This is a genomic window from Sphingomonas elodea ATCC 31461 (assembly GCF_000226955.1).
In the GTDB taxonomy this organism is placed as follows: domain Bacteria; phylum Pseudomonadota; class Alphaproteobacteria; order Sphingomonadales; family Sphingomonadaceae; genus Sphingomonas; species Sphingomonas elodea.
The window spans coordinates 57,672-111,894 of record NZ_AGFU01000025.1; the positions used below are offsets into that span (position 1 = coordinate 57,672).

The 54,223-nt window shown below is 67.3% G+C and carries 60 protein-coding genes, 1 tRNA gene and 1 riboswitch (1 of these 62 running past the window's edge); of the genes, 28 read left to right on the forward strand and 33 right to left on the reverse strand.

The window, feature by feature from the left end:
• The 7 genes from dxs to rpsI form a co-directional block, all read left to right on the forward strand.
• Positions 1-1,488: the 3' portion of a 1-deoxy-D-xylulose-5-phosphate synthase gene (gene dxs / locus KK7_RS0108590; protein ID WP_010544237.1), read on the forward strand. 438 nt of this gene lie to the left of the window's left edge; 1,488 of the gene's 1,926 nt are visible here — the last part of the coding sequence; its start codon lies beyond the left edge, outside the window; the stop codon is at positions 1,486-1,488.
• A gap of 186 nt (positions 1,489-1,674) precedes the next feature.
• Complete coding sequence (locus tag KK7_RS0108595) at positions 1,675-2,046, forward strand: plasmid mobilization protein (protein ID WP_051121290.1); 372 nt, start codon at positions 1,675-1,677, stop codon at positions 2,044-2,046.
• Positions 2,043-2,267, forward strand: a complete 225-nt coding sequence (locus KK7_RS0108600; RefSeq protein ID WP_010544239.1) for a hypothetical protein — start codon at positions 2,043-2,045, stop codon at positions 2,265-2,267. Before KK7_RS0108595 ends, KK7_RS0108600 begins: the two co-directional genes overlap by 4 nt.
• Before the next feature lie 42 nt (positions 2,268-2,309).
• Complete coding sequence (locus KK7_RS0108605; protein ID WP_029623106.1) at positions 2,310-3,338, forward strand: COX15/CtaA family protein; 1,029 nt, start codon at positions 2,310-2,312, stop codon at positions 3,336-3,338.
• Positions 3,335-3,649: a divalent-cation tolerance protein CutA gene (gene cutA, locus KK7_RS0108610; RefSeq protein ID WP_029623108.1), complete on the forward strand. Its 315-nt coding sequence runs from the start codon at positions 3,335-3,337 to the stop codon at positions 3,647-3,649. Before KK7_RS0108605 ends, cutA begins: the two co-directional genes overlap by 4 nt.
• Positions 3,650-3,785: 136 nt before the next feature.
• The gene (rplM, locus tag KK7_RS0108615; RefSeq protein ID WP_010544242.1) at positions 3,786-4,265 is read left to right on the forward strand and encodes a 50S ribosomal protein L13; all 480 of its coding nucleotides are present in this window, start codon (positions 3,786-3,788) and stop codon (positions 4,263-4,265) included.
• The gene (rpsI, locus tag KK7_RS0108620) at positions 4,265-4,831 is read left to right on the forward strand and encodes a 30S ribosomal protein S9 (RefSeq protein ID WP_010544243.1); all 567 of its coding nucleotides are present in this window, start codon (positions 4,265-4,267) and stop codon (positions 4,829-4,831) included. Before rplM ends, rpsI begins: the two co-directional genes overlap by 1 nt.
• A gap of 127 nt (positions 4,832-4,958) precedes the next feature.
• Here rpsI and KK7_RS23585 read toward each other — a convergent pair whose 3' ends face one another.
• From KK7_RS23585 to KK7_RS0108655, 7 genes are all read right to left on the reverse strand, one after another.
• Positions 4,959-5,093, reverse strand: coding sequence for a hypothetical protein (locus tag KK7_RS23585; RefSeq protein WP_272941569.1), 135 nt, complete (start codon positions 5,091-5,093; stop codon positions 4,959-4,961).
• Positions 5,094-5,289: 196 nt separating this feature from the next.
• Positions 5,290-5,841 (reverse strand): GbsR/MarR family transcriptional regulator, encoded by a 552-nt coding sequence (locus KK7_RS0108630; protein WP_010544245.1) that lies wholly within the window; start codon positions 5,839-5,841, stop codon positions 5,290-5,292.
• 54 nt (positions 5,842-5,895) lie between these two features.
• Positions 5,896-6,642, reverse strand: coding sequence for a metallophosphoesterase family protein (locus KK7_RS0108635; RefSeq protein ID WP_010544246.1), 747 nt, complete (start codon positions 6,640-6,642; stop codon positions 5,896-5,898).
• Positions 6,639-7,481, reverse strand: coding sequence for a diacylglycerol/lipid kinase family protein (locus KK7_RS0108640; protein WP_010544247.1), 843 nt, complete (start codon positions 7,479-7,481; stop codon positions 6,639-6,641). Before KK7_RS0108640 ends, KK7_RS0108635 begins: the two co-directional genes overlap by 4 nt.
• A 42-nt stretch (positions 7,482-7,523) precedes the next feature.
• A complete protein-coding gene (locus tag KK7_RS0108645; protein WP_010544248.1) occupies positions 7,524-8,297 on the reverse strand; it encodes an enoyl-CoA hydratase-related protein in 774 nt (257 codons plus the stop codon).
• A gap of 57 nt (positions 8,298-8,354) precedes the next feature.
• Positions 8,355-9,575: an NAD(P)/FAD-dependent oxidoreductase gene (locus tag KK7_RS0108650; RefSeq protein WP_010544249.1), complete on the reverse strand. Its 1,221-nt coding sequence runs from the start codon at positions 9,573-9,575 to the stop codon at positions 8,355-8,357.
• 136 nt (positions 9,576-9,711) lie between these two features.
• Positions 9,712-11,787 (reverse strand): hypothetical protein, encoded by a 2,076-nt coding sequence (locus tag KK7_RS0108655; RefSeq protein ID WP_010544250.1) that lies wholly within the window; start codon positions 11,785-11,787, stop codon positions 9,712-9,714.
• Positions 11,788-12,018: 231 nt separating this feature from the next.
• Here KK7_RS0108655 and KK7_RS0108660 point away from each other — a divergent pair.
• Positions 12,019-12,092: transfer RNA gene (locus tag KK7_RS0108660), tRNA-Gly, on the forward strand.
• A gap of 103 nt (positions 12,093-12,195) precedes the next feature.
• On the opposite strand, the gene KK7_RS0108665 is transcribed toward KK7_RS0108660, so the two are convergent.
• Positions 12,196-14,295 (reverse strand): malate synthase G, encoded by a 2,100-nt coding sequence (locus KK7_RS0108665; protein ID WP_010544251.1) that lies wholly within the window; start codon positions 14,293-14,295, stop codon positions 12,196-12,198.
• A gap of 100 nt (positions 14,296-14,395) precedes the next feature.
• Between KK7_RS0108665 and KK7_RS20400 the strand changes: the two genes are divergently transcribed.
• Both KK7_RS20400 and KK7_RS0108675 read left to right on the forward strand, forming a co-directional pair.
• Positions 14,396-15,271: a LysR family transcriptional regulator gene (locus KK7_RS20400; RefSeq protein WP_010544252.1), complete on the forward strand. Its 876-nt coding sequence runs from the start codon at positions 14,396-14,398 to the stop codon at positions 15,269-15,271.
• A gap of 96 nt (positions 15,272-15,367) precedes the next feature.
• A complete protein-coding gene (locus KK7_RS0108675; protein ID WP_010544253.1) occupies positions 15,368-16,768 on the forward strand; it encodes a M20/M25/M40 family metallo-hydrolase in 1,401 nt (466 codons plus the stop codon).
• Between the two features lie 38 nt (positions 16,769-16,806).
• Here the strand turns inward: KK7_RS0108675 and KK7_RS0108680 are convergent, their stop codons facing one another.
• Positions 16,807-17,193 (reverse strand): JAB domain-containing protein, encoded by a 387-nt coding sequence (locus KK7_RS0108680; RefSeq protein WP_237709170.1) that lies wholly within the window; start codon positions 17,191-17,193, stop codon positions 16,807-16,809.
• 122 nt (positions 17,194-17,315) lie between these two features.
• Here KK7_RS0108680 and KK7_RS0108685 point away from each other — a divergent pair, with 122 nt between their 5' ends.
• From KK7_RS0108685 to KK7_RS0108700, 4 genes are all read left to right on the forward strand, one after another.
• On the forward strand, positions 17,316-18,110 hold the full coding sequence (locus KK7_RS0108685; RefSeq protein WP_010544255.1) for a thymidylate synthase: 795 nt from the start codon (positions 17,316-17,318) through the stop codon (positions 18,108-18,110).
• On the forward strand, positions 18,107-18,583 hold the full coding sequence (locus KK7_RS0108690) for a dihydrofolate reductase (protein ID WP_010544256.1): 477 nt from the start codon (positions 18,107-18,109) through the stop codon (positions 18,581-18,583). The genes KK7_RS0108685 and KK7_RS0108690 overlap by 4 nt, the downstream gene beginning before the upstream one ends.
• Entirely contained in the window at positions 18,580-19,749 is a 1,170-nt protein-coding gene (locus tag KK7_RS0108695; RefSeq protein ID WP_010544257.1) for a dipeptidase, read from the forward strand. The genes KK7_RS0108690 and KK7_RS0108695 overlap by 4 nt, the downstream gene beginning before the upstream one ends.
• Before the next feature lie 175 nt (positions 19,750-19,924).
• Entirely contained in the window at positions 19,925-20,854 is a 930-nt protein-coding gene (locus tag KK7_RS0108700; RefSeq protein ID WP_010544258.1) for a bifunctional riboflavin kinase/FAD synthetase, read from the forward strand.
• A 65-nt stretch (positions 20,855-20,919) separates the two neighbouring features.
• On the opposite strand, the gene KK7_RS0108705 is transcribed toward KK7_RS0108700, so the two are convergent.
• The gene (locus KK7_RS0108705; RefSeq protein WP_010544259.1) at positions 20,920-21,675 is read right to left on the reverse strand and encodes a competence/damage-inducible protein A; all 756 of its coding nucleotides are present in this window, start codon (positions 21,673-21,675) and stop codon (positions 20,920-20,922) included.
• Positions 21,676-21,727: 52 nt separating this feature from the next.
• On the opposite strand from KK7_RS0108705, the gene map reads away from it, so the two are divergent.
• Together map and KK7_RS0108715 are read left to right on the forward strand one after the other, a co-directional pair.
• Entirely contained in the window at positions 21,728-22,552 is an 825-nt protein-coding gene (map, locus tag KK7_RS0108710; RefSeq protein WP_010544260.1) for a type I methionyl aminopeptidase, read from the forward strand.
• A gap of 104 nt (positions 22,553-22,656) precedes the next feature.
• Positions 22,657-22,766, forward strand: a riboswitch (SAM-I-IV-variant riboswitch).
• Between the two features lie 53 nt (positions 22,767-22,819).
• On the forward strand, positions 22,820-23,872 hold the full coding sequence (locus KK7_RS0108715) for a threonine aldolase family protein (RefSeq protein WP_010544261.1): 1,053 nt from the start codon (positions 22,820-22,822) through the stop codon (positions 23,870-23,872).
• Positions 23,873-23,913: 41 nt separating this feature from the next.
• Here the strand turns inward: KK7_RS0108715 and KK7_RS0108720 are convergent, their stop codons facing one another.
• Both KK7_RS0108720 and KK7_RS0108725 read right to left on the reverse strand, forming a co-directional pair.
• Positions 23,914-24,729, reverse strand: a complete 816-nt coding sequence (locus KK7_RS0108720; protein WP_029623111.1) for a ferredoxin--NADP reductase — start codon at positions 24,727-24,729, stop codon at positions 23,914-23,916.
• 127 nt (positions 24,730-24,856) lie between these two features.
• Positions 24,857-25,114: a hypothetical protein gene (locus KK7_RS0108725; protein ID WP_010544263.1), complete on the reverse strand. Its 258-nt coding sequence runs from the start codon at positions 25,112-25,114 to the stop codon at positions 24,857-24,859.
• Between the two features lie 214 nt (positions 25,115-25,328).
• Here KK7_RS0108725 and KK7_RS20405 point away from each other — a divergent pair, with 214 nt between their 5' ends.
• From KK7_RS20405 to KK7_RS0108745, 4 genes are all read left to right on the forward strand, one after another.
• Positions 25,329-26,048 (forward strand): methyl-accepting chemotaxis protein, encoded by a 720-nt coding sequence (locus tag KK7_RS20405; protein WP_010544264.1) that lies wholly within the window; start codon positions 25,329-25,331, stop codon positions 26,046-26,048.
• An 83-nt stretch (positions 26,049-26,131) separates the two neighbouring features.
• The gene (locus KK7_RS0108735) at positions 26,132-26,470 is read left to right on the forward strand and encodes a P-II family nitrogen regulator (protein ID WP_010544265.1); all 339 of its coding nucleotides are present in this window, start codon (positions 26,132-26,134) and stop codon (positions 26,468-26,470) included.
• A gap of 93 nt (positions 26,471-26,563) precedes the next feature.
• Positions 26,564-27,976: a type I glutamate--ammonia ligase gene (gene glnA, locus KK7_RS0108740; RefSeq protein WP_010544266.1), complete on the forward strand. Its 1,413-nt coding sequence runs from the start codon at positions 26,564-26,566 to the stop codon at positions 27,974-27,976.
• Positions 27,977-28,130: 154 nt separating this feature from the next.
• Positions 28,131-30,158 carry a M13 family metallopeptidase gene (locus KK7_RS0108745; RefSeq protein ID WP_010544267.1) on the forward strand — a complete coding sequence of 676 codons (2,028 nt, stop codon included), beginning with the start codon at positions 28,131-28,133 and terminating at the stop codon, positions 30,156-30,158.
• Positions 30,159-30,165: 7 nt separating this feature from the next.
• Here the strand turns inward: KK7_RS0108745 and KK7_RS0108750 are convergent, their stop codons facing one another.
• The gene (locus KK7_RS0108750) at positions 30,166-30,786 is read right to left on the reverse strand and encodes a class I SAM-dependent methyltransferase (protein WP_010544268.1); all 621 of its coding nucleotides are present in this window, start codon (positions 30,784-30,786) and stop codon (positions 30,166-30,168) included.
• The gene (locus KK7_RS0108755; protein ID WP_010544269.1) at positions 30,783-31,400 is read right to left on the reverse strand and encodes a S24 family peptidase; all 618 of its coding nucleotides are present in this window, start codon (positions 31,398-31,400) and stop codon (positions 30,783-30,785) included. The genes KK7_RS0108750 and KK7_RS0108755 overlap by 4 nt, the downstream gene beginning before the upstream one ends.
• An 89-nt stretch (positions 31,401-31,489) precedes the next feature.
• Here KK7_RS0108755 and KK7_RS20410 point away from each other — a divergent pair, with 89 nt between their 5' ends.
• Together KK7_RS20410 and KK7_RS22865 are read left to right on the forward strand one after the other, a co-directional pair.
• Positions 31,490-31,720, forward strand: coding sequence for a hypothetical protein (locus KK7_RS20410; RefSeq protein ID WP_010544270.1), 231 nt, complete (start codon positions 31,490-31,492; stop codon positions 31,718-31,720).
• Positions 31,721-31,815: 95 nt separating this feature from the next.
• Positions 31,816-31,989: a hypothetical protein gene (locus tag KK7_RS22865; protein ID WP_157999996.1), complete on the forward strand. Its 174-nt coding sequence runs from the start codon at positions 31,816-31,818 to the stop codon at positions 31,987-31,989.
• Between the two features lie 7 nt (positions 31,990-31,996).
• Here KK7_RS22865 and KK7_RS21520 read toward each other — a convergent pair whose 3' ends face one another.
• From KK7_RS21520 to KK7_RS0108795, 6 genes are all read right to left on the reverse strand, one after another.
• Entirely contained in the window at positions 31,997-32,668 is a 672-nt protein-coding gene (locus tag KK7_RS21520; RefSeq protein ID WP_010544271.1) for a hypothetical protein, read from the reverse strand.
• 34 nt (positions 32,669-32,702) lie between these two features.
• Entirely contained in the window at positions 32,703-33,905 is a 1,203-nt protein-coding gene (locus KK7_RS0108775; protein WP_029623115.1) for a TIGR04063 family PEP-CTERM/XrtA system glycosyltransferase, read from the reverse strand.
• A 95-nt stretch (positions 33,906-34,000) separates the two neighbouring features.
• Positions 34,001-35,017 carry a site-specific integrase gene (locus KK7_RS0108780; RefSeq protein ID WP_010544273.1) on the reverse strand — a complete coding sequence of 339 codons (1,017 nt, stop codon included), beginning with the start codon at positions 35,015-35,017 and terminating at the stop codon, positions 34,001-34,003.
• Entirely contained in the window at positions 35,004-35,246 is a 243-nt protein-coding gene (locus tag KK7_RS20425) for a hypothetical protein (protein WP_010544274.1), read from the reverse strand. The genes KK7_RS0108780 and KK7_RS20425 overlap by 14 nt, the downstream gene beginning before the upstream one ends.
• A complete protein-coding gene (locus tag KK7_RS0108790) occupies positions 35,246-35,764 on the reverse strand; it encodes a hypothetical protein (protein ID WP_010544275.1) in 519 nt (172 codons plus the stop codon). The genes KK7_RS20425 and KK7_RS0108790 overlap by 1 nt, the downstream gene beginning before the upstream one ends.
• A gap of 67 nt (positions 35,765-35,831) precedes the next feature.
• Positions 35,832-36,494, reverse strand: coding sequence for a hypothetical protein (locus KK7_RS0108795; RefSeq protein ID WP_010544276.1), 663 nt, complete (start codon positions 36,492-36,494; stop codon positions 35,832-35,834).
• Positions 36,495-36,777: 283 nt separating this feature from the next.
• Here KK7_RS0108795 and KK7_RS0108800 point away from each other — a divergent pair, with 283 nt between their 5' ends.
• On the forward strand, positions 36,778-36,969 hold the full coding sequence (locus tag KK7_RS0108800; RefSeq protein ID WP_010544277.1) for a hypothetical protein: 192 nt from the start codon (positions 36,778-36,780) through the stop codon (positions 36,967-36,969).
• Between the two features lie 95 nt (positions 36,970-37,064).
• On the opposite strand, the gene KK7_RS0108805 is transcribed toward KK7_RS0108800, so the two are convergent.
• From KK7_RS0108805 to KK7_RS0108830, 7 genes are all read right to left on the reverse strand, one after another.
• Positions 37,065-40,805 (reverse strand): hypothetical protein, encoded by a 3,741-nt coding sequence (locus KK7_RS0108805; protein ID WP_029623118.1) that lies wholly within the window; start codon positions 40,803-40,805, stop codon positions 37,065-37,067.
• A gap of 146 nt (positions 40,806-40,951) precedes the next feature.
• A complete protein-coding gene (locus KK7_RS0108810; RefSeq protein WP_010544279.1) occupies positions 40,952-41,284 on the reverse strand; it encodes a DUF2190 family protein in 333 nt (110 codons plus the stop codon).
• Positions 41,285-41,286: 2 nt separating this feature from the next.
• Positions 41,287-43,182, reverse strand: a complete 1,896-nt coding sequence (locus KK7_RS20430) for a head maturation protease, ClpP-related (protein ID WP_010544280.1) — start codon at positions 43,180-43,182, stop codon at positions 41,287-41,289.
• A 36-nt stretch (positions 43,183-43,218) separates the two neighbouring features.
• Positions 43,219-43,443, reverse strand: coding sequence for a MerR family transcriptional regulator (locus KK7_RS22275; protein WP_202798675.1), 225 nt, complete (start codon positions 43,441-43,443; stop codon positions 43,219-43,221).
• Between the two features lie 153 nt (positions 43,444-43,596).
• Complete coding sequence (locus KK7_RS0108825; protein ID WP_138983937.1) at positions 43,597-43,851, reverse strand: hypothetical protein; 255 nt, start codon at positions 43,849-43,851, stop codon at positions 43,597-43,599.
• Entirely contained in the window at positions 43,841-44,035 is a 195-nt protein-coding gene (locus KK7_RS22530) for a hypothetical protein (RefSeq protein WP_138983938.1), read from the reverse strand. The genes KK7_RS0108825 and KK7_RS22530 overlap by 11 nt, the downstream gene beginning before the upstream one ends.
• A gap of 169 nt (positions 44,036-44,204) precedes the next feature.
• Positions 44,205-44,609: a hypothetical protein gene (locus KK7_RS0108830; protein WP_029623120.1), complete on the reverse strand. Its 405-nt coding sequence runs from the start codon at positions 44,607-44,609 to the stop codon at positions 44,205-44,207.
• A 270-nt stretch (positions 44,610-44,879) separates the two neighbouring features.
• Between KK7_RS0108830 and KK7_RS23155 the strand changes: the two genes are divergently transcribed.
• Genes KK7_RS23155 through KK7_RS0108845 form a run of 3 tightly spaced genes read left to right on the forward strand, consistent with a single transcriptional unit; the run spans position 44,880 to position 47,453 of the window.
• Positions 44,880-45,029 carry a hypothetical protein gene (locus KK7_RS23155; protein WP_193378007.1) on the forward strand — a complete coding sequence of 50 codons (150 nt, stop codon included), beginning with the start codon at positions 44,880-44,882 and terminating at the stop codon, positions 45,027-45,029.
• On the forward strand, positions 45,022-46,371 hold the full coding sequence (locus KK7_RS0108840; RefSeq protein ID WP_010544283.1) for a putative O-glycosylation ligase, exosortase A system-associated: 1,350 nt from the start codon (positions 45,022-45,024) through the stop codon (positions 46,369-46,371). The genes KK7_RS23155 and KK7_RS0108840 overlap by 8 nt, the downstream gene beginning before the upstream one ends.
• A complete protein-coding gene (locus tag KK7_RS0108845) occupies positions 46,368-47,453 on the forward strand; it encodes an acyltransferase family protein (RefSeq protein ID WP_010544284.1) in 1,086 nt (361 codons plus the stop codon). The genes KK7_RS0108840 and KK7_RS0108845 overlap by 4 nt, the downstream gene beginning before the upstream one ends.
• On the opposite strand, the gene KK7_RS0108850 is transcribed toward KK7_RS0108845, so the two are convergent.
• A complete protein-coding gene (locus tag KK7_RS0108850) occupies positions 47,404-47,955 on the reverse strand; it encodes a type 1 glutamine amidotransferase domain-containing protein (RefSeq protein WP_010544285.1) in 552 nt (183 codons plus the stop codon). The genes KK7_RS0108845 and KK7_RS0108850 overlap by 50 nt on opposite strands.
• A 120-nt stretch (positions 47,956-48,075) precedes the next feature.
• Here KK7_RS0108850 and KK7_RS0108855 point away from each other — a divergent pair, with 120 nt between their 5' ends.
• Both KK7_RS0108855 and KK7_RS0108860 read left to right on the forward strand, forming a co-directional pair.
• On the forward strand, positions 48,076-49,092 hold the full coding sequence (locus KK7_RS0108855) for a DNA topoisomerase IB (RefSeq protein ID WP_010544286.1): 1,017 nt from the start codon (positions 48,076-48,078) through the stop codon (positions 49,090-49,092).
• A gap of 9 nt (positions 49,093-49,101) precedes the next feature.
• Positions 49,102-50,268, forward strand: a complete 1,167-nt coding sequence (locus KK7_RS0108860) for a mechanosensitive ion channel family protein (RefSeq protein WP_010544287.1) — start codon at positions 49,102-49,104, stop codon at positions 50,266-50,268.
• Between the two features lie 142 nt (positions 50,269-50,410).
• On the opposite strand, the gene KK7_RS0108865 is transcribed toward KK7_RS0108860, so the two are convergent.
• The 5 genes from KK7_RS0108865 to KK7_RS0108885 all read right to left on the reverse strand — a co-directional run bounded on the left by KK7_RS0108865 (position 50,411) and on the right by KK7_RS0108885 (position 54,167).
• The gene (locus KK7_RS0108865) at positions 50,411-50,779 is read right to left on the reverse strand and encodes a YkvA family protein (protein WP_010544288.1); all 369 of its coding nucleotides are present in this window, start codon (positions 50,777-50,779) and stop codon (positions 50,411-50,413) included.
• 41 nt (positions 50,780-50,820) lie between these two features.
• Complete coding sequence (locus KK7_RS0108870) at positions 50,821-51,300, reverse strand: pyridoxamine 5'-phosphate oxidase family protein (protein WP_010544289.1); 480 nt, start codon at positions 51,298-51,300, stop codon at positions 50,821-50,823.
• A 45-nt stretch (positions 51,301-51,345) separates the two neighbouring features.
• Positions 51,346-52,296, reverse strand: a complete 951-nt coding sequence (locus KK7_RS0108875) for a glucokinase (RefSeq protein WP_010544290.1) — start codon at positions 52,294-52,296, stop codon at positions 51,346-51,348.
• 115 nt (positions 52,297-52,411) lie between these two features.
• Positions 52,412-52,903 carry a DUF805 domain-containing protein gene (locus KK7_RS0108880; protein ID WP_040598143.1) on the reverse strand — a complete coding sequence of 164 codons (492 nt, stop codon included), beginning with the start codon at positions 52,901-52,903 and terminating at the stop codon, positions 52,412-52,414.
• An 88-nt stretch (positions 52,904-52,991) separates the two neighbouring features.
• A complete protein-coding gene (locus KK7_RS0108885) occupies positions 52,992-54,167 on the reverse strand; it encodes an acetyl-CoA C-acyltransferase (RefSeq protein ID WP_010544292.1) in 1,176 nt (391 codons plus the stop codon).
• Positions 54,168-54,223: the final 56 nt, after the last annotated feature.

Consider the following 54,223-nt stretch of genomic DNA (forward strand, 5'->3'; position numbering starts at 1 on the left):
GCGGTGATCGGCGACGGCGCGATGAGCGCGGGCATGGCCTATGAGGCGATGAACAACGCCGAAGCCGCCGGCAATCGCCTGATCGTGATCCTCAACGACAACGACATGTCGATCGCGCCGCCGGTGGGCGGGCTTTCGGCCTATCTGGCGCGGCTGATCTCGTCGTCCGAATATCTCGGCCTGCGTAGCCTCGCCCGCCGGGTAACGCAGAAGGTCTCGCGCCGCCTCACCGCCGCCGCCGGCAAGGCGGAGGAATTCGCGCGCGGCATGGCGACCGGCGGCACGCTGTTCGAGGAGCTGGGCTTCTATTATGTCGGCCCGATCGACGGCCACAATCTCGAGCATCTGATCCCGGTGCTGGAGAATGTCCGCGACGCCGAGCAGGGCCCGATCCTCGTCCATGTCGTGACCAAGAAGGGCAAGGGCTATGCCCCCGCCGAAAAGGCGGCGGACAAATATCACGGCGTCCAGAAGTTCGACGTGATCACCGGCGCGCAGGCCAAGGCGCCCCCGGGCCCGCCGGCCTATACCAAGGTCTTCGCCGACGCGCTGCTCGCCGAGGCGGAGCGCGACGCCACCGTCTGCGCGATCACCGCGGCGATGCCCTCGGGCACGGGGCTCGACAAGTTCCAGGCGATGTTCCCGGAGCGCACCTTCGACGTGGGCATCGCCGAGCAGCACGCCGTCACCTTCGCGGCCGGCCTCGCCGCGCAGGGGATGCGGCCGTTCTGCGCGATCTACTCGACCTTCCTGCAGCGCGCCTATGACCAGGTGGTGCACGACGTTGCGATCCAGAACCTGCCGGTCCGCTTCGCGATCGACCGCGCCGGGCTGGTCGGCGCCGACGGCGCGACGCATGCCGGCAGCTTCGACGTGACCTATCTCGCCAGCCTGCCCAATTTCGTGGTGATGGCGGCGGCGGACGAGGTCGAGCTCGTCCACATGACCCACACCGCCGCGCTGCACGACAGCGGCCCGATCGCGCTGCGCTATCCGCGCGGCAACGGCATCGGACTGGAACTGCCCAAGGTTCCGGAGCGGCTGGAGATCGGCAAGGGCCGCGTGGTGCGCGAGGGCAAGAAGGTCGCGATCCTCTCGCTCGGCACCCGCCTCGCCGAGGCGCTCAAGGCCGCCGACACGCTCGAGGCCAAGGGCCTATCGACCACGGTCGCCGATCTGCGCTTTGCCAAGCCGCTCGACGAGGATCTGATCCGCCGCCTGCTCACCACCCACGAAGTGGCGGTGACGATCGAGGAAGGCGCCATCGGCGGCCTCGGCGCGCATGTGCTGACGCTCGCCAGCGACACCGGGCTGATCGACGCCGGCCTCAAGCTGCGCACGATGCGCCTGCCGGACATGTTCCAGGACCAGGACAAGCCCGAGAAGCAGTATGACGAAGCCGGCCTCAACGCCGCGCATATCGTCGACACGGTGCTGAAGGCGCTGCGCTACAACGAGGCCGAACTGGCCGACGGGGTGCGGGCGTAATTTCAGCCCTATCCTCCCCCGCCAGGGGGAGGTGTCAGGCGCAGCCTGACGGAGGGGGAGGAAGCACGGCGGCCAGGTAGTCGCGCACCTCCCCCTCCGTCGCCTTCGGCGCCACCTCCCTCTGGCAGGGGAGGATACGCTGCCCCCACCTTGAATCTCCAACATGCACATGGTATGACCATGTGCATGGCAACGCAGCTTCCAGAGACCCGCTCCAGCCGTGTCGTCGTGCTGGTATCGCCGGAGGAAAAACGGCGCATTTCCGCCAATGCGGAAGCGGCGGACATGACGGTCAGCGACTTCATGCGCACCGCCGCCGAGCGCTATACCGAGCCCACCCCCGCCGAAATGGCATTGATGCGCGATCTGCTCGCCCAGCTCGAACAGGCCAATGCCCGCACCGATGCAGCCTTTGCGCAGCTCGATCACGCGCGCACCGCCGCCGCACAGTTTGACGAGGACGCCTACCGCGCCCGGGTCCGCGAACAGCTGCTTGCCGACTCCTCGATCGACTGGGATGCGCTGTCGACCGCCCTGTCCGGCTGGGCCCGCCAGTGAGCTTCTGGACCGATGCGCTGCGCGCCCTCCAGCAGGTCGCGCTGCTCCAGCACAAGGTCGAGCAGGCGCTGACCACCGCCGAGGAAGCCCGCCGCCACTCGATCGAGACGCGCGAGCGGGTGATCCGCCTGGAAACGCTGATCGATATCGCGATGAAGCGCCAGCCCGCGCCGCCGCCCGCGCCGCCCGCGCTTCCCGAAAGTCCACCCTCGGGCAGCTAGTGCCGGCTTCCCCCACGGCCTACATCGCGGTACGTGCTGAAGATGACCGTCCTGCCCCTCACCGCCCGCCCCCGCGCGCTTGCGCACTGGCTGTTCGTCGTCGCCGCGATGATCGTGACGATGGTCGTCGTCGGGGGGATCACCCGGCTCACCGAATCGGGCCTGTCGATCACCGAATGGAAGCCGATTTCCGGCATCCTTCCGCCGCTCAACGACGCGCAGTGGCAGGCCGAGTTCGATCACTACAAGCAGATCGGCCAGTATCAGCAGCTCAACCAGGGCATGACGCTGGCCGGGTTCAAGGGCATCTTCTTCTGGGAATATGTCCACCGCCTGCTCGGCCGGCTGATCGGCATGGTGTTCGCCCTGCCTTTGCTGTGGTTCGCGATCCGGCGCCGGATCCCGCAGGGCTATGGCTGGCGGCTGGTCGCGCTGCTCGCGCTGGGCGGTCTGCAGGGCGCGTTCGGCTGGTGGATGGTCAAGTCGGGGCTCAACCACACCCGCACCTCGGTCAGCCATTTCTGGCTCGCGATCCACCTGATGACCGCGCTGTTCACGCTAGGCGGCATCGTCTGGACGATGCTCGACCTGCGCGCGCTTGCCGCCAACAACGCCGAGCGCCCTGCCCGGCTGACCGGCATCGGCGCGGGCGTGCTGGTGCTGGTGGCAATCCAGCTCTTCTACGGCGCACTGGTCGCCGGGCTCGATGCGGGGCTGGTGACCAACCAGTGGCCGCTGATGAACGACCGCTTCTTCCCCGGCGTGAGCCAGATCGGCGAAAGCCCGATCCACGCCGCGCTCTATGATCCGGCGATCGTCCACTTCATCCACCGCTGGTGGGCCTGGATCGCCGTTGCCGGGCTGATCGTGCTCGCCCGCAAGGCGAAGGCGGCGGGCGATCGCCGCGCCTCGATCGCGATCCATTCGGCGTTCGGCATCCAGATCCTGCTCGGCATCGCGACGGTGATGACCGGGGTGAACCTCCACCTCGCTGCCACCCACCAGCTGGTCGGCGCGCTGCTGGTCGGCGCGACCGTGTGGGGCGTCCACGCCATCGGCCGCGCCCGGTGAGCGACACCGCGCTGCTCTACACGACCTTCGCCAGCCGCGCCGATGCCGAGCGCGTGGCGGAGACGGTGCTGGCGGAACGGCTGGCGGCCTGCGTCAACCTCTTCGCGCCCTGCACCTCGATCTATCGCTGGCAAGGCGGCGTCGAGCGCGGCGAGGAAGTACCCGCCCTGTTCAAGACCCGCCCCGCTTTGGCGCTGCGCCTGCGCGAGCGGATCGCGGCACTCCATGGCTATGACCTGCCGGTGATCGAACAATGGCCCGTGGAAGCGGGCAACGCCGTCGCCCGCTGGATCGCCGAAGAGACACGCTGAACCGACAGGTATCATTTTACCCGTCAGCAAACCCACGCATTTCTTGACTTTCAGCCCTCCTATCGGCATTGGGGCGTGGATCGCGCTGCCGGCAACGGTGGCGCGAATGCATTTCCTACGCGAAAGGTCACAGGCCATGAAGGCGCTGATGAAGACCACCAAGTCGGCCAAGCCGGCCGAGGTGGAGAAGAAGTGGCACATCGTCGACGCCGAAGGGCTCGTCGTCGGTCGTGCAGCGGTGGTGATCGCGAACGTCCTGCGCGGCAAGCACAAGACCAGCTTCACCCCGCACGTCGACTGCGGTGACAATGTCATCGTGATCAACGCGGACAAGATCCGTTTCACCGGCAAGAAGCTCGGCCAGAAGGTGTACTACAAGCACACCGGCTACGCAGGCGGCATCAAGGGCGTCACCGCCGCCAAGGTTCTCGAGGGCCGCTTCCCGGAGCGCGTTCTGGAGAAGGCCGTGGAGCGCATGATCCCGCGCGGTCCGCTCGGCCGCCAGCAGATGCGCAACCTGCGCATCTTCGCCGGTTCTGAGCACCCGCATGCAGCTCAGAACCCCGAGGTTCTCGACATCGCCGGCATGAGCCGCAAGAACAAGGTGGGTGCATAATGTCTGACAACCGCCAGTCGCTTTCCGACCTGGGTGCAGCGCTGGGCCAGCAGCCCGCCGCGGCGACCGAAGGCCAGGCCGCCGCGCCGGCTGCCGCCGCCGCCGACGCCTACCTCGCCGGCCAGATCGACGCGCCGGCCGCCCCGACCACGCCGCTGCGTGCGCAGGAGCTGGACCAGTATGGCCGCGCCTATGCCACCGGCCGTCGCAAGGACGCCGTGGCCCGCGTGTGGCTGAAGCCGGGCACCGGCAAGATCACGATCAACGGTCGTGATCAGGAAGTCTATTTCGCACGTCCGACGCTGCGTCTCGTCATCAACCAGCCGTTCGGTGTCGCCGAGCGCGAGGGCCAGTATGACGTGATCTGCACCGTCAAGGGCGGCGGTCTCTCGGGCCAGGCCGGTGCCGTGAAGCACGGCATCTCGCAGGCGCTGACCAAGTATGAGCCGGTGCTGCGCGCGCCGGTGAAGAAGGCCGGCTTCCTGACCCGCGACAGCCGCGCCGTCGAGCGTAAGAAGTACGGCAAGGCGAAGGCCCGCCGCAGCTTCCAGTTCTCGAAGCGCTAAGCGTCTCGGCTTCGGCCAAGGAAACAAGGGGCGGTCCGGCAACGGGCCGCCCTTTTTCTTTTGGCGGCAGACACGATCGGGCTGCCACCGCCTCATGTGCGAAGCCAAACGGTGCGGAGAGCTGCCGTTACCCGTAGCTCGTAAAGTTGACGCCAAGGAGGATGTTCACGCCCAGCGCGACGCCGAGCAAGGCCATCGCCATGAAACAGCGACGATCCCAGCCGGGGTTGGCGATCATCCCCACTCCGACCGGCAGCCCCATAATCCAAGCCAGGTTCGCAGGCGACCGGAATGCGAGCGCGTCGGTTATCAGCACTCAGAGGACGGTCACGACTGCCACAAAGCAGACCTGCAGCAGATACCGGTGTCGTGCGAAAGTTCGGGTGCGGGCTATTGCGGAAGCCTACACGGCAAGGAGAAGTCCCGCTACTGAGCAGACCACCTGCTACAGTAGCGCCCTACCCCTTCGGCAAAAACCCCAGCACCTTCTTCCCCAGCTTGATCAGCGTCATCAGCCGCGAGGGGGGCACGGCGATCATCTGCTGGTACCAGTCGTCCAGCGTCACGGTGAAGCCGTGCAGCGCCTCGATCCGCGCGCGCGCGACCGGGGATATGCGCGGATCGCCCTCCGCCTCGGCGACGCAGGCCTTGAGCGCGGCGACGGCGGGGTCGATCTCGCGCTCCTTGCGGCCCTGGGCGATGCGGGTAAGCATCTGCATCAGGTCGACCTCGGCCTCGTAATGGTCGCGCCGGTCGTGAAGCACCGGCACGCGGCGGATCAGCTTCCAGCCGATCAGTTCCTTGAGACTGTTGGAGGTGTTGCTGCGCGCGATGCGCAGCCGGTCGCTGATCTCCTCGGCGTGCATCGGCCGATCGCTTAGGTACAGCAGCGCGTGGATCTGCGCGACCGAGCGGTTGACGCCCCATTGGCTGCCCATCTCGCCCCAGTGGAGAACGAACTGCTGCACCGCTACCGGCAGCAACGCATGATCCGCACCATTTTCGGTCATGACAGAAATATCTGTCACTGTCCGATCGCCGTCAAGCGAAACCGGGGCGCCCTGCTAGAGCGCCACACTCGGCTCGCCCAGAAAGCGCGCACGGGTTTGGAACGTGATGCCCTCCACGGTGATCTCGTTGAACGACGGCGGCTGGTCTCGGGTGCGCTCGGAAAGGGTGCCCGCGCCGATCAGTCGCACCGCGCGGTCCCCCACTTGGTGCTCGATGTCGAAGGGATCATGGACATGGCCGCTCAGCACCGCATGCGCACCGGCGAGCGTGAGTGCCTCCAGCGCCCGCCGTCCGCCCCGCGTACGCGAGGTGGCGCGCGTGCCCGCCTCGATCAGCGGATGGTGCGCGGCGACGAATACCAGGCCGCCTTTCGGCACCGATTCGGCCAGCGCCAGCGACTTCTGCAGCGCATGCCGGCTGACATGGCCCTTCGACCAATTGGTGCGCAGCTGGAAGCGCGCGGTGGTCTTGAGCGGCACGATCGACACGCCGCGAATGTCGAGCGGGCGTTCGATCATCCGCTCCAGCGCGCGGTAGCGCTTGTACGGCATGGCCAGCCTTGCGAACGGATTGAAATAGGGCAGGTCGTGGTTGCCCACCTCCACCGTCACCGGCACCGCCAGGCTCTCCAGCCATTCGGCGGCGGCGGCGAACTCTCTGGCGCGGGCGCGCATGGTGAGATCGCCGGTCATGATCACGGCATCGGGCCGCTCGTCGCGCACGCGGGCGTTGAACCAGTCGACCGCCTCGCGATCCTCGCGGCCGAAATGGACGTCGCTGACATGGAAGAAGCGGGTCATGCGGCGGGCCCCTCGGCGCGGGTGGCGATGAACGTCTCCAGGCTGCGCCCGGCGCGGATCGGGGTGCCGGGATCCAGCGTCGCGGGCTCGCCGTCGAACAGCGCCAGCACGGGCTTGCGCTCCGCCACCTGCAGCGCCTCGGTGCGGCTTTCGGTGACCGCCCGCGCGGCGAGCCAGTCGCCGGTGATCCACTCCCAGCCGAGCTGCGCGATCGATCCCCAGTCCCGCGCGTCGACCGCCGTGACCTCCAGCCCATCCGGCGCGGGGCTGACGAATACCGCCTGATAGCGGTCGCCGAGCCCGCGCGCGCCGGTGACCGCCACCCCGCGGCGGTGGAAGGTGCTGCGCCAGGCACCGCGTACCGCCGCGCGCAGCCGCCCGAAGCGGCCCTTGCGCACCACCTCGCGCGCCCGGAACCAGCTGGCCGCCGGCCCGAGGATCAGGCCGACAAAGGCGCGATGCTCCCCCGCGACGATATAGGGCAGCGCCACCCGCCGGTCGCAGCCATGGGCGGCGTGGATGATCTTGTGAGGGTCCGTCTCGTCGTGCAGCGCCTTGGCGAGCAGGTTCATCGTGCCGCCGGGCAGGATCAGGAACGCGCCCCGCCACGCGGCCAGCGCGCGCAGCGCCGCATTGATCGTGCCGTCGCCGGCGAACAGCACCACCGTGTCCACGCCGGCCGCGTCGAGCGCGGCGGGGGTCGGCAGGGGATCGGCAGGGAAGCGCGTGCGGCCGGCAAGCGTCAGCCCGCGTTCGCCGAACACGGCCTCCAGGGCGTCGCATTTCGCCTCGGAGGTGGTGCCGGAATTCGGGTTGGTGATGAACCAGAGCGTCTGCATGCAGGTCGGAACGCCCGAGCATCGATTTCGTCGCGTGGAGGCCTAGCGTCCCTTGAAGTGCGGCTCCCGCTTGGCGAGGAAGGCAGCCACCGCCTCGGCGCAATCCTCGGTCTTGGAGGCGATGCTCTGGTGCTCGGCCTCCAGTTCCAGCGTCTCGGCCAAGGTGCCCGACAACGCCACGCCCACCTGCTTGCGGATCAGCCCCAGCGCCACGGTGGGCATGGCAGCCAGCTTTGCGGCAAGGCCATGGGCGACCTGCCACAGCCCGCCATCTTCCACCACGCGCGTTACCAGCCCTGCCTCCAGCGCTTCCTCGGCGGGCATGCGCTCGCCGAGCAGCGCCATCTCCAGCAGCCGCGCACGGCCTGCGGCCTTGCCGATCAGCCAGGTCGCGCCCGCATCGGGCACCAGCCCGATATTGGCGAAGGCAAGGAGCAGATAGGCGGATTGCGCCATTACCACGATGTCGGCGGCCAGCGCGATCGAGGCCCCCGCACCCGCCGCCGCGCCGTTCACCGCGCTCACGATGGGAATCGGCAGGTCGGCCATGGTAGCGATCACGGGGTTATAGTGCTGCCGGAGCGCCGCGCCCGAATCGCGCATGCCGACGCTGGCAGTCAGGTCCGCCCCGGCACAGAAGGCTCGTCCCTCGCCGGTGAGCAGCACGGCCCGGGCCCCCTCCTCGGCCGCCTGCCGTAGCGTCGAGGCCAGCAGATCGAGCATGTCGGGCGTGAGCGCGTTGAGGCGATCGGGGCGGTTGAGCCGCACCACGGCGATATTGCCTTCCATCGCAAACAGCACCGGCGCGTCGGACATCCCTGTTTCTCCTTGTGGTTGGGAAAAGGGATGCCCGGCCTGGGCCGTGCGTGCAACTCAAAGCTCTTTTAGCACCACCGCCGGATCGGCGAGCGTGGCGGGGTCCACGACCATCCGCTCGGCCACCAGCCGCTTGCCCTGCACATAGTCCCGCATCGCATTGACGCAGTCGAGCGCGATCACCCGGCCCTGCTTCAGATAGACGACCGAAAAGGCGCGGGCCGCAGGATCGCCGCGCAGCACCACCGCGTCATGGCCGATCGAGAGGCCGACGGTCTGCAGCTTGAGGTCATATTGGTTGGACCAGAACCAGGGCACGGCGTCGTAGTGCGCGTCCTGCCCGGTCAGCACCTTGGCGACGACATTCGCCTGGTCGTTGGCGTTCTGCACCGATTCAAGCCGGATCTCGGCATTGTCGGCATAGGCGTTCCCATGCAGCGCGCAGTCGCCGATCGCGTACACGTCCGGCAGGCTGGTGCGGCACTGCGCATCCACCCGCACGCCGTTGCTCCCGGCAGCGCCCGCCTCGATCAGCGGCGCCACTTCGGGGACGATGCCGATGCCGACGATCACCATGTCTGCCGGCAAGACCTCCCCGCTCGCGAGCCGCACGCCGCAGACGCGGCCGTCCCGCTCCTCAAGGCAGTCGACCATGGCGCCGGTGCGGATCTCCACGCCGTGGGCGCGGTGCTCGGCCTCGTAGAAGCGCGACAGCGGCTCGCCGGCGACCCGGGCGAGCACCCGGTCCATCGCCTCCAGCACCACCACCCGCTTGTCCTGCTTGATCAGCGCCGCCGCCGCCTCCAGCCCGATGTAGCCGCCGCCGATCACGACGATGTCGCGGGTGGCGGGCAGTTCCGTGAGCAACTGATCGACATCGCGCTTGGTGCGGATGGCATGGACGCCGGCCAGGTCATGCCCGCTGCATGCCAGCCGCCGCGCGCTGCCCCCGCCGGACCAGACAAGCGCGCCATAGCCGATCTGCGCGCCCGCGGCATCGGTAACGGTCTTGGCATCGGCGTCGACCGCGACGATGCGACGGCCGCACAGCATCGTCACCTGGCGCTCTTCCCAGAAGTTGGGCGCGCGGATGAGGATGCGCTCGAAGGTCTTTTCGCCCTTGAGATAGTCCTTGGAGAGCGGCGGCCGCTCATAGGGGATCTCGGGATCCTCGCCGATCACCGCCAGCGTGCCCGCAAACCCCACCTGCCGCAGCGCAATCGCGCACTGCGCCCCGCCATGGCCGCTGCCGACGATCAGGACATCAAACCGCTCCAAGCCCACTCTCCCCGCATCTATTGGATCCATTACCATAGTCCATAGCAAAGCAATGGATCCAGGTCACCTGGACGCGGCGTCTATCGCGCTGGTGATGAACCGCCAACCGGGAGAAGTGCGGCTTGACGGGTGCCGATCAGGTCTTCGAACCCGGATCGCCCGCCCCGCCGCCCCCGCCTTTTGGGCGTACCGGCGGCAGCGTGCAGTTCACCGCCGCCTGTGCGGCGATCGCAAGCAGCAGCAGCGCCAGTTCGATCAGCAGCAGCGTGTGAAACGGCGAGGCGGCCCCGTCGCCTGCCCGGAAGCCCGGCCACGCCACGCCGCCGATCCGAAAGGCGAAGCCTGCCCAGGCCGCCATTGCCGCTCCGGCAAGCACCAGCATGACGATCGATGCCCGGCACTGCCGGCGTTGCAGCCGGACCACGGGCTCCCAAGAGCCGTCGATCTTCATGCAGGGCGGCGTGCCCACCTGTGGACGACGTTTCTTCGACCGGTTGGCCGCCTTCTGCTCGACGGCCATGCGTGCATCGAACCAGCTGCCGGTCGCCCAGCGGATCAGCCCCGCCGCAAGGATGACGCCGAACACGATGGCGAGCAGCGGCGGCCAGCTATCACAGAACGCCCTGATGAAGGACGACCAGCTCGGCGGCTGCACCTCGCCCCCCGCGGATAGCACACGGCGCCCGAGCCCGCCCGCGAACGCGACGACCCCGGCGGTCACCACCCCCAGCACCAGCGTCAGCAACAGCGCGGTGCCGATCGCCACCAGCCGCCCGAGCCAGACCGGTTTGTCGATCGACTCGATCCGCGCCTCGGGATTCTCGCCGACCAGCCATTGCGCCAGTTGCATCCGCTGACGGATGCCGACGCCCTTCGCATAGGGCTCGGCGTTCCGGAAATAGCGGAGATGCGCGAGCAGGAACCATTGCAGGATCGGCGTGCGATGGCTCTCGCACGCCGGCACATAGCCCGCGAAGGGCGGTATCTCGGGCGCCTGTCCGGTACCCATCTGCCGCGCACCGAACCGGTCCAGCGTGCCGGCGACCGGGTCCAGCGGCGCCTGCAGGTTGATCCAGCGACAGCGGGTGAAAACGTCCGGCACCTTGCGGTCCTTCGCCGTCGCCACGATGCGCGGCCAGAGCGCGGCGAACTTGTTCAGCGGGCTGCCATAGGTGACGAAACCGCGCAGCCCGGCGAACAGGGCTCGCCGATCGATCACGTCTTCCGGCACCAGCCAGTCGGGCCGGGCGGGCATCATCAGATGCTCCTCCCCGTCTCGCCGCAGGCATTCCGAATCGCGCTTGAGCGCAAGGGGCAGCCCCGCCCATTGCGCCGCGCTCAGATAGTTGGGGAGCGCATGGCCGATCTCGGTCAGCCCGTTATAGGCAACCACCGATCCCAGGCTGTGGGCGAAGACATACCATTCCTTCAGGTCGGTACGCGCCCCCATCGCCACCATCTGGGACACCATCCGCCGCCGGATCGCCACCCGACGGGGGAAGCCGGGGTCGCTGAGCGTCGAATCCCCCGGCCGGGCGCGCTCCTCATAGGTACGGACGTCGCCGACATACTGGACCAGCAGGCTGGGCGACGGCGCCGATTGCAGGAGTTTCGCCGCCACCCGCTTGAGCAGCGACCAGGTCAGCAACGTGAACAGCGCGGCGACGCCCGAGAGCCAGAGCTTGAGCCGGACGCCGAACTCGATCCAGAACTCCCCCGCGACCGATTTGGGCAGCCGTGCCAGATCGGACACCGGCCGGGTGGTGTGGTCGCCGGTGCGGTCGGTCTTCGCCTTTCGCATCCGGGCCGCATCGAGATCACGGTAGATCGGCGCGCACCATTGGCCGAGCCCCCACAACCAGAAGGTCAGCGTGTCGGCGAGGCCGCTGCGGGCGCCGAGATCGCCCCAATATACCTCGTGGCACGCGAAGACGTAGTGGCGCGTCGGCCGCGCGGCACCGCCGCCGGGTGCGCGCGCCGCCACCCGCACCCGTAGCGTGATCGGCGCCTCGCCGGCGGCGGTGGGCGTGCCGGGCGGGAGCACATGCGCGCTGGCACGATCCTCGACCGCGCACGAGATCACCGACTCCGCCGACCCGCGCGCCATCAGCTCGGCGAGTTCGGCGACGCTCGTGCGCAGATGCTCGAACGGCTTCTGCTCGCCGATCCCGTGGACGAAGAGGAGCCCGATCCTGGTGACGTCTTCCGTCATATGCCCCCTCCCGCTGCGCCGCCCCCCGGTATCGGTGGGCATCCGGCGCCGCGAACGCTCCCGCCGGCGTGCCCGCTCCGGCAAGTTCGCACGGAGGACTGTCTCGCGCGCGGGCCCTGTGGTCAATCACCCATGACGTACGGGAATTCGCGCGCGCACCGCCGGCGCCAGCGCCATCGCCGTTGACGACCCGCCCGCAGATGTGGCACTCGCCAATCCGCGACGCAGGATGCGGGTGTAGCTCAATGGTAGAGCAGAAGCTTCCCAAGCTTACGACGAGGGTTCGATTCCCTTCACCCGCTCCAACCTCCGCCTGACCCCTTTCCCCTCTCGATCTGCTTCAGGCGACCAGCTGCACCCGCGGTGCCATGCAGGGACACGCGCGCCCGCTGACCCGATCGCCCGTTCTCACCCCGCCTTGAACCGCGCCCGGAAAGCGTGAAGCAGCGGTTCGGTATAGCCGTTAGGCTGCGCGACACCGTCGAACACCAGCGCCCGTGCCGCCTGGAAGGCGAGGCTGGCCGCCGGGTCGCTTGCCATCGGGCGATAGTGCGGGTCGCCGGCATTCTGCGCGTCGACCTTTGCCGCCATCCGCAGCAGCGCCGCGTCGACGTGGTCCGGCGTCACCACCCCGTGGAGCAGCCAGTTGGCCAAGTGCTGGCTGGAGATACGCAGCGTCGCGCGATCCTCCATCAGGCCGATATCGTGGATATCGGGCACCTTGGAGCAGCCGACCCCCTGGTCGATCCAGCGCACGACGTAGCCGAGAATGCCCTGGGCGTTGTTCTCGATCTCGTCGCGGACCTCGGCCTCGGACCAGTTCCGCCCCTCGGCGAGCGGCAGGGTGAGCAGCGCGGACAGCGGTGCTACCGGCTCCGCGGCGCGCGCTGCCTGCCGCGCAGCGACGTCGACCTGATGATAATGGGTCGCGTGCAGCGTCGCCGCGGTGGGAGACGGCACCCAGGCCGTCGTCGCACCCGATAGCGGATGGCCGATCTTCTGGGCGAGCATGTCCGCCATGCGATCGGGCATCGCCCACATGCCCTTGCCGATCTGCGCCTTCCCGGCAAAGCCGCAGGCCAGCCCGATCTGGACGTTGCGATTCTCATAGGCCTGGATCCAGGCGCTCGCCTTCATCTCTCCCTTGCGCAGCATCGCGCCGGCCTGCATGCCGGTGTGGATCTCGTCCCCGGTACGATCGAGGAAGCCGGTGTTGATGAAGACGATGCGGTCCTTCACCGCCGCGATGCAGGCGGCCAGATTGGCGCTGGTGCGGCGTTCCTCGTCCATCACCCCGATCTTCACCGTGTGGCGGGCGAGGCCGAGCAGGTCCTCGATCGCGTCGAACAGATCGTTGGCGAAGGTGGCCTCCTCCGGCCCGTGCATCTTCGGCTTGACGATATAGATCGATCCGGTGCGGCTGTTGCGCAGGGGCCCCACGCCGCGCAGGTCGTGCAGCGCGATCGCGGTCGAGACGATGCCGTCGAGGATGCCCTCGGGCGCCTCGCAGCCGTCCGGCAGCAGCACCGCCGGCGTCGTCATCAGGTGCCCGACATTGCGGACCAGCAGCAGCGAACGGCCGGGCAGCGTGAAGGGGGTTCCGTCGGGCGCGACATAGGCGCGGTCCGCGGCAAGGCGGCGGGTGACCGTCCGCCCGCCCTTGTCGAACGTCTCCTCGAGGTCGCCGCGCATCAGCCCCAGCCAATTGGCATAGGCGAGCACCTTGTCCTCCGCATCGACCGCCGCGACCGAATCCTCGAAGTCGCAGATCGTCGAGAGTGCGGATTCGAGAACGACGTCCGCGATGCCCGCGCGATCGGTGCGGCCGATCGGGTGATCGTGATCCATCACCACCTCGATGTGCAGGCCGTGGCGGACGAACAGGAGATTGTCCCCCGCCCGACCGACGAACTGCGCCGGATCGGCCAGGGGCGGAGGCGCAGTGCCGTCCCACTCGGCCCAGCGGCCTGCGGCAAGCGGCACGGCCTGATCGAGAAACGTCCGCGCCCAGGCGATCACCTGCGCGCCGCGCGCGGGATCATAGCCGCCTGCCGGCGCACCGGGCAGCGCGTCGGTGCCGTAGAGCGCATCGTACAGGCTGCCCCAGCGGGCATTGGCGGCGTTGAGCAGGAAGCGGGCGTTGAGCACCGGCACGACCAGCTGGGGTCCCGCGACCGTCGCCAGTTCCGGATCGACCCGCTCCGGCGCGATGCGGAACGGCGCGGGCTCAGGCGCCAGATATCCGTTCTCGCGGAGGAAGCCGGCATCGGCCTCCGCATCGTGCGGCTGCCCGGCGCGTGCCTGGTGCCAGCCGTCGATCGCTGCCTGGAGCGCGTCCCGCGTTGCCAGCAGCGCGCGGTTGCGCGGCACGAAGCGCTCGAACAGCGCCGCCGCCCCCTGCCAGAAGTCGTCCGCAGCGATGCCGGTGCCAGGCAGCACCTGGCCCTCGACAAAGTCCGCCAGTGCGGCCGCGACGCGCAGCCCTGCTCTTTCGCGATACTCGATCATGCCACGCATCCTTGATGTCGTTCCGGTTGGCACTCTAGCGCGCACGCTCGACCCGCGGTAGAAGGAAAGAATTCACAGCACCTTTTCCTTCAGGTTACCAATGTTCGACCCGGACTATGACCTGTTCCTGGACATCCTCGACGCCCGTTCGATCTCGGCGGCGGCGCGGCGGCGGGGGATGTCGACGCCGGCGCTTTCGAAGCGGCTGGCACGGCTGGAGCAGCGGCTGGGGGCGAGACTGCTTCAGCGGACCACCCGCCGGCTGATGCTGACCCCGGCAGGACAGGAACTGCTCGACACGCTGGCACCGATGCGGAGCGTGCTCGCCGCGGCGGAGAGCCGGATCGCGGGGCGCCACAGTCTGGTCCGGGGGCCGCTGCGCGTGACCGCGCCGACCTCGTTCGGCCGGATGCACGTCGTGCCCACCCTGCCCGCCTTCCTCGCGGCCCATGCCGAGGTGTCGCTGGCGATCGACCTGTCGGACGAGTTCGTCGACCTGCTTGACGGCCGGCACGATCTGGCGATCCGTATCTCCGGGGAGATCGGCCCCGGGCTGGTCGGCCATCGGCTGGGGACCAGCCGGCGGCTACTGTGTGCTGCCCCCACCTATCTCGACGTTGCGGGGGAGCCGCAGACGCTCGCCGATCTGGCCCGGCACCGGCTGCTCGCCACCGACCGGCAGCTCCCCTGGCAGCTGCAGGGTCCGGAAGGCCCGGTCGTCCAAACCGGACAGAGCTTCGTGCGCACCAATTCCAGCGAAGTGGTGCGCGAACTCGCCATTGGCGGCTGCGGCATCGCGCTGCGCTCGCTTTGGGATGTCGCCCAGGTGCTGGCGCAGGGCGCGCTGCGGCGGGTGCTGCCCGACTATACCGGATCCGAGGAGGTCGGCGTGTTCGCCGTCCACGCGCCCGATCCGCCTGCCCGGGTGCGCGCCTTCGTCTCCCATCTGCAGGCGACGGTTGCGCAGCGGCTTTGACCGGAGCGTCGGCGCGCGAGCTGCGCGGCTTTCCCGTGCGATTGACGCCGCCCGCCCGGCCTTTAGCGTGGCCGCTCGATCTTTCCGGGGAATTGCATGCGCTTCCGTCTTCTCGCCACTGCCGCTGTGTTCGCAGCCGCCGCGTTCTCTCCTGCCGCCATGGCACAGGGCCATCCCGAGGCCGAGGCGCAGGCGCTGGACCTGCTGAAGCGCGGCATCGCCTTCCGTACCGTCGCCGGGCCCGGCAACCAGACCCCGGCCTATGCCGCCTATCTGAAGCAAGTGCTGGTCGCAGGCGGCTTCGCCGAGGGCGATGTCGAGATCGTGCCGATGGACGACACCGCCTACCTCGTCGCCCGCTATCGCGGCACCGGCACGGCGAAGGGGGGCGCCAAGCCGCTGCTGATCTCCGGTCATATGGACGTGGTGGAGGCCAAGCCCGCCGACTGGACGCGCGATCCGTTCACCGCGGTTGTCGAGAACGGCTATGTCTATGGCCGCGGCGCCACCGACATGAAGTACGACCTGTCGACCATGGTCGCGACGCTGATCGACCTCAAGCGCACCGGCTTCAAGCCCGGCCGCGATATCGTCCTGCTCCTCTCCGGCGACGAGGAGACGATGATGCGCACCGGCGCCGCCCAGGCCGAGCGCTTCGCCGATGCCGAGTTGCTGCTCAACATCGATGGCGGCGGCGGGCGGCTGGACGAAGCGGGCAAGCCGGTGCTGTACGGTATCGACGGCGCCGAGAAGACCTATGCCGATTACGAACTGACCGTCACCAATCCCGGCGGCCATTCCTCCGCCCCGCGCAAGGACAATGCGATCTACACGCTCGCCCATGCGCTGGCGAAGATCGAGGCGCACGTCTTTCCGGGCCAGGTCAATGAGATCACCCGGGCCAGCTGGACCGCCGCCGCTGCCCGCGCGGAGCCTGCACGCGCCGCGATGATCCGCCGCTTTCTCGCCGACCAGACCGATGCCGAGGCGCTCGCCGCCCTGCGCGCCGAGCCCGGCCTGGTCGGCCAGACCGGCACCACCTGCGTCGCGACGATGATCTCCGGCGGGCACGCGACCAACGCTCTGCCCCAGCGCGCCACCGCCAACGTCAACTGCCGCATCTTCCCCGGCACCCCGGTGGAGGACGTGCGCAAGACGCTGGAGCAGGCGGCCGGCGAGCCGGCGGTGCAGGTCCGCACGCTGGACAGCGGCAGCATCGCCAGTCCCGCCTCGCCGCTCCGCCCCGACGTGATGAAAGCCGTGACCGACGCCGTCCACGCCCGCTTTCCCGGCGTGACGGTGGTGCCCGCAATGACCTCGGGCGCGAGCGATTCGATGTGGTTCCGTGCCAAGGGAGTGCCCAGCTATGCGGTGAGCCCCAAGTTCATGAAGGACAGCGACGATTTCTCGCACGGCCTCAACGAGCGCACCCCGGTGAGCGAGATCGCCCCGTCGATCACCTATTATCGCAGCCTGTTGACCGCACTAGCGCGGTAACCGCGGGACGGCGGCGACGCGCATCGCCTCGGCGACCGCTACAGCCAGCCCAGGGCGCGGAAGCTCACGGCTCCGCCGCGCGCGAGGATGAGGTGGTCGACCAGCCGCACGTCCACCGGCTCCAGCGCGTGGAGCAGGCGGCGGGTGGTGGCGCGGTCGGCGCGGCTGGGCCGGGGGTCGCCGCTCGGGTGATTGTGCGCCATGACCATGCCCGCGGCATCGAAGGCCAGCGCATCGGCGACGATCTGCCGCACGGGCACATCGATCGCATCGGCGCACACGCTGTGCACGTGGCGCATGCCGAGCAGCCGGCCGTCGCCGGCGAGATAGGCGAAGCCCGCCGTTTCGGTCCATGCCTCCGCCATCTGCGCGAACAGGGCCCGGGCGGCGGCGAAATCGCAGATGCGTGGCAGGGGATCCGTCATCAGCATGGCGCCAGAGTGCCATCGCAGCGTTCCGGCTCGAAGCACGACTCTATCCGATCCGGAGGTTCATTCCGGAGCGAAGCCGGGTGACTCGGCTCCCCCGCCCCGCTAGGTTCGCTGCCATGCGTCAATATCTTGATCTGATGGCCCGCGCGCTGAACGACGGCGTCGAGGTAATGGACCGCACCGGCACCGGCACGCGCAGCGTGTTCGGCGCGCAGATGCGCTTCGACCTGCGCGCAGGCTTCCCGCTGCTCACCACCAAGAAGCTGCACCTCCGCTCGATCCTGATCGAGCTGCTCTGGTTCCTGCGCGGCGACACCAATGTCCGCTGGCTCCAAGAGCGCAAGGTCAGCATCTGGGACGAATGGGCCGACGAGAACGGCGATCTCGGCCCCGTCTACGGCAAGCAGTGGCGCGACTGGGAGACGGCGGACGGCCGGCATATCGACCAGATCGCCGAGCTGATCGAAACGCTCAAGACCAACCCCGCCTCGCGCCGCATGGTCGTCTCCGCCTGGAACCCGGGCGAACTCGGCGCGATGGCGCTGGCGCCGTGCCACTGCCTGTTCCAGTGCCATGTCGCGGGTGGCCGGCTGAGCCTGCAGCTCTACCAGCGCTCGGCCGATATCTTCCTCGGCGTGCCGTTCAACATCGCCAGCTATGCGCTGCTCACCCATCTGCTCGCCGAGCAGGCCGGGCTGGAGGTGGGCGACTTCATCTGGACCGGCGGCGACTGCCACCTCTATCTCAACCATCTGGAGCAGGCGCAGGAACAGCTGTCCCGCACGCCCGGCCCGCTGCCCCGGCTGGAGATCCTGCGCAAGGCGCCGTCGATCGACGCCTACGAGTACGAGGATTTCGCAATCCACGATTATGTCGCCCAGCCGCATATCAAGGCGCCCGTCTCGGTATGATCAGCTTCCACCTCGCCCGCGCCGACAACGGCGTGATCGGCCGTGACGGGCAGCTGCCCTGGCGGCTGCCGGCCGATCTCAAGCGGTTCAAGGCGCAGACGATGGGCCGCCCGATGATCATGGGCCGCAAGACCTTCGAGTCCTTCCCCGCCCCCCTGCTCGGCCGCCGCCACATCGTGCTGACCCGCGACACCGCTTGGTCCGCCTCGGGCGCCGAAATCGCGCACAGCGTCGAGGAAGCCCTGGCACTGGCCGGCGAGGATGCCGCGGTGATCGGCGGGGCCGAGATCTTCGCACTGTTCCTCGATCGTGCCACCCGCATCGAGCTGACCGAGGTGCATCTCGATGCCGAAGGCGACGCCAGCGTGCCCGCTTTCGATCCGGCCCGCTGGCGCGAGACGGCCCGCGAGGCGTACCCTGCCGAGGGTGAACGCCCGGCCTATGCCTTCGTGACACTCGAGCGCCGGGGGTGAGGCGTCCGATCCTGATCGGGCTGGGCGTGGTGCTTCTCCTCGCCGCGATCGGCTTTTTCGGGATCGCGCCGGGTCTGGTGGAAGCGGGGATGAACCGCGTCGTCCCCGCGCCGCTCCCCCAGGTCACCCCGGCGACGCGCGTGCTGCACGCCAGTCTCCAGATCGCCGACATGCATGCGGATACGCTGCTGTGGCGCCGCAGCCTGCTCGATCGCTCGGCGCGCGGGCAGGTCGACCTGCCGCGACTGGAGGCCGGCAACGTCGCGCTGCAGATCTTCTCCTCGGTCACCAAGACCCCGCGCCACCGGAATTACGATGCGAACGGCGCCGACAGCGACAACATCACCCTGCTCGCCATCGCCCAGGCGCAGCCGCCCCGCACCTGGGGCTCGCTGCTCCAGCGCTCGCTCTGGCATGCCGAGAAGCTGGCGCGAGCAGCCGCCGGGTCGGGCGACCGCCTGCGGGTAATCCGCACCCCGGACGAGCTCGACCGGCTGCTCGCCGATCGCATGGGCGGCCGAAAGGTGGTCGGCGGCATGCTCTCCATCGAGGGGCTGCAGGGCCTGGAGGGCGATCTCGCCAATCTCGATCGGCTCCACGCAGCGGGATTTCGCATGGCGGGTTTCGCGCATTTCTTCGACAATGATGCCGCCGGATCGATGCACGGGCTCGCCAAGGGCGGCCTCACGCCCTTTGGCCGGCAGGTGCTGCGGCGGATGGAGGCACTGGGCATGGTGGCAGACGTGGCCCATGCCAGCCACCGCGCGGTCGCCGACATTCTTGCCGTGGCCCGCCGGCCCGTCGTCGCCAGCCATAGCGGGGTGCAGGCGACGTGCAAGGTCAACCGCAACCTTACCGACGACGAGATCCGCGGCATCGCCCGGACCGGCGGCGTGATCGGCATCGGCTATTGGGACGGGGCGATCTGCTCGACGAGTCCTGCCGCCACCGCTGCGGCGATCGCGCATGTCCGCGATCTGGTCGGCATCGACCATGTCGGGCTCGGCTCCGACTTCGACGGCGCGGTGACGACCGGCTTCGATGCCTCGCAACTGGTGGTGGTGACGCAAGCGCTGGTCGATCGCGGTTTCTCCGAGGCGGACATCGCCAAGGTGATGGGCGGCAATGTGCTGCGCGTGCTGCGAGCGGGGTTGGAGCAGGGGTAAAACCTAAGCCCGTCCCCATCAGGGGACGGGTTGAGGTGGGGCTGCGTCTCACCGAGACCAACGGACGTTCTGGAACCCCTCCACCCCCAAACCCCTCCTCCAAGGAGGAGGGGCTAAGCCCGTTTCCGCCCTCCTCCCCATTGGCATCGCCCCGCCCAGTCCTTATAGCCGCCCCATGCAGCGGCTGGACGGCGGCTCGGCGGTTCCGCTTCCCCTCCGGGGCGCGATCGTCGCGCTCGGGAATTTCGATGGCTTCCATCTTGGGCACCAGGCGGTGGTCGGCCGTGCGGTGGCACGCGCCCGTGACGAAGGGCGCCCGGCGATCGTCGCCACCTTCGATCCGCACCCGCGTCGCTTCTTCCAGCCCGACGCCCCGCCCTTCCGGCTGACCACGCTCGACCAACGCGAGCGGCTGTTCGGCCAGGCCGGCGCGGTGGCGATGCTGGTCTTTCATTTCGATGCCACCCTCGCCCGGCTGACCGCGCGCCAGTTCGCCGAACAGCTGACCGACACGATCGGCGCAGCGGGCGTGGTAACCGGCGAGGACTTCACCTTCGGCAAGGGCCGCGAGGGGGATGTCGCGACGCTCGCGGCGCTCGGCACCGAACTCAGCTTCACCGCGGAGACCGTGTCGCCGGTGGCGCTGGACGGCGGCACCGTCTCCTCCAGCCGGATCCGCGCGGCGCTGAAGGCGGGCGATCCGGGCACCGCGACCGCCCTGCTTACCCGCCCCTTCGCGATCGCGGCCGAAGTGGAAGGCGGCGCCAAGCTCGGCCGCCAGCTCGGCTATCCGACGGCGAACATGCGGCTCGGCACCTATCTGCGGCCGGCCTATGGCATCTACGCGGTGCGCGGCCGCCTGCCCGACGGGCGGGTGCTCGATGGGGTCGCCAATCTCGGCATCCGCCCCAGCTTCGATCCGCCGGTGGAACTGCTGGAGAGCTTCTTCTTCGACTTCAGCGGCGACCTGTACGGCCAGCGGCTGGAGGTCGAGCTGATCGCCTATCTTCGCCCCGAGGCCAAGTTCGACAGCCTCGACGCGCTGATCGTGCAGATGGATCAGGATGCGGCGCGGGCGCGGGAGATTCTGGCCGGTCGCGTATAGCCCCGCTTCGTTGAAGGCGGGCTTTGGCGGTGTGGGGATTGCAGAGTGCCGGTTGAGGCGGCCCTTCAGATCCCCCCGTCTACAGCCTCGAATCCACGGGCTTCCAGCCCCTCGGCCAGCACCGCCACGCAGCGATCGACCAGCGCGGGATCGGTCGCGCGGACGACGAAGTTCGCACCCACCCGCCCCTCGCGGAAGAAGGGGTAGCTGCCGATCGACACGCCGTCCTGGGCCCTTTCGGTATCGCCGAGCAGGTCGGCGACTTCGCTCTCTGCCACCCAGCAGCCGATCGTGCGCGAGATCACGGGCAGGCCGCCCTCCAGCGTGCCGGTCAGCGCATCGAGCATGCCCGCCGCGATGTGGGGCACGCCCGCCAGGATGAAGATGTTGCCCCAGCGGATGCCCGGCGCGCCGGACATGCGGTTGACGATCAGGTCCGCCCCTTCGGGCACCCGCGCCATCCGCAGCCGCGCCTCGGTCAGCCCGCCCTTGCTGGCATAATAGGCGTCCAGCGCCGCACGGGCCGCTGGGTGGACGATTACCGGCACCGCGAGCGCCGCGGCGATCGCATCAACGGTGATGTCGTCATGCGTGGGGCCGATGCCGCCGGTGGTGAACAGATAGTCGTTGCGGGCCCGCAGCGCGTTCACCGCCTCGACGATCGCGTCCTGCTTGTCCGGCACTACCCGCACCTCGGCCAGGCGGATGCCCTGCGCGTTCAGCCAGGTGGCAACCTGCGCGATATTCTTGTCCTGGGTTCGGCCCGACAGGATTTCGTCGCCGATCACCACCAGGGCCGCTGTCCAGATCCGCTCTTGCATTCCGTAGCGCTACGCTCTCGCAAAGCGGGGTGCAAATGCCTATATGGCCGGGATGACCGAATATGTGAACGTCACCGCGGACATGCCGCAGGCGCGCAGCCATGCGATCAAGCTCCATGGCCCGGAAGGATTCGAGGGCATGCGCAAGGCCGGCCGCCTCGCCGCCGAGATCCTCGATGCACTGGTGCCGCATGTCGTGCCCGGCGTGACGACGCAGGAGCTGGACGACATCGTCCGCCAGATGACGATCGCCGGCGGCGGCGTGCCCGCGACGCTCGGCTATCGCGGCTACACCCATAGCTGCTGCATCTCGATCAACCATGTCGTCTGCCACGGCATTCCGGGCGATCGCCCACTCAAGGACGGCGACATCGTCAACATCGACGTGACCCCGCTGCTCGGCGGCTGGCACGGGGATACCAGCCGCATGTATCTGGTTGGCGACGTGCCGATCAAGGCGCGGCGCCTGGTCGACGTGACCTATGAATGCCTGATGCTCGGCATCGAGCAGGCCAAGCCCGGCAACCATCTCGGCGACATCAGCAACGCCATCCAGCGCCATGCCGAGAAGCATCGCTACGGCGTGGTGCGCGATTTCTGCGGGCACGGCCTTGGCCAGGTGTTCCACGACGCGCCCGAGGTGGTGCATGTCGGCCGGCCCGGTACCGGCCCGGAGCTGCGTCCGGGCATGTTCTTCACGATCGAGCCGATGATCAACATCGGCAGGCCGGACGTGAAGCTGCTCGACGACGGCTGGACGGCGGTGACGCGCGACCGCTCGCTCTCGGCGCAGTTCGAACATTCGATCGGCATCACCGAGACCGGCTGCGAGATCTTCACGACCAGTCCGAAGGGCCTGCACCAGCCGCCCTATTGAGCGACCCGTGCGCGTGAGACCCTAAACTACCTGAGTCTCTCGCCGTCGAGCGGGAGGGCGTCCGCAACAATCTTGCGCCCTCCCGCAACTTCCGCTAGTACACCAACCAGCATCAAGAGTCGGGCCGACGCCCGGCACCAACCTGCCCCGTGCAAGGTGGTGCCTCCATCGAAATGGAGGGATGTGGCCGAACCCGGCAACACGGTGTCCACGCCACATGTCCGATCGTCTCCCGCCTTTTGCGCAACAGCAAGAAGGCAGTAGAGCGTGACCACCGAAGCCCAGCAATTCGCCAGCGACAACTATGCCGGAATCTGCCCCGATGCATGGGCAGCAATGGAGGCCGCCAATCACGGCCACGCCCCTGCCTATGGGGACGACCATTGGACCAACAGCGCCGCAAACGCGTTCCGCACACTGTTCGAAACCGACTGCGAGGTGTTCTTCGCTTTCAACGGCACCGCGGCCAACTCGCTGGCGCTGGCGGCGCTCTGCCAGTCCTATCACAGCGTGATCTGCTCGGCGGCGGCGCATGTCGAGACCGACGAATGCGGCGCGCCGGAATTCTTTTCCAACGGCTCGAAGCTGCTCGTCGCCCAGAGCGAGGACGGCAAGCTGACGCCGGCGGCGGTCCGCGCCGTCGCCACCAGCCGTTCCGACATTCACTTTCCCAAGCCGCGGGTGGTGACGATCACCCAGCCGACCGAGACCGGCCAGGTCTACACCGTCGAAGAGGTCCAGGCGCTGTCGTCGACTTGCCGTGAGCTGGGCCTGAAGCTGCATATGGACGGCGCCCGCTTCGCCCATGCGGTGGCAACGCTCGGCTGCGATCCTGCCGACATCACCTGGCGCGCCGGCGTCGACGTGCTCTGCTTCGGCGGCACCAAGAACGGCATGGCGGTGGGCGAAGCCGTGCTGTTCTTCGATCGCGCGCTGGCGCAGGATTTCGATTACCGGTGCAAGCAGGCCGGGCAGTTGGCTTCGAAGATGCGCTTCCTGGCGGCGCCCTGGGTGGGAATGCTGGAGAACGGTGCCTGGCTGCGCAACGCCGCCCATGCCAATGCCTGTGCGCAGCGGCTGGCCGGACAGATCGAGGGACTGCCGGGTATCGAACTGATGTTCCCGGTGGAGGCGAACGGCGTCTTCGTCCGTGCCCCCGACGCGGTGCTCGAAGGGCTGCGCGCCCGCGGCTGGCGCTTCTACACCTTCATCGGCGGCGGCGCGCGGTTCATGTTCGCCTGGGATGCCGATCCGGCACGGGTCGACCAGCTGGCAGCGGATATCCGCGCGGTGAGCGCGACGACGGCGCTCGCCGCCTGAGGCATCGCTCCCCCGGAGCACCGCTCCGGGGGAGCACAGGGTCAGCCGACGAAGGCGCGCTCGATCACGAAGTCGCCGGGCGCGTTGTTCGAGCCTTCCTTGAAGCCCTTGGCTTCCAGCAGCGCGGCGAAGTCGCGGATCATGTCCATCGATCCGCACAGCATCACCCGGTCGGTCTCCGGGTTGAGCGCCGCCTCGCCGGGGACGCCCTCGAACAGCTTGCCGTTCTCGATCAGCGCGCCGATCCGCTCGCTGGTGTGGAACGGCTCGCGGGTCACGGTCGGCACGTAATGGAACTGCGCCGCCGCCTGCTCGCCGATCAGCGGATCCTCGGCCAGCTTGCCCGCCAGTTCGTCATGATAGGCAAGGTCGCTCACCCGGCGCACGCTGTGCACGGTGACAACCTGTTCGAACCGCTCATAGATGTCCGGATCGCGCGCGACGCTGAGGAACGGCGCGAGACCGGTGCCGGTGGAGAGCAGGAACAGCCGCTTGCCCGGCAGCAGCGCATCGGCGACCAGCGTGCCGGTCGGCTTCTTGCCGAGATAGATGTCGTCGCCGGCCACGATCTTCTGCAGCTTCGAGGTCAGTGGCCCGTCCTGCACCTTGATCGAGAGGAATTCGAGCTCCTCCGCCCAGGACGGGCTGGCGACCGAATAGGCGCGCATCAGCGGCTTGTCGTTCTCGCCCTGCAGGCCGATCATCACGAACTCGCCCGAGCGGAAGCGGAAGCTGGCCGGCCGCTCGATCGCGAAGCTGAACAGATGCTCGTTCCAGTGCCGCACCCACAGCACCTTGGCGGTGGCGAAGGCGGGATGCTCGGGGAGCAGCGCGGGCGCGCGCGTATCGACGGTCATGAAAAGCGGGTCCTCGTTCGTAACGGTCTGACCCTCTGCCGGCCGCATGGGGCGAGGGTCTGCAAACATGAAGGCGGCCCTCTGCCACCAGAAGGCCGCGACGTCCAGAAAGTAGCGCTAGGGCAGCCTAAACCCTGTCCTCGAAGGGGACGCCGGTTTCCCAGTGCCGCAGCAGCGCAGCCGCACCGTCCGAATCGAGGATAGCGCCCGCAGTTTCGATCCAGCAGCAGGCCCGCCGCTCGGGCGGTTCGACGGCGGCCAGCGCATGGGCCAGCAGCACCAGCGATCCCCGCGCGATCACCTGAACCTCCCCCGCCGCGTCGCCCTCCGCGGCGGATATCCGCTGCCGCAATTCGGCAGGCGCGTCCATCGTCGGCGACTGCATCGGTGCCTTCCCCTGCTGCGCGGGCGCGGCGGACCGACGCCGCTCACCCGAACAACATCTGGCATCATGGTTGCGAAGATTTGATGGTCATGTGTCGTAAACCTGTCATCAAACACTAAGCGCGCGTTTACCGTTTCACGATACCGACGGCGCCAATGCTCAACCCGCCCGCGCCCGCCGCATCGAGGCGGCGAGCGAACGGATCGAGGGCCAGGTGAGCGCGCTGACGACGGAGCTGCGCCGTCTCGCCGCATCGCTGCGCAGCGGTGCCGATGCCACCGCCGATCGCGCCGCCGCCAACAGCGCGGCGGCGACCGCCCTCGCCGCCGCCATCGCCCAGACCCACGGCAATCTCGCGACAATTGCTGCCGAGTCCGACGCGCTCGCCGCGACGCCGGACGCGATCCGCCGCGATACCGCGACAGCGCGCACCTGCGCTGCCGAAGCGGTGCGGCTGGTGGAAGACAATCGCGCGCGCACCGCCGAGCTCGACGCCTTCGCCCAAACCGTCGGCACCGTCACCGGCGTGATCGGCGATATCGCGGGCCAGGTGAACCTGCTCGCGCTCAACGCCTCGATCGAGGCCGCCCGCGCGGGTGCGGCCGGTCGCGGCTTCACCGTCGTGGCGCAGGAAGTGAAGGCCCTCGCCGGCCAGGTAGGCCGCGCGGCCAAGAGCGTGGGCGCGCAAGTGGGCGGGGTGCGCCAGGAAATCGAACAGCTCGGCGAGGCCGCCACGGCCGCATCGCGCAATGCCGTCGCTATCGCCGACCTCGCGACCGGGCTTCTCCGCGGCGCGGAAGCACTGTCGAACGGCGTCGACTGCTTCCTCGCGGAGGTCCGTGCCGCCCGATCTGCCGCAGGATTGGGCAGGTGCTGCCCAAAGTTCAGGCAAACGGAAGCGGCGAAATCCATTCGGCGCGTGCCCCCACGCTGACCCTTCCCGTTCTGGCATACAGGTTGCTAAACACCCTGGACTCACACCGATCGCGGCTCGACACCCGCTGCCTGGGGGAAAACGTGAAAAAGATCGAAGCCATCATCAAGCCGTTCAAGCTCGATGAAGTGAAGGAAGCGCTGCACGAGGTGGGCGTTTCCGGGATTACCGTCACCGAAGCCAAGGGCTTCGGCCGCCAGAAGGGCCATACCGAGCTCTACCGCGGCGCCGAATATGTCGTCGACTTCCTGCCCAAGGTGAAGCTCGAGGTCGTCGTGGAAGACACGCTGGCCGAGCGCGTGGTGGAGGCGATCGCCGCCGCCGCGCAGACGGGGCGGATCGGCGACGGCAAGATCTTCGTGATTCCGGTGGAAACGGCGCTGCGCATCCGCACCGGGGAGCGGAACGAAAACGCCGTTTGACGAAGGCCATCGCGGACGCGATGACGCGCCTGCGAAGGAAATTTTATTGCCCGATTCGTCGGGCAGACGAAAGAGAGCGAAAGGGCACCTACGATGGCGAATTCGGCCAGTGACATCCTGAAGATGGTGAAGGACCAGGAGATCGAGTGGATCGACCTGCGCTTCACCGACCCCAAGGGCAAGTGGCAGCACCTGACCATGGTCGCCTCGATCCTCGGTGAGGACGAGCTGACCGACGGCCTGATGTTCGACGGTTCGTCGATCGAGGGCTGGAAGGCGATCAACGAGTCCGACATGATCCTGAAGCCGGATCTGGACGCGGTGTGGGTCGATCCGTTCTCGGCCACGCCGATGCTGATCCTGGTGTGCGACATCGTCGAGCCCTCGACCGGCGAGCTCTATGCCCGCGATCCGCGCTCGACCGCGAAGCGCGCCGAGGCGTATCTGAAGACCACCGGCATCGGCGACACCATCTATGTCGGCCCCGAAGCCGAGTTCTTCATGTTCGACGACGTGCGGTTCGAGAACAGCTACTCGACCAGCTACTACAAGATCGACGACATCGAGCTGCCGGGCAATTCGGGCCGCGAATATGAAGCCGGCAACCTCGGCCACCGTCCGCGCGCCAAGGGCGGCTATTTCCCGGTCGCGCCGGTCGACAGCGCCGTCGACATCCGCGGCGAGATGGTCTCGACCATGCTGGAGATGGGCCTGCCCTGCGACAAGCACCACCACGAGGTCGCCGCCGCGCAGCACGAGCTGGGCCTGACCTTCGGCACGCTGGTGACCACCGCCGACCGCATGCAGATCTACAAGTATGTCGTGCACCAGGTAGCGCAAGCCTATGGCAAGACCGCGACCTTCATGCCGAAGCCGATCAAGGAAGATAACGGCTCGGGCATGCACACCCACATGTCGATCTGGGAAAAGGGCCAGCCGCTCTTCGCCGGCAACGGCTATGCGGGCCTTTCCGAGACCTGCCTCTATTTCATCGGCGGCGTGATCAAGCACGCCAAGGCGCTCAATGCCTTCACCAACCCGTCGACCAACAGCTACAAGCGCCTGGTCCCGGGCTATGAGGCACCGGTGCTGCTCGCCTATTCGAGCCGCAACCGCTCGGCCTCGTGCCGCATCCCGTACGGCACGGGCAGCAAGGCGAAGCGCGTCGAGTTCCGCTTCCCGGACGCGCTGGCCAACCCGTATCTCTGCTATTCGGCGCTGCTGATGGCGGGCCTGGACGGCATCCAGAACAAGATCCACCCGGGCGACCCGATGGACAAGAACCTGTACGACCTGCCCCCGGCCGAGCTGGCCGAAGTGCCGACCGTGTGCGGTTCGCTCCGCGAGGCGCTGGACAGCCTGGAAGCCGATTTCGACTTCCTGCTGAAGGGCGACGTGTTCTCGAAGGACCAGATCGAGGCCTATATCGAGATCAAGCGCGCCGACGTGGCCCGGTGGGAAATGACCCCGAGCCCGGTCGAATACGACATGTACTATTCGAGCTGATCCCTCGCGGATCGGCTGAAGAAAGGGCGTCCGGAGCGATCCGGGCGCCCTTTTCATTTGGGCGATCCCACCAAGAGGGTCGCCAGACAGCCGATTGAGCCGCGATGCACACCGTGCTAGCCCGCTACATCACCCAGTAAGGACTTCTGCCTCCATGCGTATCGTGCGTCTCGCAGCCCTGCTGCTCGGCACTTCCCTGCTCGCCTCCCCCGCCCTCGCCCAGACCGGCGCGCAGCCCAAGTTCGCGCCCTGGGGCGTGGACCTGACCACGATGGACCGCAGCGTGAAGCCGGGGAACGACTTCTACGCCTATGCTCTCGGCAGCTGGCTGCGCGACGCACCCTTCCCGCCCGACAAAGCGCGCATCGGCTACAATTACGACCTGCCCGACCAGACCGAACTCGAGGTCCGGGAACTGATCGAAGGCGCCGGCAGCGCACCGGACGATCCCGTGCTGCGCCAGGTATCGACCTTCTACCGCGCCTATATGGACGAGGCCGGCATCGAGGCGCGCGGCACCGCACCGCTCAAGCCCTATCTCGCCCGCATCGACGCCGTGCAGGACCGCCGCGCGCTCGAACTGCTGATGGCCGACCATGGCTATGCCAGCCCGATCGGCATCGGCATCTCGGCCGACGAGAAGGACCCGACCCGCTACACCGTGATGGCCGGCCAGGCGGGGCTGGGCCTGCCCAGCCGCGACTATTACCTGCTGCCGGGCGCGAAGTACGAGACGATCCGCAAGGCATACCGCGCCTATATCGTGAAGATCCAGCAGCTGGCCGGCATCGCCGACGCAGAGGCCAAGGCCGACGCGATCCTCGCGCTGGAAACCAGCCTCGCCAAGGACCAGTGGACGCCCGAGGCGCGCCGCGATCCCCAGAAGACCTACAACCCGATGAACCGCGCGCAGCTCGCCAAACTTGCGCCCGAATTCGACTGGAACGCCGTGCTCGCCCATCAGGGCCTGGGCAAGATGCCGACCGTCGTGGTGCGCGAGACGACCGCCGTCACCGCCGCCGCCAAGCGGCTGGGCGACGTGCCGCTCGCCACCTGGAAGGACTGGCTGCGCTTCCGCTTCGTCAGCGACCATGCAAGCCTGCTGCCCAAGGCGTTCGACGCGGCCCGCTTCGACTTTTACAGCCGCACCCTGCAGGACGTGCAGCAGCAGTCCGAACGCTGGAAGCGCGGCGTGCGGATGGTCAACGGTGCGCTCGGCGAGGCGATCGGGAAGGTCTATGCGGAGCGCCACTGGGGCAAGGATGCCGAGGCGCTGTCCAAGGAACTGGTCGAGGATCTGCGTGCCGCCTATGCGGACAAGATCAACGGCGCGGCCTGGATGGACGAGCCCACCCGCAAGGAGGCGCTGAAGAAACTCGCGGCGTTCGAGCCCCGGATCGGCCATCCGGACAAATATATCGATTACGCCGCAATGCCGGTCAGCGCCACCGATCCGCTGGCCAACGACCTCGCCTCGGACGCGTTCGAGTGGCAGCTGGAGCTGTCGCGGCTCGGCAAGCCGGTCGATCGTTCTCTCTGGGCGATGACGCCGCAGACGGTGAACGCCTATTACGATCCGGTGATGAACCAGGTGACCTTCCCGGCCGCCCAGCTCTCCCCGCCCTTCTTCGATCCCGCGGCCGATCCGGCGGTGAACTATGGCGAGACCGGCGCCACCATCGGCCACGAAATGGGCCATGGCTTCGACGACGAAGGCCGCCAGTTCGACGCCAGCGGCAAGCTCCGCGACTGGTGGACGCCGCAATCGGCCGCCCGCTACACCGCCCATGCGCAGGAACTGGTGAAGCAGTTCGATGCCTATGAGCCGATCCCCGGCACCCACATCAAGGGCCAGCTGACGCTCGGCGAAAATCTCGCAGACCTGGGCGGACTGGAAGTCGCCTATGCCGCCTATCGCCGCTATGTCGCCCGCCACGGCGAGCCCAAGGTGCTGGACGGGCTGACCGGCGACCAGCGCTTCTTCCTCGCCTATGCCGCCAGCTGGCAGGGCAAGGCGCGTGAGGGCGCACTGCGCGCGCAGCTGCTGTCGGATCCTCACAGCCCCGAACAGTATCGCGTCAACGGGATCGTGCGGAACATGGACGCCTGGTACAAGGCGTTCGACGTGAAGCCCGGCGACGCGCTGTATCTCGCGCCGCAAGCGCGGGTGCACGTCTGGTAAGCACGCCTCAGCCGGGGCGGTAGGCGAACACCCCGGCGCGCTTCGGCGCGCCGGCCTCGGCAACCTCGTACGCCGCACGCAGCACGAGTCGTTCCACCGGCAAAGGCGCGCGCCACGGATCGCCGACCAGCACCGTCACGCCGGCGGCAACACAGCGGTCCAGGAAGGCCGTCACCCGTGTGGCGACATAGGGGTCGTAGAACAGGTCGCCCACCAGCAGCAGGTCGACGGCGGGTGCTGCGCCTTGTGTCATGTCGCCGGTGATGTCCGCGATCGCAACGCGGTTCAGCGCGGCATTGAGGGCAATCGCGACGCACGCGTTGGGGTCGATTTCGGACGCGGTCACCTGCGCGGCCCCGGCTCGCGCGGCGGCGATGCCGACCAACCCGGACCCCGCGCCAAGATCGAGCACGCGCCGGCCCCCTACTTGCTCGGGATGATCGAGCAGGTACCGGGCCAGTGCGAGCCCGCCCGCCCACCAATAGGCCCAGTAGGGCGCCGCCTCGCCTAGCCGGCCGATGCCGCTCGCAGACCCTGCCTTGTGCAGCTTCAGCGCAGGGATGCCGGGCACCGCGGTTACCGGCAGATGCGCACGGATGAAGTCGGCGACCGCCGCCGCCTTCGTCACAGCACCCGCCCCAGCCACGCTACCCGCCCGACCAGCTGGAAGCTGCCTGCTCGCGCGAACCGCACCGGATGCGACGGATTATCGCTGACCAGCTCCACGCCGCCCAGCGCGGTGCGCACCCGCTTGACCAGCAACGCTCCCTCCACGCGAAGCACGAAGATGCCACGGGCATCGATCCGGCAACGGTCGCGGTCCACCAGGATTTCGTCGCCGTCGCTCAACGTCGGCTCCATCGAATCGCCCGCCACCCGAACCATGGAGGCTGCCTCCGGTCGCACGCCGAGCTGGCGCAGCAGCGCCGGAGGGAAGGCGAAGGGCGCACGCTGCGTCTCGTCCTCGGCCCAGCCGCCCGGCCCCGCCGAAGCCCCGAGATCGATCCGCGGCACCGCCACCAGTCCGGCCGCCGGTCGCCCACCGAGCAGCGATTCGTCGACACCCAGATAGGCCGCCAGTCGGGCGCGCTCCTGCTCGGGCAGCATGCGCGGCGAGCCCCGCATCAGATATTGCTGGAGATAGGCCGGATTGCGCCCGAGGATGCGCGACAGCGGCGCCAGCCGAAGCCCCCGCTCCGCCACCAGCTTCGCAAAATTCGCCCTGTGCACATCGGCTTCCATATCCTCTTTCCTACACTTAGGATTTTTCCTACGCAAGACGAAGATGAGAACATATCGTGATCATCTGAGTCGACAGGAGGAGGGCATGGATGTCCTTGCATGGGGAAATCGAGACGTTTCTGGCGCAGACGCGGATGGCCGCGACACGCTTCGGCAGGCTGGCGGCGGGCGACCCGCGGCTGGTCAGCGATCTTCGGAGCGGGCGCGTGCCGGGGCCGGCGCTGGCGGCACGGCTGCGCGCCTTCCTGGCCGCCCCGCCGGACTGGACGCCCGGACGGCCCGGCGGCGCGGGATCGGCCCCAGGCTCGAACGGGCACTGATCGCATCGGCGGCGGCGCATGACGTTCCGCTCACGATCGTCGCGGCGACCTTTCAGCCCTGGGCGAGCGCCACCTTCGTCGGCGCGCGACACGCATTGAACCTTGTCGCGGACGCATCGGACGCGCTTGATGCATGGCTGGGGGCTCTGGCAGAACTGGAGTTGCCGATAGCCGGGCACCTCGTCGCGGATATCGAGCTTGGCAGCGCCACGCGCGAGGGCGCGCTGGTGCGGGTCGCCGTCGCGGTGCTGACCGTCGAGGAATGCTGAGCGGCGCTCAGGCCTGGCGAACGAGGTTGCGCAAGGTCGCGAGGGCGTCGTCCAGGCCGCGATCGGGCCGGGTGCGCGTGCGCGCCTGAACCGCCTGGTTGCGGCGGACGACGCCGCGCTCCAGCCGTTCCAGCAGCGCGTGGACCGTCGCGTCCGTCTCCGGGCGAACAAGCCGCTCGGCCGTGTCCCGCGCGCTGCCGGCACGCTCCCGCCGCGGTACCGGCGGGGGCAGCGGGACGGACGGGATTGCCTGGGGATCGAAGGCGGCGAGCGGCTGATCGAGATCCACGGGCAATGCACGCTCCGTAACCTCGCTAGCGGGTGCGGTCGCCGGCGGAGCGTCGACATCGAAGGCGACACCGAGCGGCGGCTGTGACCGGGCATCGGGGAGCGCATTGGCGCGGCGGATCATCGGCAGTCGCGCATCCTCACCGGCCGGATGCGGTATCGGCATGGCTTCGCGCCTGGCCAGCATCAGCATCGCTGCGAAGGCGCCCGCGCCACCGCCGACGGCACCGGTTGCAAGCGCAATCAGCGGACGTCCGCCCAGCGCCAGTTGTGACGGGATCCAGCCGTCGGTCGACAGGCTGTGAAGCAGCGAAGCCGGTGCGGCCGCAGCCGAACAGGCGAAGATGCCGCCGAGACATACGGCGGCCAGGGGTACGAGCGGCAGCTTCATGCATTCACCCGATACGTGTGCGACCACGTGGCTATCATGCCATCTTTATGGCAAGGTTTTCATACAAACTGGCATATACTGCAACATTTACAGACCAGTTGCGCTCGGCCTCGATATACGCGCGGGCCGCTTTTCTGCGCACATCCCATTGATTGCGGGCCAGAAAAAAATTTTCAAGAGCCTTTGCGAGCGCGACCGGGTCATCGGCCGGAAACAAGGTGCCGGTGTTTCCGTCGGCAATGAGCTCGCGGTGCCCGCCGACATCCGATGCCGCGACGAGCCGCTGCTGCGCCATCGCCTCCAGCGGCTTGAGCGGCGTGACCAGATCGGTGAGCCGCATTTTCTTGCGCGGGTATACCAGCACGTCGATCAGGCTGTAGTAGCGCTCGACCGCATCGTGCGGCACGCGCCCGAGAAAGTGGATGCGGTCTGCGGCCGGCGATGCCGCCGCCTGGGCGCGCAATGCCGGCTCGGCAGGACCGCCGCCGACCAGCAGCAGCTGCATCGCCGGCCGCGCCGCGACCAGCGCGGGCATCGCCGCGATCAGCACGTCCAGCCCTTCATAGTCGTAGAAGCTGCCGATGAAGCCGATCGTCTCGGCACCCGCCAGGCCCAGGTCGGCGGCGAGCGCCGCGTCATGGGGTAGGGGCGCACCGAACATCGCCATGTCGACGCCGTTGGGAGAGACGGCGATCTTGGCGGGATCGATACCGCGGGCGATCAGGTCGCCGCGCAAGCCTTCGCAGATCACCGCCACCGCATCGGCCTTGCGCACCGCATGCGTCTCCAGCGCCTTGGTGACGCGGTAGCGCAGACTGCCCTCCCGCCCGGTGCCGTTGCCGACCGCGGCATCTTCCCAGAAGGCGCGGATTTCGTAGAGGAGCGGCACCCCCGTCCAGCGCCGTACCCGTAGCCCGGCCAGCGCGCAGAGCACCGGGGAATGGGCGTGGAGCACGTCCGGCTGGAATCGCTTCACCACCTGGTGCATGCGCCGTGCAAAGGCATCGATCTCGCGCCATTCGCTCAGGCCCGGCAGCGCCGGCCTGGTCGGCAGCGTTCGAAAGAAGCGGAGGCCGTCAATCTCCTCCTCGCCCGCCGGCGCGGGACCGTGCCGCGGGCCGGTGACCGCCGCCACCTCCCAGCCGCGCGCCAGCTCCGCCTTCAGGATCGCGCGGGTGCGGAACGCATAGCCGCTGTGGAGCGGCAGGCCATGATCCAGAAGGTGCAGGACTCGCATGAGAAGCTGCATGCCACGGCGCGCTTAACGGCACGTCAACTGAAACCCACGATTTCCTGCGGCACACGGGCCGAGTTTTCCAATAGTTTTCCCGTTCACCTTTTCCCCCCCTCCAGTTTCAGGATGGCGGCATCCGCCAGCCGGCGGGTGGAGCGACGCTTCGCGTAGTGCTCGACCATCTGGAGAGATTGGCCGGTGACGGCCGAGGTTTCCGCGACGCTGCAGCCCGCTTCCAGGAGCGCGTTGACGGCGTTCTTCCGCAGCCCGTGGGGAACAACCTTATGCCCCTGCGCCTCCGCGAAACGCTGCAGGCGAGCCCGCAACGCGTTGACGCTCAGCGGCCGGCCGCGCGGATCGGCAAGGATGGTGATGGATCGCCGCGCCGTCCGCTCCAGCTCGGCGGCCAGATCGCGGTGCACGCGGATCTCCAGCTCCTTGCCGGTCTTCTGCTGGCGAACGATGACCAGGCCATCGCGGATGTCGCTCCACCGAAGGGCGCAGACATCCCCGATCCGCTGGGCAGTGTAGTAGAGCAGCGCCACCGGAAGGCGGATGGCAGCGTCCGCGCTCGCAAGCGCGGCGGATAGCAGATCCTCCGGCCACGGCGCGTGATCGGTCGAGGCGAACAGCTCCACGCCACTGCACGGATCGTTCGTGACATGCTCCCGCCCCCTGCCCCAGCCGTACAGCGCGCGCGCCGTCCGGATCATGCCGTTCGCGGCGCCGGGGCGGTCGCCCATCTTGTCCCGCAGCATCAGCAAGTCTCGACGCTCGACCTGCTGCGCCGGCGCCGTGTTCAGCTCGTCGGCGATGCGGCGGAGATAGATGCCGTAGGTGTTCTGTGTGGAGTGGGCGAGCTGGCGGAACTCCGGGCTTCGCTGGAACAAGTCCACCAGCTTCGGGACCGTCAGCTCGGCCGCGACATTTTCCCGCCTGGTGCGGCCGGCCAGCAACGCCGCATAGGTGGCACCGAACGCGGGGTCGCCCAGCGGCGGCAGTCGCTTGTAAATCTTCCGACCGGAAGGGTTGAGCGCGCCAGTATCGAAGTAGGCGTAGCGCTTGCCCTTGGCGGTGACAATCTTGACGTAGAGGAGGCTGCTACCTTTGCGCATACAGTTTGCTCTCGCTCCTCCAATCAGGAAGCGCCGAGCCGGAGAGCCTTTCCAGCGCTTCGTCCAGCGCGCGCCGATTCCACCGCTCCCCGTTGCCGAGCCGAACGGGGAGCGGCAGGCGGCCCGCCACCACCTCGCCTTCGAACTCGGCGGCCGACATGTCACAGTACCGCGCGGCAGTCGCGCGGAGCATCATCGCAGGCCAGTCGGGAGCGGTGGAGCGTGCCATTATGCCGCGAACGCTCCACCCTGGAGCTTTGCTTGCACGTCCCGAAACACGGTCGTCGCGTCGATCGCGACGAAGCCTTTGGGCATCAAGTCGGGGTGCTCGCCAGGCTGAGAACCTCGAACCACCTCCCCAGCGAAGCGCTTTTGGAAATCGCTGAATCTCTCAGCAAAATGACCCCTTGCGACGCCGTAGAAGATCGCGCCGAATACGAACCGATCTTCATTAGGTTCAAGCGCGCCCTCAATGACCGCATGCGCGAGCGGCCCGAAGTTGTTGTCTACGAGCGAGTTCGCCATCTCGGCGGTCAGCCCCAGATTCGTGGTCGCGTACTCAACGCAGGCCATTGCGACAACGTGCTCAAGCCCGAACCGACTGCGGCCGTTCTCATAGTCTGCCCGCCCCCCGTCACCAGGTACGGCCTCGTACATGAACCGGTACAGGTCACGACGACGGGCGGAATCGAAACGGGGCTTGGCGATCTCATTGATCTGCAGCACCTGCTTAAGATTGAACTTCATAAATGCTCCTGCCAACGCATCCTTGGAGGATGTGCATTAACGCATCCTCCAAGGATGCGCAATGCCATTAGTTGGCGAGCAACCGTTCGGCATCCGCCATAACCGCGTCGGCGAACTCCGAGCACCACGACGTGGTGCAGCCGCTCTCTTGCCGTGCGGACGGTCCGAGCAGATGCCCAATCTTCCATAGCAGCGCGGCATGATGGGGGGCCGGCATCGACATCAGCTGATCTTCCAGCTCTGCCCAAGCGTCCTCCAGCTCGCCAAACTGCTTTTGGACGACATGAAAGCCGGTACCCTCTTTCGCGGATTGCCACGCCCGCCAGCGCTCGGCCAAGGCCGCTGCGCCTTCCCTGATCGGTGAGGCCACATGATGCTGATAGGCATCGAGAGCCCACGGATAGAGGTGGTAGCGCGCCACCTCCCCGCTCGTCGCCTGAACCTCGAAGTACATGGGAGGGCGAGGCGCCTGCCGGTTCAGCTGCTCCTCGATCGGATCGAACACCTCCGCCTTGAACGTTTCGGAACGCGCCCTCGCCGCTTCCATACGAAGGCGCACGCGATCCCATTCGGTGAGCGGCTGGGCGGAGTGGGCGTGCGCCCTCGCGGGCACGGCCAATGCGGCGCCGGCGATCATCGCGCCGATAACGGTCCGGCGGGTAGCGGAAAGCTCTTCGGAAAATCCAGATGCGCGCGAGGGCGCGCCCGTGATAGGGGCGGCATCAGCCATGATCGTCTCCACGAAAGACGTTGTGGTTAGAGCCGGGCGGAAGTTGGCGCTTCCGTTCGGCTCAATCGCCTGTTATCAAAAACCACATGGCACGGTCAACAACTGATAACAAAAACCTTGGCGGACGGCCTCGGACGGGGATCGGCACGCTGATCGGCGTTCGCCTTCAACCGGATCAGTTGAACGCTCTCGACGCCTGGATCGACCAGCAAAATCCTAAGCCTACCCGGCCGGAGGCCATCCGGACCATCCTCGCCGCCCACCTGAAATAGTACCACGAGGCGTGAGCCGCCCCGCCCGCTTCACGCAAAGCGATGTAGCGCGCGCACTAAAGGGCGCGAAGGCGGCCGGCTATACGCACGTTCGGATTCGCATCGACGTGGCCGGCAATATCGAGATCATGGCGAGCGATTGCCCGGCCGCATCCGAGCGCGATCGGCAGAACCCGTTAGATCGCCTGTTGCGGCCGGCCTAGGCGGTTCGTTGCGTCCAGACTGTCCGTACCCGTCTTGGGAAAGCACCCGTGTTACAAGGGTGCTCTGCAATCGCGCGACACGCGCCGGCCGCGTTTCAGGCCACGAAGTTCCGCCCTTCGGCCATGTAGCCCGACAGCCCGCCTCCCGCGCCCATACGGGCTAGAAGCTCGTTGGTCTTCGCCATCTGCTGCGAGAGCTGGTCGAGCAGATCGTTGGCCGTCTCGGTGTTCTTCGCGGTGGCGGCAGTACTGGTCGCCGTTGCCGAGGCGAAGGGGCTTTCCACGGCGGCGGTGACCGGCACGGCGTTGTCGATCGCGCTGATCGCCTTGTTCGTCGTGCCCTGCACCAGGTCGAGGAAGTCGAAGAATTCCTTGGTCGAGCCGTAGATCTGGCGTTCGATGTCGATCGCGGTGTTCGCCGCCGCCTGATAGGCAGACTGGTCGATCGACTGTCCGGCGGCGATCTGATCGAGGAACGGCTGCAGCTTGGCCATCGCCGCCGCTTCCTGGTCGCGAAGCGAATAGGGCGAATTGCTGCCGAGCTTCAGCCCGGAGAGAAAATCCTTCAACGTCGCGCTGGCGCTCGAGGTGCTGTTCTTCGCCTGCTCGAGCTGCAGGTTATACAGCTGCTGCGCCTGCGCCATCTGCTCCGCCGACGCGCCGCCCTCCTTCAGTGCATCGACCGTCTTCTTCCACTTCCGGTTCAGCTCATCCACCTGCGCGCCGACCGGATCGAGCATGGCCTTCAGGTCCTTGGGAATGGCCTCGATCAGCACCGCCTTGCCGATGGCGGTTTCCAGATCCTTGCCCGCTGCCAGGATTCGCTGCGACGCATCGCTGATGCCCTTGATCGCGCCGTCCTGCAGGGCGTTGGCGATCGCCGCGCGCACCGCGCCCTCGGGATCGTTGTCGAACTTCAACACTCCGTCGTTCGTGCCGTACTTGCCGCCGACGCTGGTGCCGCCCGAAGGATCGACCCGGTAGCTGTCCTTGTACTTGTTGATCGACACGGCGAAGCTGCCGACATCGGCGCCGAGCGCATCGGCGATCTGTCGGATACCCGTCTGCACGTTGGTGGCCAGGCCGCCCAGGTCCGACTGCACCGCCGAATAATTGCCGTTCACCACAGCGGCCTGGTCGACGCTGGTGATCTGGGCCGAACCGCGCTCGGTCTTTTTGAATAGGCCGCTGACGACATCGCCGAGGACGCCGCCGACGATACCGCCCAGCGGGCCGGCGAACCCGCCCAGAGTCTTGCCCAGCGACCCGCCGATTTCCTTGGTGATCGTCTTGCCCAGCTCCTTGCCGCCATATTCGCCAAGGATGCCGCCGATGCCCTCGGCCGTCTTGTCGCCCTTGCCGCCGCCCAGCGCCGTGAAGACCGAGCCACCGATACCGCCGAAGGCCGCGCCTTCCAGGATCGTTGGCAGCTGCTGCTTCAGCCCGCTGGTCAGCTGCTTCGGTAGATCAATGCCGAGGTGGCTCAGGTTCGCCGAGAACTTGTCGACAACGCGCTCCAGAACGGCACTGGAGCGGACGATGCCCAGCGTTTCGCCCACACCGGCCGCCCTCTGCCCGGTGACGACGATGTTGCTTTCATCGGGAACGAAGCCGCCGCCGCCCATGGCGGTGGTGAAGGACGATGCCGCGAGGGCCGTCGCGTTCCGGAACACCGTTGGGTTGGCGCCGCGAATGCGCAGGGTGGCGTCCAGCACCGTGTCCGCGAAGCTGGTGACCGCCGTCGATGCGCCGGTCACGCTAAAGGCCAGCGCGCTCCCGGCGTCCTTCGCCTGATCCTGCAGGATCTCCGCCGGCGTCCGCTTGCCCGTTACCCTGCGGACATATTCCTCGATATCGCGATCGATGCCGCCGAACAGGGCGTTGCTGAGCAGATCGCGCTGGAGCTTCTGCGCCACGCCGACGATGCCGCCGGAATTGCCCTGGATCTTGGCGAACACGCCGTCGACCTGCTCCAGCACGCCGCTCCAGGCATTCTCGTAGATGCCGACAATGCGGCGTTGGTCTTCCAGCAGGCGGTTGATGGCCTGGTGCTGCTGGGCGAGCCGATAGACCGACTGGACCTGTTCGTCGGTGAGCTGCTTGCCCTGATCCTGAAGGCGCAGGATGTTCTGCAGCGCCTCGGCATCCGCGTCGCGGCCGGCCAGCACCAGGTTGCCGACTTCCAGGCTTTCGCGCTGCGCCTTGACGAATTCCCGGAAGGGACGGTCGAGCCCCTCCTGGATATTCTCCTTCGCTTCCTTCGCCAGCCCGATCAGCCGGGCGACCTCCGGCGTCATGACCTTCCGCTTTTCGAGCTGGGCGATCAGATTGTCGAGTCGCAGCGTTTCCACCCGGGCGCGGTCGATCAGCCGCGGCTGCTCGTCCCACTCGGCATTGATCGACGCGATCATCTGCTCGGCCGAGTCGTCGGCGCGCGAGAAATCTGGCTCCTTCTTCGGCTTCTTGGGCTTGGGTGGCTTGACGATTTTCAGACCCGAGGAAAGCTTTCCCGTCTGGATCGCCTCGACAATTTCCTGATTCGCCTGCTTGTCGCTGATCGCCGTTCCGACCGCCAACACTGCAGCCTGCGCATCGAGAAGGTCCCTACCCGCGAGCTTACCGGCCTTGCCCAGCTTCTCGATTCGGCCAAGCGCCGCTTCGAAACCCGCCATCAACTGCTCAGGCTTGGCGCGCGGATCGTTCACTAGATTGATGTAATCCGTGATTACAGCCTTCAGCGGCGCGAGCTTTCCGGCAAGTGCCGTCGCCTGCTGCTGTGCGCCATCCATGTTGGGCGCGCCTGCCGTGACCGATCCGATCGACGCAGCCGAAACGCCGGCATTCTCGACCAGCGTTGGATCGCCGAACGCCTTCAGCGCGGCAGTCGCATCGGCCTGCTTTTTCGTCGCCGTGACGATGTTGGCACGGGCCTGCAGATTGATGGCCTGGATCAGATAGGCGTTCTGCGTCTTCAACTTGCCCGTCGTCAGATCCATGATCTTGCCGAGAAGGGTCTGCGCATTTCCGAAGGTGTCTGCCGCCTCGGCAGCATCGGCTAGGTGTTTAGCCTGTTCCTTTGCAGCATCAGCGCCGTCCAACAGCTTCGCGACGAACGGCACCGCAACCACGGTAGCAATCGTCAGCGCCGTCCCCCAAGGGCCGGTGAGGAAGGCGCCCAGCTTACCGGCGCCACCTTCCAATCCCGCCATCGCGGCAGTCGCCTGCGGGAACTGCTGAACGAAAGCGGTAACCGCCGATTGGCCCGATTGAACCTGCACGGCGAAGTCGACGGCCTGCTGGCCGATATTGGCCATGGCATAGCGGCCCGCATTGGAGGCGCCGGCAAGCCGCTGTTCTTCCTGCGTCAGCACGCGCGTGCCGCTTACGGTCTGAGCAAGCTCCGCCTGCAGTTCCTCATAGGCGGTGATCTTACGCCGGATTGCCGACACTTCTTCCTCGGCGGCACGCTCGGCGACCATGGCGCTGTCGGCGATCTGGCGCTGGCTTTCGGCCACGGCGCCACCGCGCGCCGCCGCTGCGCTCGCGGCGGTCTGAAGCTCACGCATCCCCTGCGCGGCGTTCTCGGCCGCAGCCTCCTGCGCTTTCAGCTGCGCAATTTCACGTGACAGGTCGAGGCCACCACCCTGCGCGCGCGGCATCTGGAGCGCGGTTTGCGCTACGCGCTGGACCTCCGCAAAGGAGCTGACGAACTCCCGGCGAACGCTTCCTGACGCCGTTTTCGCCCGCGCCGCCAGTTCGGCGAACCGCTTCCCGGACTCCGAGGAAAATTGGTCCGCCTGAAGCTGGAGGCGGGCAATGATGTCTGTTGTTCGCATCGTCGAATTCCTCGGCTGCTGGGAGACGACTGGCAATCTCCCCGGCTTGCGGCCTGCCGGTTGCCGTCGCGGTCGGGATGTCACTAGGCCAGGAAACGGCCCCAGGGCGGTCCCTTATCCCGCGAATATCCGCCCTTCGCTTCTCGTCAGATCGCGATACCGGGAAGATACGCCAGTACCGTCGCATCACCCGCAGCGGCAGCAGCTGCGGCGGCACCGACGTGGGTATTGCTGGTCGCGGTCGTCGTCAGAACCTTGGCGGTATTGTCCCAGTAGATCTTCGCGCCGACCGCGATTGCCCCGGCGGCCTTCGGCATCTGGAAAATGCCGCGCAGCTCGAACGGGCCGCTCTGGCCGGACGCAATGGTGATCTTGGCGACGCCGAACAGGCCGGGACCGATCAGCGCGCCACCACCAGAAGCGACCGCGTAGGGAGCAACGAAGCTCGCGCCATCGGGCGCGGAGATGTAGTTCTTCATGCTCAAGCCCCCTTGTTCAGATAGGCGCCGCGATAATCGACCAGGCCACAGCCGAAATCGAGGACGACACGCGTTTCCATGCCCAGCACGTCCCATCCCATTTGGGTGTCCATCTGCGGCCCCTCTTCGCCAGACAGATAGGCGTATTCGAGTACCGGAAGGGCCGAGGGTTCTGCCCAGAGGCTCCACGCCTGCGCCGGCAGGCGCGAATCGATCAACGGCGTCAGTTTGCCGCTGAACGGGTTGACGCTTGCCACCTGGTTCGCCGCGAGCGTGGTTAGGAGCTGTTCGATCGTGGTTTCCTGCCCGGCGCCCGCCAGGATGTAGCGGGGAACGGCGTTGAGCGGGGTGACACCATCGGCATCCATCTGCTTCCGCATCGCCTGTCGGCCCGCATCCAGCGTCGCGACGCTCGGCGCGGCACCCGTTGCCGCGATGTTGTTGTGTGCCGGATCGAACAGCGGCTTGAGGTCAGACATGGCAAAGCCGAGGCCGTTATTGGCGTTCAGCAACGTGACCAACTGCTTGGCTTCCGTTTCGGCTGCAGCCCTCGCCATCGTGCGGACAGGATCGGTGAAAGCACCCAGATCATCGTTGATCATGGCCTGACGGGACATGCTGAAGATCTTCGCGAAGGTCCCGATCGCGTAGGCTTCACCGCTGGCACCGAATGTGCCACGCTTGATCGTTCCGCTTTCCGGCACCTGCTCCAGAATACCGAAGCCGCTCAATTGCAGAGCGTTCATTGCTCGAAAGTCGTTGGCGGACCGCTGACGCGCGATGGTTTTCAGCGGTGTCGCTGCAGCCTCGAACATGTCGAGGAGGAAACGCTGGCCGGCAGTCTGTAGGAGGCTGGGAAAGTCGCTGATGGTGTGCTCCCCGACGTTGCGCGGCATCATTGTGGCCGGTTTCAGCACCTCTTCGGCACGCATCCGGCGGACGCCACGAACGCCGGAGTGTTCAAGGATCTCCCGCGCCATGTCCGTCATGCTGAGGGCGATGACCTCCGCAGCGGCGCCCTCCGGGCGACGGCCGGACATCCGGCAGTACAAGGCGTCCGCCATCGCCTGTGCGTGGAACCCTGGGTTTCCGAAGCGCTGGTCCTGCGGAAGATAGTTGGTGATGACGGGCGCGCGTTCCGCGAGCTGGTCGATCACGGCATTCCTTACGTCCTCGATCGAGAGGCCCCGTTCCGCCAGGTCGAGCGCGAATTCAGCGGGAAGCTTGGCCTGCGCTACGATTTGCCGGATCGTCGCGACGGGCGCGATCGGGACGCGGTTCATGATTTGCGGCGCGCTGGGCGCGGGTGCGGCGGGCGGCGAAGGATTCTCGTCCATCGAATTGCCTTTCAGGTGAGAGGGGATGTTGCGGAAACCGAAGGAGGTCAGATCGGCGACGGCCGCGATTTTCAGGCGGGGACCAATGGCGGTGACGAAGCCATATTCCAGCGCCTGCTCAGCACCCATCCAGGTCTCGCGAGCCATCATCGCAACTAGGGCTCCCGGCTCCAGCTGCGTCCGGCTCGCATAGATGCGGACCAGCTGGTCACGGACCTTATCGAGGGTGTCGGCACTCGACCGGAACGCTGATGCATTTCCGGCCACGTCGGCTTCCGGATCGTGGATCATCATCATGGCGGATTCCGCCATGATGATCTGATCCGCCGCCATGACGATGATGCTGGCGATCGAAGCCGCCAGACCGTCCACGTACGCGATAACCTTGCCCGGGTACGAATTCAGCGCCTGGTAGATGGCGAGCCCGTCGAAGACCAAGCCGCCGGGCGAGTTGACGCGAAGGGTCAGATCCCCCGATGCTGCCCGAATGCGGGCGCAGACCGCGTTCGCGTCCAGCCGTGCCTTTGGGTCGCCGATAGTGCCGTAGAGCAAGATTTCCATGACAGGGAACCTGCGCAGGGCCGCTGCAAATTGCGATTACCCTTGTGCGGCCGTTTGTGTCGTCACGCGGCCGGAAGTGACATGCACCCGGGAACGACGCTGCAATTCGAGCAGATCTTCCATGGTGTAGCGGACACGCCCGCCGGGGGTCCGGTGATGCGACACGTTGCCGGCGACGCGCCAGGAGCGGAGGGTGCGCGGCGCTACGCCTAGGATGCGCGCAGCGGCCTTCTCGTCATATTCGAACAGTGCATCAGCCACGGTGCATTCCTTTGATCGCGCGCCCAGCGCGGCGGACCCAAACCGAAAGAACAACAACAAGTGTCGGAGAATTAAGCGATACTCGCACGAGCCACGCCTTCGGCCCCCGTATAGCAAGGGGGCCGGGGAAGGACCCAAGGCACCCCGCCCCCGTCACCGCACGCTCTCCACCAGCCCGCCCCACTCGCGGATGGTCGGCGCCAGCATCGCGTTGAGCGCCCGAAGCCGGTCAGGCCCGGCGTGCACCCTGCCGATGACCGCCAGCGCTGCGGTCATCAGCACCTCTGCGGCATCCTCGCCACGCATACCCGCACCATGCACGACCTGCAGGACGGCGTGCGCCACACTCAGATTGGCGGCGCGCGCCATGAGCATCTCGCGCTCTTCCGGGGTCATCTCAGTTTGCATCGTCTGATCCCTGCTCTTCGCTGATCGCGATATTGGCCACGCCAGCACCGACCGTTCCGGCGGTGGAAGGCACACGGAATGGAGAAGCCAAGCCAATGGTCAGCACAACCAATTGATATAGATACATAATTTCAATCACCGGAAAGAACCGGAAGGGTCGGAAGAGTTTACGTGTTTTTCGCATCGCGCATGCGCATGTGTGCGCGCACGCTCATGCGAGGCAGATACAGCGCGGATGGTTCCGACCCTTCCGATGGCGCGGAAATCTGCCGCTTTTGCTTTCCGCGACCATTCCGCCATCATTCCGAACCGGAAGGGTGGCGTTTGAACAGGCCACACCGGCCGCCCGCCGCTCACGATGCGCTCCCGGCTATACGCAACCGCAATTCGGCTAGGTCAGCCGCAATCGCGTCCAGGCGAGCCAGCAAATCCAATGTCCCGACGCTCTGCAGAAAGTCGATAGGAGGAGCGCAAGAGCCTTGCGAATCGTCTTCGCCGAAGAGCGCTACATCACGATAGAAGGAGCCGTTGCTATAGAACTGCTCGTGACCGCGCGAGAGCATTAGCGTCTTGAGACGCCTATAGCCGATGCTTTGTCCTCGGCGATCCTGCATGACGGTCTGCTGGTAGGCTTGCAAAACATCGCAAGCCTTCAGTCGAGCACCGACCACCCTACGTAGTCGAGTGGCGTAGAAGCGGCTGAACTGCGCCTCGACCGTATCGATCGACGCGAGCCGCCGGTGGGGTAACTCATTCATGATCCACCTCACGGAAGGTTTGGGTTGTTGAGACTTCCAAAGATGCCGCGCGCTACCTGCTTAGGGTCGACCGCCCACCCTTCCATTCGGAAGGACGTTATCTCCGCCAACGCCGGGGAACGGTTTTCCTCGGGAACGCTAAGCCACTGACGGTGCAGGTTAAGGTTTTCCGCGCCAATCGCCTGAAAACGGCGGATTTCTGCGGTTGCTCGTTTACGGCACGTCAACTGCACCCGGGCTAGAGCGGGCGCGGAAGGAAACGCCCGGCCGATGATCGACAATCTCTCGCTCGCTCTCACCCATGGGCTGATGCTGCTGGCGGCCATCCTGCTGCTCCGCCGCCCGGACCTCGACCGTGAGGAAACCGCCCCCCCCGCCCGCGAGAAGAAGCGCACCGGCTGGGGCAAGCGCGGTGCGTGACTGGGTCTTCGTCCTTTTCCTCGCGGCCTTCTTCGGCACCGGCCTTCGCAAGCCGTTCCTGTTCGTGCTGGTCTATGCTTATATCGACATCGTCGCACCCCAGCGGCTGACCTATCTGCTGCTCAATTCCCTGCCGATCTCGGCGATGGCGGCGGCGCTGGCGCTGGGCGGGTTCCTGCTGTTCGACGACAAGCGCGACGTCCGCGTGGCGCCGCGCCAGCTGATGATCGTGGCGCTGATCGGCTATTGCTGGTTCACCACCCAGCACGCCGACTTTCCGCTGGAGGCCAAGGACAAGTGGGACTGGGTGTGGAAGGCCCTCGCCTTCGCCGCCTTCCTGCCGCTCACCCTGCGCACGCGCCTCCGCATCGAGGCGCTGCTGCTGTTCATGATCCTGTCGGCCAGCTCGATCATCATCGTCGGCGCGATCAAGACGATCATTTCCGGCGGGGGCTATGGCGAGCTGAACCTGATGGTGGCGAACAATTCGGGGCTGTACGAAGGCAGCACCATCTCCACCGTCGCCATCGCGATCCTGCCGCTGATCCTTTGGTTCACCCGCCACGGCACGCTGTTCGCGACCGATTGGCGGCTGAAGGCCTTCGCCTACGCGCTGTGCTTCGCCTGCCTGCTGATCCCGATCGGCACCTCGACGCGCACCGGGCTGCTCTGCATCGGGCTGGTTGCGCTCCTCATGCTGCGCGACAGCCAGAAGAAGCTGCTCTATCTGGGCACCGTCGCGGCGATGGCGCTGGTGGCCCTGCCCTTCCTCCCCTCCGCCTTCACCGAGCGGATGGGGACGATCAAGACCTACAAGGGCGATGCCTCCGCCTCCACCCGCCTCGCGGTGTGGCAATGGACGATGGATTATGCCCGCGGCCACCCGCTGGGCGGCGGCTTCGAGGCCTATCGCCAGAACCAGATCCGCTACGAGAAGGTAGCGGTGGAGGACCAGGGCGGCGTCGCGGTGGTCGACCGCTCGCTCGAGATCGACAAGGCGCGCGCCTATCACAGCGCCTATTTCGAGATGCTGGGCGAACAGGGCTATCCGGGCCTCGCGCTATGGCTCCTGATCAACCTCTCGGGCCTGGTGCGGATGGAGCTACTGCGCCGCCGCTATGCCCGTGCGGGCCCCGAGGACGCGTGGATCGCACCGCTCGCGGCGGCGCTGCAGAACGGCCATATCGTCTATCTGCTCGGCGCCGCGTTCGTGGCGATCGCCTTCCAGCCCTTCGTCTACATGCTGATCGGCGCGCAGATCGGGCTCGACACCTATTGCGCCCGCAAGCGCGCGGCGGCGCACTGGCGGCCGCTGCGCAAGGCGGGTGCAGCCGTCGCATGAGCGGCCGCCACGAGCTGCGCCCCCTTACCGCCGCGCGCGGGATCGCGGCCTGGTGGGTCGTGCTCTACCATCTGCGTGGCGCGCTGGAGGACGTGCCGGCAGTAATCGAGGCGGTGCTCGCCAAGGGGTATCTGGCAGTCGATTTCTTCTTCCTGCTCTCGGGCTTCGTGCTGGCGCTGCGCCATGGCGAACGATTGCGCGCCGGCGGCCTGGCCGCCATCCCGGACTTCCTCCGCCGCCGGATCGCGCGGATCTGGCCGCTGCACGCCGCGATGCTCGGCTTCGCGCTGCTGCTGGTCGCCCTGCTCCGCACAAGCGGGCGGACGACACAGGACTTTCCGCTGGCCGAGCTGCCCGCGCACCTGCTGCTCGTGCAGGCCTGGGGCTTCGCCAACCCGCTCTGCTGGAACGATCCCGCCTGGTCGATCTCGTGCGAGCTGGCCGCCTATCTGCTGTTGCCGTTCTGGGCGATGGCCATCGACTGGCGAAGGCAGCGGACGCCGTTCCTCCTTGCGGCCATCGCGCTACTCCTGGCGCTGCTGCACGGCGCCTTCGCGCTGCGCGGAGCGGCGGGCCTTGGGCAGAATATCGCGCAACTGGGTGTGCCGCGCTGCCTGCTGGAGTTCGCGACCGGGACCTTAGTGTACGCGCTGTGGCAGCGCTGGCGGGCGCGCGCCCTGGTCCCGGCGCTCGCCGTCGCCACGCTGCTGGCCGCCGGCTGGGTTCTCGGCCTGTCCGAAACCGCCATGGTGCCTGCGATGCTGGCGGCGCTGCTGCTGGCGCTTGCCAACGCGGCCGGCAGGGCCCGCAACCCGCTGGAGGGCGCCCTGCTGCACCGTCTGGGCACGATCAGCTACGCGACCTATCTCAGCCATTTCCTGCTGTGGTTCGCCTTCAAGCTGGCTTTCGTGCACGGCGAGGCGATCGGATGGCCGCTCGCCCTCATCTATCTGGCGCTGGTTCTGGGCGCGTCCGAGGCGCTCCACCGCGTCGTGGAGCGCCCCGCACAGGCATGGATCAACCGCCTGCCGCTCAGGCGGTCGCCTGCACCTCTTCCAGCGCCGCGAGTACCGCGCGGTTGAAGGCGGGGATGTCGTCGGGCTTGCGGCTGGTGATCAGGTTGCGGTCGGTCACGACCTCCTGATCGACCACGTCCGCGCCGGCGTTGGCGAGATCGGTACGGATCGACGGCCAGCTGGTCAGGCGGCGGCCGGCCACCACATCCGCCTCGGCGAGCAACCAGGGCGCGTGGCAGATCGCCGCCACCAGCTTGTCCGAATCCATGAAGCCGCGGACGATTGCGATCGCCTTTTGTTGCATCCGCATCTTGTCCGGGTTGCCGACGCCGCCCGGCAGCACCAGCGCGTCGAACTGGTCGGGCTCGACCTGATCGAGCGTCGTGTCGGGCGTGATGCTCTTGCCCTTCTCGCCGGCGGTTTCGCCGGTGATGGCATCGGTACTGATCGAGGCGAGCGTTACCTGCGCGCCGGCATCGAGCAGTGCCTGGCGCGGCTCGAACAGCTCCGATTCCTCGAAGCCGTCGGTGGCGAGCATCAGCACGCGCGCGTTCTGCAGAGTGGCCATGGGGGCATCCTTTCCCGTTTCTTGTCGCAAGATGCCGCGCCAACCCGCCGGCCATGGCGGTGGTTCCGGAACAGTTTGTCGTCGCGGCGCATTTGCCCTGGCTCTGGCCAAGGAGTTGGAATGGACAGCGCCGACATCGTCTATGTCGAGGATCAGGCACCCGGCATCACTCGCCGCAAGATTCGCCACGGCTGGGGCTATTTCGATGCGGAAGGCACCCGCATCACCGACCGCGACGAGATCGACCGGCTCAATGCCATCGGCCTGCCGCCTGCGTACGAGAATGCCTGGTTCTGCCCGGACCCGAACGGCCATATCCAGGCGACCGGCTATGACGCGCGCGGCCGCAAGCAATATCGCTACCATACCGGCTTCCGCGAGGCGCAGGAGGCAGCGAAATATGATCGCTGCGGGATGTTCGGCGAGCGCCTGCCCCGCCTGCGCCGCCAGGTGGAAGCGGACCTGCGGCTCCGCGGGCTGTGCAAGGACAAGGCGGTGGCCGCGGTCGTCCGTTTGCTGGACCTCGGCTCGATCCGAGTCGGCAACGAGCATTATGCGCAGGAAAACAAGAGCTTCGGCGCCACGACGCTGCGCAAGCGCCACGTGAAGGTGGCCGGCGGCACGCTCAAGCTCCAGTTCCGCGCCAAGTCGGGCAAGCTGCGGGTGATGACCGTTTCGGACAGGTCGCTAAGCCGCTTTGTGAAGCGCTGCCAGGATCTGCCCGGCCAGCACCTGTTCCGCTGGATCGACGATGCCGGCGCGGCGCACGCAGTCACGTCGAGCGACGTCAACGCCTATATCCGCGACGCGATGGGCGCGCATTTCAGCGCCAAGCATTTCCGTACCTGGGGGGCGAGCGTGATCGCCTATCGCACGCTGGCACAGTCGCCCGAGCCGATCGGCCTCAAGACGCTGCTGGAACCCGTCACCGAAGCGCTGGGCAACACGCCTGCCATCGCCCGCAAATCCTATGTCCATCCCCGCCTGATCGAGCTGGCGCGCGACAAGGCTGCCCAGGCGCTGTTCCGCGCCGGGTTGCGCCTGCCCCGCACCACGCAGTACCTCGACCGATACGAACGCGGCCTGATCGTCTTCCTGGAGACCGATCCGGCCGAACAGCCCGCCAAGGCAGCCTGACGAGAAAAGATGCTGATCTCCACCAACGCAAACTCCACCCATTTCCAGCGCCAGGTCGCGAGCTTCGTCGGCGATACGCCCGAATGGATCAGCGAGCACTGGCTGAGCATCCTGATCGCGACCGGCATCGCGATCGGCATCGTGCTGCTGCTCCACACGCTGCGGTCCTGGGGCATGCGGCTGTGCCGCAACAGCGAGGGCGGCGGCACCAACTGGTACACGATCCTCGGCCGCACCGTCGCGCGGACGGGCAATTTCTTCATCCTGATGACCGCGATCCGGCTGGTGGTGAACTATGCCCAGACGCCGGTGCTGCTCGACAAGACCATCACCTTCCTGTTCACCGTCGCCGCCGCGTTCCAGGCGGCGATCTGGGTCCGCGAGGTGATCTTCGGCCTGATCGAGCACCGCACCCGCGGCGACAGCCCCAGCGAGAGCCTGGCGAGCGCGGTCGGCATCATCCGCCTGCTCATCTCGATCGCGCTGTTCGCGATCGCGCTGGTGATGGTGCTCAGCAATGTCGGCGTGAACGTCACCGGCCTGATCGCCGGTCTCGGCGTCGGCGGCATCGCCATCGGTCTGGCGGCGCAGGGCATCTTCGGCGACCTGATAGCGGCGCTGTCGATCCTGTTCGACCGCCCCTTCCGCGTCGGCGACAACATCAAGTTCGACCAGACCAGCGGCACGGTGGAGGGCATCGGCCTGAAATCCACCCGCGTCCGCTCGTTCGACGGCGAGATGCACATCATCTCGAACCGCCAACTGCTCGACAAGGAACTGCAGAACCTCACCGATCGCACCCGCATCCGCCTGCCGTTCAAGATCGGCGTGGCGTACGAGACGCCGCCGGAGAAGCTCGAGCGGCTGCCGGAAATCTTCCGGGCGATCGTCGAGGCGAATGGCGCCACCGCGGTGCGCAACGGCTTTACCGGGTTCGGCGCGAGCTCGATCGACTATGAGCTGATCGCCGAGATCCACACCGGCAGCTGGGACGTCGGCCACCCGACGCGCGACCGCATCCTGGTCGGCATCGTCCGCAAGCTGGCGGAAGAAGGGATCAGCATCCCCTACCCGACCCAGACCAGCTACACCGCCGCGCCCGACGGGCGGATCATCATGCCCTATCCGGACGTGCAGCCGGTGGTGCGGATGGACAAGGAAGAGGGGGAGAGGTGAGGGGTAGCGCCCTCACCTCGACCGTCATCCCGGCGAAAGCCGGGATCCATTCGCCACCAAGTCACGGCTGAAGCCGATCCGCAGACCCCAATGGACTCCGGCATTCGTCGGAATGACGAAGCTGGGCGAAGGCCACCGCCCCTCAATCATATTTCGTCACCAGCCAGCCCCAGACCAGCCACGCCAGCAGCGCCCACACCCCCAGCACGATCGCGATCCCGCCCCAGCTCACCGGCCGGTGGCTCGCGTCCTCGGCGGCGGCGCGATGTTCGGCGAATTGTTCGGGAGGGATCAGCCGCTCGAACAGCCAGACGCCGAGCGGAATCAGGATGGCGTCGTCCACCAGCCCCAATACCGGCACGAAATCGGGGATCAGGTCGATCGGCGACAGCGCATAGGCGGCCACCAGAAGACCAACGATCCGCGCCGCCAGCGGCGTGCGCGGATCGCGAATGGCGAGCCATACGGCATGCGCCTCGGTGCGGACGCGGTGTGCGAGCGAGGGACCCATGTCCCTGGATCGCCCACCCGCGCCGCATGGTCAATCTCGGCTCAACGCTCGGCGGTGGTTTCCACCTTGGCGTGACTGCCGGCCTCGTCCGACTTGATCTTGCCGCCGAACAGCATCTTCAGCTTGCCGGTGACGGACATGTCGGTCTCCCACATCTCTGCATCGTCGATGTCGATGCGGAGCAGGGCAAGGTTCGGATCCGATTTGCCGCCGGGAAACCAGGCCTCGACCTGGTTGTTCCACAGCTTGTCGATCATCGCGAAGTCGTTGTCGATCCGCGCCGTGCCCGCCAGGCAGGCGAAGAAGTCATGCCCCTTCGAAACGAACTGGAGCATTGCCGGGCCACCCTTGGCCATGCGATTGTCCTTGCCGATGAAGAAGAAGATCGTGTCGACCTGATCCTCGTCGAGCTGCGCGGTAAGCGGTTCGCTGTGCTGCCCGTCCTGCAGGCCGACCATCAGGAAGGGGCTGGACGCCAGCTTGGACCAGAAATGCTTCTTCAGTTCGACCGTATCGGCCATGATCGTCTCCCGGTGTTGGTTCAGCCGGGTAACGTGCAGGTCCGCTCAGGCGTTCCGGATCGCAGCGGCCGCGCCGATCAGTTCCAGGTCGCTGCGATTGACCAGCGCGACGGGCGTTTCCGCGAGCTGACGGCGAAAGGCGGTCCGCGCCTCCATCCGCCGCCGGAAACCCGGCTGTTTGAGCTGGGCCTCCAGCGCCCTCGCGATGGCGCCGGTCAGGAACACCCCGTCCCATGCATCGAAGGTGAGCGCCAGATCGCCGACGAACGCGCCGAGATGCTCCACGAACATCCGCACCACGGCGGTGCAGACGGGATCGCGACCGATGTTGCGGGTAACGTCCTCGGGCGAAGGAAGCCGCTGGCCGCCGGACAGCGCCTCATAGGCGAGCAGCAGCCCGTTGGCACTGAGCAGCGTCTCGACCTCCACCACCCCGCCCCTGCCCTTGCAATAAGCGGCAAACCGCTCCTCGTCGCCGGTCTGGGGCGCGAAGCCGATATGCCCCGCCTCGCTCTGCACGGGCACGTGACGGCCATCGGCGCTGATCAGCGCGGCGACGCCCAGCCCGGTGCCGACGCCGATCACCGCATAGTTGCCGCCGGGCGAGATCGGGCGGGCGGCAGGTCCGGGCAGCGCGGTAAACGCTGTCGGCGGAAGCCGGGTGAGCGCCAGCGCGTTGGCGGCACATTCGTTGAGCGCCACCGGCTTCTCGCGCAGCACCGCTTCCACGCCGGCAAGCGAGATATACCAGCGGCTGCCGGTCAGGTTGACCAGGTCGCCGCGCACCGCCCCGGCCACGGCCAGCACGCTCGGCAGCCGCGCGTCGCGGAGGCCGACATCCGCCAGGTAGGTGACCAGTGCGCCGGTAAAGGTCTGGTGATCGCTGTTGGAGAAGCGCTTGATCGACCGCGGCTCGGCCCCTTCTGGGCCACCGGTCAGGCCGAACCGGACCGATTGGCGACCGATATCGGCCACCAGGGCCACGCCCTCTTGCATGTGCGTCCTCTCTCCTGCGTCCGGCCGGTTCTTCCGGGCTCGGCGGAGGGGTATCGCCAACAATCCTTAACGGAGCAATGATGAAACGCGCATTGGCATCGTTTGCCTTGCAAATTCAGGCGGTTCGCGGGTCCATGCCGAAGCGGTTAGCACCGATCGCAGGCGACCAGTAGAGGCCGATGACAAGGATCGCGAGCGCCACATGACCCGCCGTCGGCAGCATCGGCACGCCGGGATATACGCCGATCGCCACCTGGGTACGATCCAGGTCGCCGGCGATGCCGATCGCGGCCAGCAACAGGCCCGGTAGAGCCGGCAGGCCGACATCGTGGAGCCGCCGCACGATCAGCCCGATCAGCGGCACGAACAGCGCCAGCGCCAGCGCCTCCTCCAGTGCCACGCGGCGGCGGAACAGGGGAACGTTGAGCGCGGTCGGCGGATGCAGGAAGTGAAAGGCGAGGAACAGCGCCACTTCGCCGAGCGCGATCAGGATCAGGGCGCTGGTCAGTTCGCTGCGGGTCGAACGACCGCGGAACACGAAGCTCTGGCCGATGGCGCGGAGGCCGCTCCGCAGCGAGACGCCATCGCTATAGCTGGCTGCTGTCATGGGATGGAGGGTGCCGCGCACGACACCCTCCGGTCAACCCCTTAGAGGATCGCCGAAAACGGGACGGATCCCATTTTCAAACGCCGGGTCAGAGGACTTCGAACAGACCCGCTGCGCCCATGCCGCCGCCGATGCACATGGTGACGACGACGTACTTGGCACCGCGGCGCTTGCCTTCGATCAGCGCATGGCCGGTCATCCGCGCGCCCGACATGCCGTACGGATGGCCGATCGAAATCGCGCCGCCGTTGACGTTGAGCAGCTCATTGGGAATGCCCAGCGTGTCGCGGCAATAGAGCACCTGCACCGCGAACGCCTCGTTGAGCTCCCAAAGACCGATATCGTCCATCTTCAGGTTGAAGCGCTCGAGCAGCTTGGGGATGGCATAGACCGGGCCGATGCCCATCTCGTCAGGCTTGGTGCCGGCCACCGCCATGCCGACATAGCGGCCGAGCGGGGTAAGGCCGCGCTGCGAGGCGAGCTTCTCCTCCATCAGCACGCAGGCCGACGAGCCGTCCGACAGCTGGCTGGCATTGCCTGCAGTGACGGTGCCGTTCGGCACCACCGGCTGGAGCGCCTGCAGGCCCTCCAGCGTCGTTTCGGGTCGATTGCCCTCGTCCTTGGCGAGGGTGATCTCTTTCTGCGAGACCTCCTTCGTCTCCTTGTTGACGACATTCATCGTCGCGGTGACGGGCACGATCTCGTCATCGAACTTGCCCGCGGCCTGTGCGGCAGCGGTGCGCTGCTGCGACTGGAACGCGTAGGCGTCGCACGCATCGCGGCCGATGCCGTAGCGCGCGGCGACCACCTCGGCGGTCTGGAGCATCGGCATGTACGTGTCGTTATGCAGCGCGATCAGCTCGCGATCGGGCTCGACGCGCATCTGCGGGGTCTGCACGATGCTGATCGATTCCACGCCGCCGCCCAGGGTGATGTCCATATTGTCGACGACGATCTGCTTGGCCGCCGTCGCGATCGCCATCAGGCCCGACGCGCACTGGCGGTCGATCGACATGCCCGGCACGTCCACCGGCAGGCCGGCGCGGAGCAGCGCGAGGCGGGCGATGTTGGGCGCCTGGCTGCCCTGCTGGAGCGCGGCGCCGAACACCACGTCGTCGACCTGACCCGGCTCGATGCCTGCCCGCTCGACCGCGGCGCGGATCGCGTGCGCGCCCAGCGTCGGCGCCGGGGTGGCGTTGAACGCCCCGCGATAGGCCCGGCCGATGCCCGTGCGGGCGGTGGAAACGATGACTGCGGAGCGCATTGGGGTTCCTCTCTTCTGATTTCTAAAGCCCCTCCCCTTCAGGGGAGGGGTTTGGG

Excerpts from the sequence above, each read along its gene's own strand:
- KK7_RS0108630 (WP_010544245.1), bottom strand. The coding sequence starts at position 5,841 with ATGACCGAAAATGGTGCGGATCATGCGTTGCTGCCGGTAGCGGTGCAG.
- KK7_RS0108665 (WP_010544251.1), bottom strand. The coding sequence starts at position 14,295 with ATGATCGAGTATCGCGAAAGAGCAGGGCTGCGCGTCGCGGCCGCACTG.
- KK7_RS0108635 (WP_010544246.1), bottom strand. The coding sequence starts at position 6,642 with ATGACCCGCTTCTTCCATGTCAGCGACGTCCATTTCGGCCGCGAGGAT.
- glnA (WP_010544266.1), top strand. The coding sequence starts at position 26,564 with ATGGCGAATTCGGCCAGTGACATCCTGAAGATGGTGAAGGACCAGGAG.
- KK7_RS0108700 (WP_010544258.1), top strand. The coding sequence starts at position 19,925 with ATGCAGCGGCTGGACGGCGGCTCGGCGGTTCCGCTTCCCCTCCGGGGC.
- KK7_RS0108865 (WP_010544288.1), bottom strand. The coding sequence starts at position 50,779 with ATGGGTCCCTCGCTCGCACACCGCGTCCGCACCGAGGCGCATGCCGTA.
- KK7_RS0108745 (WP_010544267.1), top strand. The coding sequence starts at position 28,131 with ATGCGTATCGTGCGTCTCGCAGCCCTGCTGCTCGGCACTTCCCTGCTC.
- KK7_RS0108870 (WP_010544289.1), bottom strand. The coding sequence starts at position 51,300 with ATGGCCGATACGGTCGAACTGAAGAAGCATTTCTGGTCCAAGCTGGCG.
- rpsI (WP_010544243.1), top strand. The coding sequence starts at position 4,265 with ATGTCTGACAACCGCCAGTCGCTTTCCGACCTGGGTGCAGCGCTGGGC.
- KK7_RS23585 (WP_272941569.1), bottom strand. The coding sequence starts at position 5,093 with ATGGGGCTGCCGGTCGGAGTGGGGATGATCGCCAACCCCGGCTGGGAT.
- KK7_RS0108875 (WP_010544290.1), bottom strand. The coding sequence starts at position 52,296 with ATGCAAGAGGGCGTGGCCCTGGTGGCCGATATCGGTCGCCAATCGGTC.
- KK7_RS21520 (WP_010544271.1), bottom strand. The coding sequence starts at position 32,668 with ATGAAGCTGCCGCTCGTACCCCTGGCCGCCGTATGTCTCGGCGGCATC.
- KK7_RS0108775 (WP_029623115.1), bottom strand. The coding sequence starts at position 33,905 with ATGCGAGTCCTGCACCTTCTGGATCATGGCCTGCCGCTCCACAGCGGC.
- KK7_RS0108655 (WP_010544250.1), bottom strand. The coding sequence starts at position 11,787 with ATGACGGAAGACGTCACCAGGATCGGGCTCCTCTTCGTCCACGGGATC.
- KK7_RS0108885 (WP_010544292.1), bottom strand. The coding sequence starts at position 54,167 with ATGCGCTCCGCAGTCATCGTTTCCACCGCCCGCACGGGCATCGGCCGG.
- KK7_RS0108850 (WP_010544285.1), bottom strand. The coding sequence starts at position 47,955 with ATGGCCACTCTGCAGAACGCGCGCGTGCTGATGCTCGCCACCGACGGC.
- rplM (WP_010544242.1), top strand. The coding sequence starts at position 3,786 with ATGAAGGCGCTGATGAAGACCACCAAGTCGGCCAAGCCGGCCGAGGTG.
- KK7_RS0108690 (WP_010544256.1), top strand. The coding sequence starts at position 18,107 with ATGATCAGCTTCCACCTCGCCCGCGCCGACAACGGCGTGATCGGCCGT.
- KK7_RS20430 (WP_010544280.1), bottom strand. The coding sequence starts at position 43,182 with ATGGAAATCTTGCTCTACGGCACTATCGGCGACCCAAAGGCACGGCTG.
- KK7_RS0108825 (WP_138983937.1), bottom strand. The coding sequence starts at position 43,851 with ATGCAAACTGAGATGACCCCGGAAGAGCGCGAGATGCTCATGGCGCGC.
- KK7_RS0108595 (WP_051121290.1), top strand. The coding sequence starts at position 1,675 with ATGGCAACGCAGCTTCCAGAGACCCGCTCCAGCCGTGTCGTCGTGCTG.
- KK7_RS0108880 (WP_040598143.1), bottom strand. The coding sequence starts at position 52,903 with ATGACAGCAGCCAGCTATAGCGATGGCGTCTCGCTGCGGAGCGGCCTC.
- KK7_RS23155 (WP_193378007.1), top strand. The coding sequence starts at position 44,880 with ATGATCGACAATCTCTCGCTCGCTCTCACCCATGGGCTGATGCTGCTG.
- KK7_RS0108605 (WP_029623106.1), top strand. The coding sequence starts at position 2,310 with ATGACCGTCCTGCCCCTCACCGCCCGCCCCCGCGCGCTTGCGCACTGG.
- KK7_RS20410 (WP_010544270.1), top strand. The coding sequence starts at position 31,490 with ATGTCCTTGCATGGGGAAATCGAGACGTTTCTGGCGCAGACGCGGATG.
- KK7_RS0108680 (WP_237709170.1), bottom strand. The coding sequence starts at position 17,193 with ATGACGGATCCCCTGCCACGCATCTGCGATTTCGCCGCCGCCCGGGCC.
- KK7_RS0108790 (WP_010544275.1), bottom strand. The coding sequence starts at position 35,764 with ATGAAGTTCAATCTTAAGCAGGTGCTGCAGATCAATGAGATCGCCAAG.
- KK7_RS20400 (WP_010544252.1), top strand. The coding sequence starts at position 14,396 with ATGTTCGACCCGGACTATGACCTGTTCCTGGACATCCTCGACGCCCGT.
- KK7_RS0108725 (WP_010544263.1), bottom strand. The coding sequence starts at position 25,114 with ATGCAGTCGCCGACGATGGACGCGCCTGCCGAATTGCGGCAGCGGATA.
- KK7_RS20425 (WP_010544274.1), bottom strand. The coding sequence starts at position 35,246 with ATGGCACGCTCCACCGCTCCCGACTGGCCTGCGATGATGCTCCGCGCG.
- KK7_RS0108705 (WP_010544259.1), bottom strand. The coding sequence starts at position 21,675 with ATGCAAGAGCGGATCTGGACAGCGGCCCTGGTGGTGATCGGCGACGAA.
- KK7_RS0108645 (WP_010544248.1), bottom strand. The coding sequence starts at position 8,297 with ATGTCCGACGCGCCGGTGCTGTTTGCGATGGAAGGCAATATCGCCGTG.
- KK7_RS0108685 (WP_010544255.1), top strand. The coding sequence starts at position 17,316 with ATGCGTCAATATCTTGATCTGATGGCCCGCGCGCTGAACGACGGCGTC.
- KK7_RS0108830 (WP_029623120.1), bottom strand. The coding sequence starts at position 44,609 with ATGAATGAGTTACCCCACCGGCGGCTCGCGTCGATCGATACGGTCGAG.
- KK7_RS0108810 (WP_010544279.1), bottom strand. The coding sequence starts at position 41,284 with ATGAAGAACTACATCTCCGCGCCCGATGGCGCGAGCTTCGTTGCTCCC.
- KK7_RS0108805 (WP_029623118.1), bottom strand. The coding sequence starts at position 40,805 with ATGCGAACAACAGACATCATTGCCCGCCTCCAGCTTCAGGCGGACCAA.
- KK7_RS0108780 (WP_010544273.1), bottom strand. The coding sequence starts at position 35,017 with ATGCGCAAAGGTAGCAGCCTCCTCTACGTCAAGATTGTCACCGCCAAG.
- map (WP_010544260.1), top strand. The coding sequence starts at position 21,728 with ATGACCGAATATGTGAACGTCACCGCGGACATGCCGCAGGCGCGCAGC.
- KK7_RS0108855 (WP_010544286.1), top strand. The coding sequence starts at position 48,076 with ATGGACAGCGCCGACATCGTCTATGTCGAGGATCAGGCACCCGGCATC.
- KK7_RS0108675 (WP_010544253.1), top strand. The coding sequence starts at position 15,368 with ATGCGCTTCCGTCTTCTCGCCACTGCCGCTGTGTTCGCAGCCGCCGCG.
- KK7_RS0108755 (WP_010544269.1), bottom strand. The coding sequence starts at position 31,400 with ATGGAAGCCGATGTGCACAGGGCGAATTTTGCGAAGCTGGTGGCGGAG.
- KK7_RS0108845 (WP_010544284.1), top strand. The coding sequence starts at position 46,368 with ATGAGCGGCCGCCACGAGCTGCGCCCCCTTACCGCCGCGCGCGGGATC.
- KK7_RS22530 (WP_138983938.1), bottom strand. The coding sequence starts at position 44,035 with ATGCGAAAAACACGTAAACTCTTCCGACCCTTCCGGTTCTTTCCGGTG.
- KK7_RS0108640 (WP_010544247.1), bottom strand. The coding sequence starts at position 7,481 with ATGCAGACGCTCTGGTTCATCACCAACCCGAATTCCGGCACCACCTCC.
- KK7_RS0108860 (WP_010544287.1), top strand. The coding sequence starts at position 49,102 with ATGCTGATCTCCACCAACGCAAACTCCACCCATTTCCAGCGCCAGGTC.
- KK7_RS0108720 (WP_029623111.1), bottom strand. The coding sequence starts at position 24,729 with ATGACCGTCGATACGCGCGCGCCCGCGCTGCTCCCCGAGCATCCCGCC.
- KK7_RS0108795 (WP_010544276.1), bottom strand. The coding sequence starts at position 36,494 with ATGGCTGATGCCGCCCCTATCACGGGCGCGCCCTCGCGCGCATCTGGA.